The organism is Niabella aquatica (assembly GCF_054779315.1).
Genome location: NZ_BAAGYM010000003.1, coordinates 57,672 through 114,803, shown reverse-complemented (window position 1 = coordinate 114,803; position 57,132 = coordinate 57,672). Strand labels below are relative to the sequence as shown.

Here is a 57,132-nt window from a genome sequence, read left to right as displayed (position 1 = left end):
CCTGAAATCAGGAGGTCCCACTTTCCTTTATCGGGCTCTATCTCCACTACGGCATCGGTTTGAAAGGAGTAATACGTATAATTCCTGTTTTTATTTACCGGTATTTGTACGGTCTTTTCACCGCTGCCATCCATATTGGCGTACCGTATCGTATAAGCATTGCTGGCAAACCCTTCAATGATGAATTTTTTATACCCGATACCCGTGGTGGATGATGGAGGGTTAAGCCCGAGATTGATGACGTACACTTTTTTATCAGACACTCCGTTGCTTCCCCAGGCCCCGATGGCGGTGCCCCCGGTTTCATTGGCCACGTCGTCAAATTTGAATGCTCCCGGTGTGGCTGAGGGTGTTGTAACAGCGCTGAAGTCGGTTTGCCCGGTATTCCATACGCCCGATTTTTTTGCCGAATTTACTTTTACCGCAAAACCACCATTGCTTTCAAACGCAATATCCCAGGCATTTACAGGAATGGTAATGGCCTTTCCCTCGCTCAGGTCGAGGTATATCTGGTTCTTTAATTCCTCTCCTACTTCGGCTACAAGTGTTCCTTCGATGGGTTTGAGCTCGGTAAATGGTTTGTCTTTTTTGCAGGATGCGATAGCTGCCAGGATAAGAATGGCAAAGGCTCCTTTTTTTATTCTGTTTACCTTCATGATCTTGTTTTTATGTGTTTACTTTTTATTTTTTAAGAGATTGATTTTACTATTTCTACAATTGAAAGATGAGCCGCAAAAAGGCCTGCCTGCCCTGTCCCACAGGTAAGCGGGGGCTATAGTTTGAACCATCGGTATCGCCATGGCTGGTTTGCTCTACCTCCGTGACCCCGGCTATATTTTTAATTCCTGCAGTAGCCAGCCACTGCTTACCAAAATTCCTGGCCATGCTAAAATCCAGCAGGTGGTAATCGCCCTGTGAGCGATCCTGCAATACGCCATCACGGTTGAGCCCGAACCGGGAAAGCCGCCCGTTGTATTTATAAAACAGCGAAAACCGGATGTCTGACCAGTCATTCAAATAGGTAATAGTTGCATTGGCCTCAGGTGTCTGGTACACTTTATTCAGCGAGTTGCTGCCGGATCGCATGAGCAGCCCAATAGCTGGTCGAACCGTAAACCGGTTATTATAACTGTACATGAATCCCAGGCTGCCTCCGTATGTACGAAAGCGGGCGATATTCTGGTAGATCATTGCCACATTTACATACTGCCTCGCAGGCTCCATGGTGGCCCTGTCCTTATCTACCAGTTCAATCTTTTCGAGGATATGGTTATAGTACAGCAGGGGAGAAATGCCAAAGCTGTGCTGGTTGTGCCGCCAGTTAATGGTTGCAGAAGCGGTAATATTGTCTGCTGTTTCAGGCTTAAGGCCCGGATTGCCATTGATGCTGTGGTTGGCATCCTGGAAATCCCAGTACAGCTCGCGTAAACCCGGTGCCCTGAATGATTTGGTATAGGCAAGGCGAATGGTTCCTACATCAGCAATATCGTACTTGATGTTAAGCGAAGGGACTACAGGCAGTCCCAATCCCAGGAAATTGATACTATCGGCCTGGAATTTTGAATTGTGCAGCCAGCGAAGCGCACCCTGGATATATAGTGAAGGTACCAGGTAATACCCGATACCCCCGTAAAAGCCATAATCATTGATGGAAGACCCCAGCGGATTGATATTGCTTCCTTTAGACTGGTTCAGATTGATATCATATCCTCCCAGCCAGGCCATGCGGCTTTCCACCCGCCGGTAGCTGGCGTTGCCGCGGAATGCATAGCTGCTGAACCGGGTATCCGTTACTTCCAGCTCTTTGCGGGTTTCGTCTGCCAGGTTTACTAAGTATTGGTGGTTATCCCGGCTATAATACTGGTAACTGTTGAGGAGATCAATTTTGAATTGTGGGAACAGATCACCTGTAAGCGACACAACCGAATTGAAACGGTTTGTAATAAATTCCACATCGTTGGTAGTGCGGTACAGGTAGCCCGGATCGGGATCGCCTTTATTGACCTGGTTTTCAAAAAACTGGTTATGCGCCAACCCAAGCAATAGCTTCTTCCAGGGTTTGATATAACGAATATTGCCTGAATACTGTAATGCAGGGTTCCATATCTGGCTACGGGGGCGGCGTTCCGACGAAAACCCATCGAACTGACTCCTGCCCAATGTTACAGACAGGCGACTGCTATCGCGCAGGCGCAGGCCCAGTAAGCCATCTATATTGTATTTTCCAACCGTTTCATAAAAAGCGGAAATGCTCCCTTCTACCGGTTTTAACCCGCTGGCGGTTTGGGTAACAATATTAACCACGCCCGCGGTGGCATTGCTGCCGTATTGTACTGCCATCGCATTTTCCACAAACTCTACCCTGGCGGCATTGCCCAGGTTCAGCTGGTTCAGGTCGAGCTCGTTGTTTTCCCCGGCGATAATGGGAATACCATCGAGCAGGATTTTTACGTTCTGGCCGGAAAGCCCCTGTACCATGATGCTCGCACCGTTTACATTGTCATTTACCACGCGCACACTCATTTGCGAAGCCAGCAGATCGGTGAGGTTAACGGCACCCTGCGCACGGATCTGGCCGGCATCGATCACTTTTATATTGTGAACGGAACGGCGCGCTTCCTGTATAGCCCGCGTACTTACGCCGGCTACCTGCACGGCATCCAGCTGTTTTACCACCGGCACCAGCCGGATGTAATTTATTCTACCGACATCTAATGCCTGTTTTTTTGTGAGATACCCTCTACACGATACTTCTGCTGTTATATCAGCAACGGAAGTGCCTGGCAGGGTGTAGCGCCATTGCCCCTGCTCATCGCAGGTAAACACCTGTGCGGAGGTTGGGTTCATTGTTTTTAGCACCACCGTTGCGCCAGCTAAAGGCTGATTGGTACTGGTATCGATTACCTGTACATGAATTGGCTGTGCAGCTAATATAAAAGAGAAGCAAACAAGAAAAATAAACAGGCAGGTTCTTATTAAATGCAACTTAGTTGCAAAAATAATGATAAAGATTAGTATAATGCAGCAAGGTTGCATAAAAATATTTTGGTTAATCATGTACGTATTTCACTCGCTGTATATTGAACCTCATTTTGTCGGCTGCAGCAAATGCCATGAACAACAATTTCAGATATATCCTAATAAAACCTTCCGGTAGCTTATGTTTGATGCAAATAAGGAGCAACGCACATTGTGCAGGAGTAATGCATATTCCTTTTTATTTTTAATAAACAATAACAGCCCGTCTCATAAAATCACTATTGCGTCTGGGTCTTTACTGTTGTTCATTAAAACTCTTCTTCCGTCATCCCGTTATTGACCATCGCCCCTGCGGTATTTCCTGTGGATACGGCATTGGCTACCGAACGTATCATGCTTGAATTATCGCCACAGGCAAATACATTTTCGATATTTGTCTTTTGAAACATATCTACTTTAATTAAACCTTGTTCTGTGAGTTCGCAACCCAACATTTCAGGAATTTTGCAATGTTGCTCAAATACAGGCCGTGCATAGATTACATTCAAATCAAATGTTGAATGATCCCTGAATGCAATTTGGCGGATACGGCCGTTTTCGTGATTAAAACAGGCAACTTCTTTTTCAACTACCGGAATATTGTGTTTTTTAAGTTTTGCCAATTGCTCTGCCGTAAATTCAGCCGTTCCATTAGTGAAAATGGTCAGGTCCCTGGTAAGGTTTCGCACCAACTGTGCATAGTGACAGGCAAAATTACCGTTAGCTAAAATACCTGTTCTTTTAAGCTTTACCTCGTAACCGTGACAATAGGGGCAATGGATAACAGATATGCCCCAACATGCTGCAAAACCTTTGATGTCGGGCATTATATCTTTTACACCTGTTGCAAAAACAAGCTTCTCAGCTATAAACGTTTCGCCTTCCTGCGTGGTAACAGAAAAACCTCCTGCCTGTCTGGTAGACAGGTTTTCTGTTTTCGTTCCGCTAATAGCAAGCCCATCGTAAAATTTAACAGTGCTGTAATTTAAAACCTGTGCTTTGGCTTTTTCTGCTATTGCGTTTGGCCTTTCTCCGTCGTGCGTAATGAAATTGTGCGAGTATGGCGTTTGCCGGTTGCAGGGCAGCCCGCTGTCAATAATTAAAATATTTCGCAAGGCACGTCCTAATGCCATTGCAGCGGAAAGTCCTGCGTAGCTTCCACCAATGATGATTACATCGAAATTTTTACTGTTTGCCATAAGATTGAATTTGGGCTGCTTGTGAAAAGGGCGCTGCCAATGTGGCTAACGCAAAACTTCATTCTTTATAATTAGCCTTTTTTAACACCCGTATAAAAGATTTGATAGCTGGGTTTATTGTACATCAGGCACTGTCCACAGCTGCGGCCTTTAACATCAGTTGGTGCAGCTCGTAATTTTTTATAAATGGCTTCAGCAATTCACTTCCCGGCCCGTACATACACAGCTCTACATAATCGGCGGAATGATCCATAGACCCCCAGCCTACAGAAGTGTACTGCTCCTGTAACTGCGCCAGGTATTTAAATGGCAGCTTTCGGGGATTGTATAAACCTGATTCATCTAATTGCGTGTAATGCTTTAGCAATTCGGATGCCTGTTCATTTTTTAATACAATGCCCTGCGCATGCTCCACACGCTCTATTACCTGCTTTACAGAAAAATTTTTGTCGATGCCGTTCAGTATCCAGTCGTTGGTATGTTTGAATTGCTGTATGCTGTCAAAGTTCTTGTTAGCTTTGTTGCTATAAAACAGGCCGGGGTTGGCATTACCATGATCGGTAGTAATAATCACTAACGTATTACCGTCTTTTTCTGCAAAATCAATAGCTGTCTTAATAGCATCATCAAAGGCAGCCTGCTCATACAATAAAGCGCCTACATCATTGGCATGAGCCGCCCAATCTACCTTGCCGCTTTCTACCTGCAGCACAAAACCTTTTTTATTTTTGCTCAATCGTTCAATGGCTTTTTCTGTCATTTCTGCCAATGTGGGAACCGTTTCGCTCAATGTTTTGTCCTGTGCCCTGTCCAGTGCATAAGGAAGTCCATCGTTGAAAAACGTTCCCAATAAAGGTGTGTTAGATAAGGGTAATTGCATCAGCTCCTTCCGGCTGGTAATAACAACATAATTATTTTTACGATACGCCGCTAACAGGTCCTTTTTATCTTTTCTTGTATCAGCCGCAAAATTATCTTTACCCCCGCCCATCATCACATCAAACCTTAATGGCAGGTATTGTTCGGCGATCTCATTCATATCACTGCGCTTATTATTGTTTACACAAAAGCCTGCAGGTGTGGCATGAGTAATAGGTACAGTGGTAACACAGCCCACGGATTTTCCTGCTGCTTTAAATTTTTGCAGAATGGGTTTGTTAAAACTGCCATCTGCATTTACATTTAAAGACCCGTTGGGTACTCTTACGCCTCCGCCCCAGGAAGAGCTGCCGGCAGCGGAATCGGTAACCATCGAGCTGGCTGAAGCCGTATCCATCAGTGCCCTTGTTATTTTTTGCTCATCATATAATTTCAGCCAATGACTTCGCTGCCCTTCTTTACGCTGCAGGAACATATCCGCCAGGTTCAGCGTGCCGGTGCTCATGCCATCGCTTACCATGAAGATGATATTGCATGCGGCTTTGCCGGATGGTTTCCTGTGCCTTCCGGAAGCCATTACGGTATTGCCACCCAGCAAAGTGCTTCCCAAAAGGGCAAGAGCGCTGCTTTTGAAAAAAGATCTGCGTTGCATTTTAATGATTTAATTTTTTTATAAAGTGTTGAAAACTTTTTTAACTACATAGATATACAGTCTTATGACCTATGCATCTATGTGGGTTTTTTTGAAAACCGAAAGGCGTTTTTATATATTAGTTCATACAAACTTTAGTGGCTATGCCCCTCCTCTGCATGAATTTCAAGCTTCAGCTCCAGCTCATTCGTGCCTGCAAAGGCAGTGGCATAATCTGTGCGGTTCCAATCTGTTCGGGTAATAATGGCTTTAACCCCGGCATTCAGTTTGCGCATAATAAAAGCGACTTTTTTTTCACCTTCATTATCATCGCCCACCCTGAAGTACGTGGTAACACCGGTAGTATTGGTGGCGCCGGAAACAGCCGTTCCGTCTGCATACTGGGTTTCGCGGGTTTGGAATATCGCACCTTTGCCGGCGGCAGAGTTGGTATTTAAAATAAAGCTGCCACCTGCCAGGAAAGCTTTATAATTAGCCGCAGCAGTTGCATTGGCAATATACTGGTTCTGTGTCTCTACGCCGTTTGCACCATAGGTTTTTAATGATATTTTGTAAATACCATCGGGATCTAAATGCAGGTGGCCGTTGGAGAGCGCATTCCCGTTTTCATCGAAAGTTACGGTAACAGGCGAGCCTTCTATACCTGCATCCAGTCCATGAAAATGATCGCCGTGGGCTTCCGCTGCGCCGGTTACGGGAGTAAACACCAATGCCGCCTTCGGATCTTTTTTCTGAACTTTTAAATCAGACTCTATTGTTGTGGCATTTCCTTTCTGGTCTGTAATGATAATGTGCACATGGTAGTTTCCAACCGTTGCATTAGCGGGAATATCAATATGCTCGTGAAAATCTGCATTTTTTGCACCAGTGTAACCGTCGGTGTAAGTTTTGTCGAATTCCCAGCCCGATCCGCTTTGGGGATGAATGGTTACTTTGATACTGGCTATAGTACCGGGCGCTATAATTTCTCCTTCAATATGTATATCCGAACCCGCAAAGCCGGTTCTATTGTTATCCAGGCCAATCTCCAGGTTATTAATAGACGGTTTGGCCACCACATCCTTATCCTTATTACAGGCGCTGAAAGCCAGGATAAAAAGAAATAAAGCGATACTTAGTTTGCTAAAAATTTTTCTTACGTTCATGGTAGTAGATCTTTTAATTGTGTTATATAAAAAAAGTTTAGTTGTTTATCAAAATGAAAAATGCATATCATTTCTTCCGGCCTGAAGTGGAGTCGGAGGGGCATTATTTAATTTTTATACTTAGCCCCTTAATGGTTTGCCAGCCTTCCTTGTCCGTAACCCGTATCATAAAATGATAATCGCCTGCATCCACATCTGCCGGCACTTGTATCTCTTCCGATACCGTATAGTTTTTGTTACCTGCCGGGATGGGTATGCTTTTTACCAGCAGGAAGGGTTTCACCGGGGTTTTAACAGCAGCCAGGTCGCATTCGGCTACTTCCGTGCTGTGGCTGTGGTGGTCAAAATTGTGATGGATGTCAATGCTCACCGATCCTAATTCCGCATTATCGGCCACCAGTATGTTAGCGGTAAATTTTTGCCCCCGTGTCAGCTCGCTGCATTGCTTTGGAAAAGCGGCAGCAGCCGTAACGTCAATAGTAGGGTACTCGGTATCAACCGGGTCTTTGTCCTTAGAACAACCAGCTATAATAACAGCAATGCCAATGGCAGTAAACAGGGCTTTCAGGATTTTCACTTGTTTCATTTTTCTTATTTATTATTTAAAAAATTAAACGGAATTTTTACTGACACTACCAGATTACGGCCTTGCTCTGGCAAAGCGATCAGCCGGTAAAAGCTGGTATGGTTCAGGTACCGGGTATTGAATACGTTTTGTAATTGCAGGCTTAGCTGCACCTGCTGTTTTTGTATATTAAACCTGCTGCCGGTCTGTATATTCATTACGGTATAGCTTTCCGTCTTTTTTTCGGGAGGTACAATATTGTTTTGCGCTGCGGTTATACGATAATCCACAGAAAAATAAGTGCGCTGGAAAGGGCCGGTATGAATGGGTTCGTACGTTACATTTAGCAATACAGAGGGCGGTGGTGAAAACGGCAGGGTATAGCCTTTTTTATTCCCGGATAACTGCTCTGCATACAGATATTCGCCTGACACTTCAGCGCTTAGGTTTTCCAAGGCCTGGTATTTTACCTGCAGTTCACCGCCATATCGCACCACTTTGCTCTGCCTATATTCAAACACCTGGTTACCGGCTCCATACAGGTAGTCGTGCTCTGCAGTCGGATTCAAATAGATGTAGTTAGGAAAATAATTAAAGAACGGACTGAGCTGGATACGCCATTTATTTTTATTTAGAATAGCTGTTGCATCCAGCTGATAAGACTCTTCCGGTTTCAGGTAGGCATTCCCGCGCTCATAACTGAAATAGTGATAGTTTACGCCGTTAGCGCCCAGCTCTTTGGCGATGGGCACGCGGTAGCTCTTGCCTGCATTGGCTTTCAGCTCTATATGCTCCAGGTTATAATTAACACCGATGGAACCGGTAATGCTGTTAAAGCTTCTTTTAATATTGCCGGCCCTTACTATATATATTTCAGATGTTCCCCCATTTTCTTCAAGGGGTGAGGGAAACCAGTCTGTATAACGGTGAACCCGGATGTTGCTGTGATCGTATCGGATCGCACCATGCAAAAGGGTACGGTCATTGATGAACATTTTATCGTAGAGAAAAGCGCCAATGCTTTTTTGATCAAACGAAGGAACCAGGAAACTCCAGCCATTGATGGTGTTGTTCTGTATTTCACCGTTTATACCCAATTGGAGTTCATGCAGGTTGAACCTCAGGTGATCTTTGATGTTGAGGGAATACACATTTTTATTGAAGGCCCGCTCCAGGTCGATAGGTATGTTCATACTGTCGGGGTATATCGCAGGCATAAACCCGTGGTTCACGTAGTGGTTATATTCCTGCCTGAAATTGTTCTGGTAACCGGCTTCGAGTTCAACCGCATGATCGTTCAGCCTAAGGTTGCTGCGATTAATTATTTTAAAATGATTTACTTTTTGATACGGCATTAAAATATCCCGGCTGCTGCGGTCGTGCATAGCAGCATCAACCCTTCTTGGTTCCAGGCCGTGTGCATTGGCAAAAAAGCCGCTTTTACTATAAGTATTGCTGATGTAGAAGACTGACCTGAACCGGTCGCTCACATAACCGGCGCTGAAATGCAGGTTAGCTTCTTTGCCGGCAGTATTACGGAGATAGTTACGATGAAGGTCAACCGGATAATCATATACATATAGCCGGTCAGCAGGTACACGGTAATCGCCATAATCCTGTATGGTTGCCCTTGCTGTGCCAAACCATTTTTGAGCCCGGCCATACATATTCAGCGATGCACCATACAGGGCATTATTGGTTTTGCCAATAAGATTAATATCCCCGCCAAAGGTATTGGAAGCCGGTATAGCAGGCGGACGTATATTTATTGCCCCGGCAATGGCATCAGAACCGTAGGCAAAAGAGGCCGCGCCCTTTATGATCTCTACTTCTTCGGCGGCGAACTGGTCTATTTCCAATCCATGATCAGCGCCCCATTGCTGGCCTTCATGCTTGATGCCCCTGTCTATTACCACCACCCGGTTGAAGCCCAGGCCCCTTATTAATGGTTTTGACTGCCCGGAGCCAATACCAATCGTTTTTACCCCGGGTAAACGCTCCAGGCTTTGCATCAGGCTGCCACCCAGATTTTTCTGTATGAAATCGCTTTTTACTATTTCCAGGTTGAGCTGTTCTTCTTTCTTTCTTTGACTGATCGTATGGTTTTGTACCACTACTTCCTGCAAAACATGTACATCAGGATGCAGGATTACCGGTAACGATATATCATGATCCGTAATGGTTATCTTTCTCCTGAAGGATTTATACCCGGTCATAGATATACGCAGGCGATAATCGCCGGATGGCAGCTCCTTAAACACATAGATACCGCCGGAAGTAGCCACGGGAATTATTTCCTGTTTTTCAAACTGCACAGTAGCGCCTGAAACCGGTTGGTTATGATCATCAATAACAGTCACGATAAGCTGGTGTAATTGGGCATTTGCCATGCAGCAAAGTATGCTGCAGCAAAGCAGGAGTACAAACTTCATACGCACATATACCATAAACCCGGCAGTGTTTACAGCAAATGCCTGCGTTTATGATTTCATTAAAATTTGAGGAATAGGAAAAACGGATACCGCCTGCTACAGCGGTAATATCTTAAGCAACAGGGGGACCTTTATTGGTGAAACCCTGTAATGTGAATTTATAAAACCCGATATAATACCGGCCGCCATGTACAGGCACAGCGGGCAGGGGCGGGGCGATCTCTATATGGGATAAGGTAGGTGTATCGAAGTGGGTGCGGTACTGGAAATGATCACAGACAATACAAAAGGGATGGTAGCTGGTTAAAGCTTTCTGATCCTTATATTCACACGAAGCCTGTTTTGTATGATGGCTATGGAGGCTTTGCACTGCAATATTAAAAAACATCAGCAGCGCAAAAAAAGCGGCACCTGCCTTCGCTATAATAATATCTGTATGAAGCTCCTGTTTTTTCAAAACTGCAACAAAGTTGCAATATTTTGCTCACATGTCCAAAATAAATGCTTTTTGTTTTTAAGAAATCAGCCAGTAAGTTGTTATGCTTACAAGAAGGATTGAAATGTATCACTAGCGGATTATAATAAAGAGAATCGCTGGCAAGGCTCTAACTGTCCTATCCTTACTTTATTAATATGATCGAAAACAACATTAGCATCTTCTTCGGTAAACTGCAACGCCTTCTTCATGCAATAGTCTATTTTGTAAGCTGTGGAAATACATACGGTTCTGCCGTTAAGCTTTCCCATACCCATATAAATATATTCACCAAGTTTAAATGCGCTGCTATTGATCAAGGCCAGCTCATCCCGGATTTCTGTTGTAAAAGTCATACTTTAAAATTATTTGTTTGTAATACCTGTATTTACATTTTGATACAGCTAAGCTGATATGGTATTTAAATGATTCCCGCCTCCTGTAATTTTTTGCTGTAAACTGATGTAAAAGTGTGGCTAAAACTGTAATTAATGCATGATCTCAATCATATGATTTATTAAAAGGGCTTATCGTATTATTGGCTTATTACACAGGAGTTATTTAGTAACGGCCCTTCAGGATTGCCAAACCTTTTTTATTTTACCGGTCATGGTTCCTGCAATACAAAAATACTTACACCGGTTTCTGTGCTATGAAGCAGCACCGTATCATTCCACTGAAAAATGCAATATGGAAGCAGGGAAATAACAAATGGTTTCGCCACCAGCCTTTGAGGCGTGCTTACAATAACCGTAGTATGGTGGGCAAGAAAATATTCAATTACTTTTTGCAGTTCTTCAAACACGCTCGACTCGTAATTTACATCACTCAGCAATATAACATCAGGGAGCTCCGCTTTGGGTGCCTCTGTCCAGTCTAAGGTGGCTGCTGTAACATTAGGTAACTGTAAATGCGCTGCTGATGCTGCTATAAAAGCTTCGGCAAGGGGCTCTTTATCGGTGATGGTTATCTTTTTAGCCTGCCTTGCAGCGAACAGGCCCGGCAAACCCACTCCTGCAGCCAGCTCCAGCACTTTTTTATCAAGAATATATTCGGGGTATCTGTTTAAGAACCTGCAGAGCCCTATCGCCGCAGGCCATATCTGTGCCCAGTAAGCGCCGCTTTTGTTGTCAGCATAATATCGCCGTATGGCATCAGCGTCTGGAACGTATAGCTCCAATTGTGTATTATTTATATTGTATGACTGCAGTACAGCGGGAATGAACATGGGATGTAAAATTCCAAATGGTATTCAGATACAAGCTGTAATTCCCGGATCTCTGAATGATTTTTTCGGATAGCAAACAGCACAAGAGCTTTACGAGACATGAACCATAATGTGTTAGCCGCCTACGGCTCTATCCATGCTTCATTTTCTTTTAATAAATTGATCAGCTCATCTACCGCCACTTCGCTGTTTACGTTGCGTTTTACTACTTCCTTACCTTTATATAAAGTAATTTTCCCCGGGCCGCTGCCTACATATCCGAAATCGGCGTCAGCCATTTCGCCCGGACCGTTTACAATACAACCCATAATGGCAATTTTTACTCCTTTCAGGTGATGGGTCACAGAACGGATTTTTGTGGTGGTTTCCTGCAAATCAAATAATGTTCTGCCACAGGAAGGGCAGGAAATATATTCTGTTTTAGAAATGCGCATACGTGCAGCCTGCAAAATGCTGAAGGCTGTATTGTTGATAAACTGTTCGGGAGATTGATTGTTCAGATAATTTCTTCCCGATGCATTTAAAGAAGTGGCTTTGGCATAAGCGTCTTTGCTCATACCCAGGCAAATACCATCACCAAAACCATCTAAAAATAGTGCACCGGTTTCAGTAGCATAATGGATCAGGTGCTCATCCCCGGTTTGCCAGTTACTATCCGTAATAAATACAATGGGCGCTGCGATTTTTTTCTGTGCTAATTGAATACAAGTGGCACGCACCGTCTGCATCGCGTTTTTTTCTGTGCTGCTTAAGCACAAAACGGTATTGGGCTTTGCCGCAACAGTGTTTATATATTTTTCATCATTAGGACAATCAATCATCACAAAATTGATGTCGCTTTCCGGTTGCTCTGTAGCAGCATAATGCTCGGCACAATAAATTGGAAAATACTTTGTTTTATCTAAAACCTCTTTCCATTGATGATAAGGTACAATTACTTTTAAAGTGCCCGGCAATGCAAAGCCGATACCAGATTTTGAGATATATACATAGTCTGCTGCAGCATCTGCAATATTCCATTTGTCGTCCGCTTCGTTATAAGTATAACCAATACTTTGTAAAGAAGCAGGGGTGATATATGCTGCTTTACTTAAATCTGCAATTACTACCGGCACGTGCCCGCCACCAATATTGTTAACAGCAATGGTTTGATGGCGGCGATAGTTGAAAGGTTGATAAGTTGATAAGTGAACATGTTGGTGTATTTCTTCTTTTTGAGCTTTTAAATCTTTAAACCTGTCAGCTTTATACCGCTTCACAATATCCCGGCATACAGGTATTTCTAATTCAGGGTCTTCGGTCAATGATACGCGAATAGTATCGCCAATGCCGTCTTCCATCAATGTACCAATACCTACGGCAGATTTAATGCGGCCTTCCTCTCCATCTCCCGCTTCGGTAACGCCAAGATGCAGAGGATATATTTCACCAAATTCTTCATGCATTTGTTTGATCAGCAAACGATAGGCCTGTACCATCACCTGCGGATTACTGGCTTTCATGCTTAATATGATCTGGTGATAGCTTTCGTCGCGGGCAATGCGTAAAAACTCCATTGCGCTCTCTACCATGCCAATGGGCGTATCTCCATAGCGGCTCATAATGCGGTCGCTCAGGCTGCCATGATTGGTGCCAATACGCATGGCAGTGCCGTATTCTTTACAAATCTTTACCAGCGGTGTGAAGCGCTCGCGGATGCGTTCTATTTCTTCGGAATATTCTGCATCGGTATAATCAATCTGTTCAAATTTTTTCTTATCTACATAATTCCCCGGGTTCACGCGTACTTTTTCTACAATACGGGCAGCTACTTCTGCGGCGTTTGGTGTAAAATGGATATCAGCAACTAATGGGGTAAAGTATCCGCGTTTATGCAGTTCGTTTTTTATATTCAGCAGGTTTTCTGCGTCTTTTTTTGATGGTGCTGTAATGCGCACCAGCTCAGCACCAGCTTCAATGCACCGGATGGTTTGCTCCACTGTAGCGATGGTATCCATAGTATCGGTGGTGGTCATTGTTTGCAACCGGATGGGATGATTATTGCCCAACAATAAATCACCGATCTTTACTTCTTTGGTTAACAGTCTTTTATATTGAATAAGTGATTCTGCAAATAATTCCATGCTGCAAAGGTAAGTTGATAAGTTGACATGCATGCGCCAGCCGCTTTAAGGACAGCCACGGAAAGCGCGCTGAAGATTTTGTACACCGGCTCTGCTCTTTGACGACGGGGTATGGCCTGGCTGGGGCGAATGACCCAACCCAGCGTAAAGAAATGGAGTATGGTGCCTGTTAACGTTTTTTATCAATTCATACCGGTTATATACCTCTGACAGATCCATTAGATTATTCTAAAATAGCGGTATTGGCCCTATTATACCGGGAAATCCGGTTTAAATAAAAATCTGTTTTGGATAATTTGTTATTTTAGGCCTTTAATCGCTATATGGAACAGCTATTTAAAAAATTATACCAGCATCCTCTTTTTACTGAGGCCGAGCTGCAAACGCTTGCAGCAGCTCACGAACCGGTTGAAGTAACAAAGGGATCCATTATTTTGCGTGAAGGCAAGATGGCTAATGAATATTATGTGTTGCAGAAAGGCTTGGCGCGGGCTTATGTGTATGATTATAATAATGATGAAATAACAACCGAGTTTTTTACAGAGGGTGAGCTGGTGATTTCTACTTCTTCGCTGTTTCAGCGCACGCTTTCTCAGGAAAATATACAGACGGTTACCGATTGTGTTTTATGGAAAATGGAATTTGAGAGTTTTCAAAAATTATTTCATGCGATGCCTGGCTTAGTAGAGTGGGGCCGGCTTTGGTTTACAAGCCAGCTCTTTATCATTAAGCAGCGATCGCTGGATATGGTAAGGGAAACAGCTACCAACCGCTATTTAAAACTGCTGAAAGAAAAACCAGAGATCATTCAATACGTACCGCTAAAGCAAATAGCTTCATACCTGGGTGTTACAGATACTTCGCTAAGCCGCATCCGGAAAGACATTTCAGTTTAAATATTCAGGATGAAAAATATCTTCGCTATTATTGGCAGTGCGCAGCCCAATTCGTCTAACCTTAAATTGGTGCATTTCCTAGCTCATCATTTTTCTGGTGAGTTATCAATCGAAATTTTTGATGCATTAAAGTCTTTGCCGCATTTTGATGCAGCGCAAACTTTAGAAGACACACCGGAAATTATACAGCAGGTACTCCAGAAAATGGGAGATGCAGATGCAGTACTGATTTCCAGCCCCGAATATATTTTCAGCATTCCTGCCGGCTTAAAAAATTTACTGGAATGGTGTGTAGCCACTACTGTTTTTACCCATAAGCCTTTAGCTATTATTATCGCATCTGCCGATGGCAAAAAAGTTTTAAAGGAAATAAAGCTGATCATGGAAACGTTGGGGGCATTATTCAATGATGAAACCTGCCTGCTGATTAATGGGGTGAAAGGAAAGATCTCAGCAGAGAATATTATAGATGCTGCCGTACAGCAACAACTGATCAACGTTATATACCAGCTTAAGGCCATATTAGGGGCCTGATTACACCTGCTATTGGGCCATAATGCCTTTTATCTACAATAGAAAACGTAATACTTGTCAAATGACAAGTGCGGATGCCTGTTTGCAGCCTTATTTTTGAATGGGGAAGACGCATACGTCTTTTCTAAAAGCAAAAGCCATTCCATGAGTAAAGAAAATCTATACAAAGGCATTGATACTGTATTTGGTGAGGTTATTTTTTCTTTAACAGGAACCGATGATAAACGACTGAATGAGGTTCCGTTTGCCGATAGCTGGACGATAGGGCAGGTGGCGGAACATATTATGCTTTGCAGCAGAGGCATACCGGATAATAATGTAACACATGCAGACAGGCCATTTGATGCAAAAGTGGCTGCCTTAAGAGCTATTTTTCTGGATATGGACCAAAAATCGAAAGCAGATCTGCGTGTTACTCCAGGCGTACCCCCACATAGCAAGAAAGAGCTGATCCCAATGTTAGAAACTAACAAAGTACTGCTGCTTACAATTATTTCAGAACACGATCTGTCTGAATTATGCGTGGACACGCCATTTCCTTACCTGGAATATCTTACCCGCTACGAGTGGTTATATTTTATACAGGTACATACTCAAAGGCATTTGAACCAAATAAAAAGTATACAGCAAATACTGTCTGGTCATAATTAATAGTTAAAAAAATAAAACAATGGAGCATCAAAAATTCAATCCCGTAGTATGGTTCGAGATCTATGTAGATGACATGGAGAGGGCCACTAAATTCTACGAAGCGGTTCTGAACATAAAGCTGGAACAAATGTCTGATCCCACCGATCAATCTATGCAAATGAAATCATTTCCGGGGACTATGGAATGGCATGGTACCAACGGCGCATTAGTAAAAATGGAAGGCATGAAAGCCGGCGGCAGCAATGTGGTCATTTACTTTGGCTGCGAAGATTGTGCTGTGGAGGCAAGCAGGGTAGAAGCCGCCGGCGGAAAAATCTGCCAGGCTAAATTGCCGATTGGCGAATTTGGATTTTGTTCAATTGTCAGCGATACAGAAGGAAATACTATTGGATTACACTCCATGAAATAGTATCATAAATGGAACCCGAACGAATAGTGCTGAACATACTGGTGCATAAACCGGTTGATGAAGTTTGGAAAAAATGGATAGCTCCTGAAGCTATTGAGCAATGGAATATTCCTTCTGATAGCTGGCGTTGCTTGAATGTTTTTAATGATTTCGTTGAAAGTGGACTATTCTATTATGTAATGGAAACAAAAGATGGTAAGGAGCGTGTTGAGCATAAAAGCATATACGATCGGATCGTGCCTTATGAGCTTATTACGTATATCCTTGACGACGGGCGGAATTCAACAGTAGAATTTCAGCAAATAGATCGTAATACTATTGTTCGCGAAACCCTCGATCCCGAACGGCAAACGCCGTTAACTGTGCAGCAAACGTTTTGCCAGGCTGTATTAAACAGATTTAAAAAGTATGTAGAGACGGAAGATGTATCTGAGTAAATAATTAAATAAACATTTTTAAAATACGGTGATATGAAAATTGTAAAAGCTATTTGTTGTACACTATTTGGGCTTATGTTTATGAATGCCGGGTTGAATAAATTTCTGCATTATATGCCGGATCAGCCCCTGGATGCAGAAATGGCCAGGCTGGTTGGAGCTATGATGACTATTAAATGGCTGATGCCATTGGTGGGTTTTATAGAGGTGACCGGCGGGTTGCTTTTTATATTTCCCAAAACGCGCGCATTGGGCGCCCTGGTAATATTACCTGTAATGATTGGAATTATGCTTCATAATGCTACGTTTATGCCTTCAGGTCTGGCTATAGCAGTACCTCTTTTTATGATAAACCTATGGATGATTGCTGATAACTGGAACAAGTATAAGCCTTTGGTTCGCTAAAGTATTTTTTAGTTAATTAAAATTATACAATATGATTGCTGCACAGCGTGGTTACAAAGAAATCAACGGGATACAATTGTATTATGAAATATATGGGGAAGGAAAACCCCTGACATTGATTCACGGATGGCGCCACTACTGTATTGCAGATAGCACATTTATTTCCGGGCATAACGGATAAGATAATTATAGCCTCGGGTGTTACGAAAAGAGAGGGTCTGGTTGATGGCTTTTTTGAAATGATGCAAAACGCAATGATTGATCAGATGCCGGCATATTTTAAAGAGAATTTTCTAAAGCTGAATCCCGATGAATCGCTTTTGAAAAATATGTTTTATAAAGACAGCCAGCGCATGATCCACTTCCGGGATTGGGAAGATAGTGCGCTGGCATCAATAGCAGCACCGGCATTTTTTATTGCAGGGGATAAGGATGTAATCACCGCCGCACATATCGCAGCGATGGGCAAAATGGTTCCTGATTCACGATTAATGATACTTCCATGTGGACATGGAACTTATATGATGGCGGATGAAACGGGGGTCACAGACAGTGATCTGATTGATTTTACAATGAGCCAGATTAGGAAATTTGTGAATAGTTAATTCTTCTAATACAAACAAATCTATATGAAAAGGTGTCGTGTAGAAATCAAATGGGCCATCGTTGATTGAAATGATGCTGTTCTGGATGCTGCCTGACAATAATTTATCAAACTTTAAAAATACAGTTATGCCAAAGTTAAACCCCTATCTCAACTTTGATGGTAAAGCCGAAGAAGCATTTACCTTTTACAAATCTGTTTTTGGCGGAGCGTTTTTAGGTGAAGTATATAAAATGGGGAACGCTCCCGGCTGTGAAAATCTTTCCGAAGAAGAGAAAAACCGTGTAATGCATATTGCACTGCCTGTTGGCAACGACCTGCTGATGGCATCAGATATTGTTCCTTCAATGGGTCATAAACTGGTTGAGGGAAATAATAATTATGTCTCCATATTCCCGGATTCGAGAGCGGAAGCTGACCGTTTGTTTATAGCGCTTTCAGAAGGAGGCACTGTGGAAGTGCCGGTTGCAGATCAGTTCTGGGGTGATTACTTTGGTAGCTTTACAGATAAATATGGCGTAAAGTGGATGATGAATTATCATGCTCAATAATATATCTATGGAACAAAAAATTATTGCAAAAGCGTCCATCGGCATTCAAAAACCGGCAGGTGAAATTTTTGAAGCTATTGTTCGTCCTGAGCTGATGCAGCATTATTTTATTTCCAGTGGCTCTGGACGCATGGAAGCTGGTAAAGAAATTCATTGGTCTTTTCCTGAATTTGAAGGCGCTTGCCCTGTAACTGTTAACGAAGTTATTACTGGTGAAAGGGTGACATTTGTATGGGATCCTGAATCTGTTGTAAAAATAGAGCTGGAAAAAAGAAGCGACAATGATACGGTTATAAGAGTTTCCGAAGAAGGCCACCGGCAGGACGAGGCAGGCATTCAATGGGCCATTGGCCAGACAGAAGGGTGGGCTAACTTTTTAGCCTGTATGAAGGCCTGGCTGGAGTATGGTATTCATTTGCGTAAAGGTGCTTTTGATTTTATGAAGCCATTATAAGCTTCTCCGTGTTTAATTCCATTAAACACGGAGAAGTAGTTTTCCGCTTTAGTATGCTTTGTAATAAAGCGCTTCGATTTCTTTTATCGATGTAGAACGAGGATTTCCCCCGGTACATACATCGTTAAAAGCGGCAACAGCTAATTCAGGAATATCTTTTTGCAATACGCCTATCTCGCTTAAATTTTGCGGTATGCCTATACTTAGCGATAAGGACTGTACCGCATCAATTGCAGCCCGAACACCTTCCTCATCGGTCATTTTGCAGGCATTTTCCACTCCCATTGCTTTTGCGATCAGCTTATATTTCCCTATTGCTGGAGAAGCTGCATTATATTCAAGCACATAAGGCAGCAGTAAGGCATTTGCTACTCCGTGCGGTGTATCATAAAATGCGCCTAAGGGATGAGCCATGGAGTGCACAATACCTAATCCTACGTTAGAAAATCCCATGCCTGCTATGTATTGTGCTAAAGCCATGCCCTCCCTGGCCTCTTTGTCAGAAGGATTATCTACTGCATTTTTAAGGTGTTTATGAATAAGCTCCATGGATTTTATCTCGAACATATCGGTCATTTCCCATGCTCCGGGTGTAATAAAAGATTCGATGGCATGTGTCAGGGCATCCATACCGGTGGCAGCTGTTAGTCCCTTAGGCATAGAATACATCAGCTCCGGATCAATAATCGCCACTGCAGGAATATCATTGGGATCTACGCATACCATTTTCTTTTTATTTTCCTCGTCTGTAATAACATAGTTGATCGTGACTTCTGCAGCAGTGCCTGCGGTTGTTGGCAGCGCAATAAGCACTACCGATTTGTTGGGGGTGGCAACTACGCCTTCCAAAGATCTTACATCATAATAGCCGGGATTATTGGCTATAATTCCTATTGCTTTTGCGGTGTCGATGGCAGAACCTCCGCCAAGCGCAATGATAAAGTCAGCCCCGCTTTTTTTGAACACATCCACACCCGACTGCACATTCTCTATGGTAGGGTTAGCCTTTACATTGTCATATATATCATAGGCTATATCGGCAGCAACCAGTATGTCCTCAACCTTTTGTGCAACGCCGAATCTAACCAGTTCCTTATCGGTTACCAACAATGCTTTCGTTAATATTCTTTTTTTTACTTCACCTGCAATTTCTTTTCTTGCGCCTGCTCCGTGGTAAGAGGTTTCATTTAGAATGATCCTGTGTGACATAATTAAAACTTGGTTTTATTAAATAGTATATCTTTTATATAATGATAAGTCACATTAGCTTCTTAAAAGCGTATGTACAGTCAATAAATGTAGACAGCGTAGTTTATTTATTGAATGATATTGGTCATGAGCGGGCATGTTTCCAGACCATATCAATTTGAGCCGGATAGAGTGGAATGATTTATGCCAGGAGGGAAACACTACTGGCAACAATGGTTGGTTGTGGGTTGAACGGTTGCTTCCCTGCCGGGTGTCCTGCGTGGCTGTTGCAGAGAAGGGCACTTCGTATTTGTGCAGACAAAGGTTATTACAGGGTATATTAACCAATGCCTCGAATAAGATCCGAACGCGAAGGAAGTCTATTTAAATACAACAGCGGCAAAGAAATAAATATCTTCTTTAACTTGTTTCCCCTTCCGTATCAGCTATCTGGTCATCCCATTTGGAAGTGGATTTGTTAATAGCATCCTTGGGATCGCTTTGCAACTCGTGTGTTTCTTTATTATACATACCGTCCAGGTCGTCTACAACAGATCCCTTCCACAGCTGAGTGCCGGTAAAATAAGCAGTCCGGGCTATCATGTGCGCTGCGATGGGAGCGGTGATAATGAGAAAGAAAATAATGGCGATGGCTTTGGTGGTTACAGATGCATCATCAGGAAATATAATAGCAGCGCAAATGAGCAGTAAGCCCACTCCGAGGCTTGACGCTTTTACCGTAACAGAAAGGCGCAGGTAAAAATCGGGCATTCTGAGTATGCCGATGGAGGCGAACAATATGGCTAAAGCACCAATAGTACTTATAATGGCTATAATAATATTAATCATCTTTTTGTTTTTCTATATAATAGGAAAAGGCAATAGTTCCCAAAAAAGCGATCAGGGCCAGGATAATGGCTACATCTAATAATATTTTTTGGTTTTGACGGATGCTGTACACGGTAATAATACCAATACCAATGGTAATGATAAGGTCGAGCGCAATAACACGGTCTACAATTGCCGGGCCCCGGAACAGGCGGATAAATACCAATATGACAGCAATGGTCAATATCGGGAAAATCACGAAGTCAAAGTAATTTGCAAGGGTCATTATCTTAAAATTTCTAACAGCCTGCGCTCTATTCCCGTTCTTAATTCTTCTACAAAAGCCTCCGGGGTTTTAAGATACATGGCATGAATATATAAAGTTTTTTTGTCTTCGCTTACATCCATGATTAATGTTCCGGGCGTCAGCGATACAAAGGTTGATAATAAATTGATCTCAAAATCTGACCGGGCGTTAAGCGGGTAGCGAACAATGCCCGGTCTGAAAAAATATTTCGGCGTTATTACATCGTAGGCTACCAGCACATTAGCTTTCAGCATCTGGTATAAAAAATAGAATACAAAGCTGAAAATTTTCGGAACGCGATAAAAATATCTCCGGTCTTTTTCATTCCGGTTCATGATCCATAACACAAAAAAGCCAAGAATAAACCCGAAGGCAAAACCAGAGTAAGACAGCGCCCCGGTTAAAGCTACCCAAAGAAAAGATAACAGCAGGTTCATTAAGAAATTTTTTGTCATGTGCTACTGTTTTAATTTTTAAATACAGCGTTTATATAAGAGCTGGTATCCAGCAATTCGTTGGATATCCTGTTTACCACCTGTATAATGTTTTCTGCATTTAATCCTATATACACCGATACCGTGCCTAAAATACCAATGGGCAACAGCAACAGAACTTTTCTAAACAGGGGCAGGGGTTCAAATTTGTTTTCAATCACAATGCCCTGCGGTGTATCTTTCCAGAATGCTTCAGCCCATAACCTCGCTATTACATATAAGGTAACAAGGCTACCCAGTATTAATGCCCCGATAAAGAAGTAATGATGTTCTCCAAACGCATCCCTGAACAAATATACTTTTGGCCAGAAACCTGACAACGGAGGGATGCCTACCAGTGAAAGCAGTACAATAGCTATCAGCAATGAAATTTTGGGATATTCTTTATACAGGCCGCCCAGCTTTTCCATTTTTACCACTCCCCTGAGCTGCATAATAACACCCGAAATCAGGAACATATTGGTTTTTATCATGATATCGTGGATCAGGTAGAACAGGGTTCCCATCAGTGCCAGTTTGCTGAACATGGCTATACCGCCCACCATAAATCCTATATGGCAAACGATTAAATAAGAAAAAAGGCGGCGGATATTTGTTTTGTTCAATGCACCAAAAGAGCCTGTTAAGATGGTGAGAACCGCTATTGCCATCAGCAGCTTTTTGGTAAAATCATCAGGAATAAAAATGAGGCTGTGCACACGCAGCATAGCATAAATACCCACTTTGGTAAGCAGCCCTCCGAATGTTGCAGCTACTGCAGACGGCGGGGTATGATAGGAGGAGGGCAGCCAGAAGTACAAAGGAAAAACTGCCGACTTAATACCAAAACCCAGCAGAAAAAATACTGATGTGATGCTCACCAATGAGCGGTTTTGAACATCGTGCATTTTAGCAGAAAGATCTGCCATGTTAAGCGAGCCTGTCATGCCATACAATATCCCGATCCCGGTAAGAAAGAACATGGATGCCAGTATGTTCATAGACATATATTTCATGGCTCCTTCAAGCTGGTTCTTTCTTCCTCCCAGTGTCATTAAAACAAAAGAGGCAATAATGATTACTTCAAACCACACATACAGGTTGAAAATATCGCCTGTTAAAAAAGCCCCGTTTAACCCCATCAGGAGGAAATGGAATATTGGGAAATAACCATAAAGCATCCTTTGGCGGCTTAGCCCTGTTGCCGAAAAAATAGAAACGGCGAAACCTGCAATAGAAGCCAGGAGCACCATTGTGGCGCCTAAAAGATCTGCTACAAAAACAATAGCAAACGGTGCTTTCCAGTTGGATGCATTTATTGTAAAGGTACCGTGGTTATAAACTTCGGTAAATAATATTCCGGCAGTAATTAATGCAGCTAATGCGCCTGATACAGAAAGTATCCGTTGCGTAACAGTTTTTCGCCAGGCTATCATTTGAAGGATAGCCGTGAACAGGTGAATAAAGACCGGCGCCAAAATTAAATTCCCTGTCATATATCTTCTTCCTCCGGTGTGTTTAAATCATCAAGATCATCTGTTTCTAAGAGCGCATATACCCTTTTTAGCAATACAAGCGCAAAAGCGGTAAGGGCAAAGCTGATTACGATGGCTGTCAGTATCAGCGCCTGCGGAACCGGGTCGGCGCTGGCGCTGTCTAAAATATCCTGTGCCGAGCCAATAATGGGCGGCTTTCCTTTTACAATAGCGCCTAATACAAATATTAAAATATTGGTAGCGCTTCCCAGCAGCATAATTCCCAGCAGCAGCTTTACCATGCTGCGCCTCAGGATGAAATAAATACCCCCTGCATATAACAGGCCAATAACCAGTATTAACAGTAATTCCATTATCTAATCATCGGTTAATGAAATGGTGAACAAAATAGTTAATACAACCCCTATTACTACCAGGTACACGCCCAGGTCAAAGAACAGGGCCGTGCCCAGCGATCCCACGATGGGGAAAGTACCTTTGAGCCAAAGTGCTGTCATGGGCGGAAGCCCCCAAAATACAGGGAGTATAACGCTGAATGCGGCAATACCTAACCCGATGGGCAGCAGGGATAGGGGTTTCCTGCCTAATAGTTTCATTGAAGCATCGGTACCATTGGCAAAACTGTGCAATACAAAAGCTATTGATGCCACAAGTCCGCCTACAAAACCGCCACCTGGATAATAGTGCCCGCGCAATAAAAGAAATACCGAAAACAATAATAGTATCGGTAGCAGGTACCTTGTGGCTGTTTGAAGAATACTGCTTCTCATATTATTCTTTATCAGTGGGTTTTAATCGTAACCGTAATAAGTTATATACACCAATGGCGCCTATGCTTAATACCACCGTTTCAAACAAGGTATCAATTCCCCTGAAATCAACCAGTATCACATTTACTACGTTTTTCCCCTTTGCCAGTGTATAAGCCGCATCTCCATAAAAATCACTGGTCGCCGTAACAATAGGTTCATGGTGCGCCTGCAGGGCCACCATACAAAGTATAACCCCAAATACCAATGACACTGCCATATCCCTGTAACGTTCCTTTTTCGTGCCCAGGTTCAGGAATGGGGGCAGTTTATACAGCACCAGTACAAACAATACAGTGGTAAGGGTATCTATAGTAAACTGTGTCATGGCAAGGTCAGGTGCGCTGTAAAAAACAAACATCAAACAAATGCAATAACCAATAACGCTCATGGAAACTACGGCTGTAAGTCTTGTGCGGGTAGTAAGCATCATGATCAAAGCGCCGATAAGAATGGCTACGATAGCAACTTCATAAACGCTCAGCATAGCCAGTGAGTAAAAGTCAATTTCAATGGGGCCACTTAGCCAGAGCTTATAGGCCAGTAATGCTTCTGCAAAAAGAATAATTTTCAGGTGATAGGAGCGCAGGTAGCCATTGTGGAATTTTCCTGTGTACCATTCTGAAAACCTGAAAGTAGCATCTACTGCTCTGTCCATAATATATTCAGGAGAAAGATGGCCGAGCCGTTTCACAAAGTTGAGTCGTTCTTTTCCGGGTTTATTGATGAAGTATAGAATGGTTCCTGCAGTAAGAGTTAACAGGCTTAATACCAGCACAGTATTGAACCCGTGCCATATCTTGAGATGCATCTGTGTATCTGCTCCAAATATAGCATTAGCGGCCTGCATGGAAAATAATCTTCCTGCGTAACCTGGCATAATACCAAATAATATGCCTGCCAGGGCCAGTACCAGCGGAGGCAGCCACATGGAGGTGTAGGGTAAATGTATGGTTTTGAAAGAAGGTGGAAGTGGCCCCGTAAAGGGTTTGATGCCGGCCATAAATCCTGCAGCTACCAGGCATATATTGGTAAGAAGCGCTAAGCCTGTCAGCATAAAGATCCATGAAGAGGATGTATGAAGGGTGGCCTCATAGATCAGATCTTTTCCTATAAATCCAAAAGATAAAGGAACGCCTGCGCTGGACAGTGCAGCTAAAAGCCCCGCAAGGGCCACCGGTGGCAATACTTTCCTGAGACCTGAAAGCCGGGTGATATCGCGTGTATGCGTTTCATGATCTATAATGCCGGTAATCAGGAATAAAGCAGCTTTATACAGGGCGTGCACCAGTATAAATACACTTGCAGCAATAACCGCATCTTTTGTTCCAAGTCCTAACAGGAAAGTGAGTATTCCTAAAGCTGATATAGTTGAATAAGCCAGTATGCTTTTAAGGTCAGTACGCAGCAGGGAATGATAGGCTGCAAACAACATGGTAAATCCGCCCACGATGATTAACGGCAAGGTCCATTGTGGCGTATTCCCTAAAGCCGGACTGAACCGGGCGAGTAAGTAAATACCGGCTTTTACCATTGTTGCTGAATGCAGGTATGCAGATACCGGCGTTGGCGCTTTCATGGCGCCCGGTAACCAGAAATGAAAAGGGAACTGCGCCGACTTTGTGAAAGCTCCCATGAACAAAAGCCCTAAAACCAGCGGGTATAACGGATGGCCAATGATGACATGGCGTGACTGAATAAGTTCGGATATGGTATAGGTGCCTGCAATATTACCCAATAAAATAAGTCCTGCCAGCAGGAAGAAGCCGCCTAAGCCGGTTACACACAGCGCTGTAAGGGCGCTTTTTCTCGACCCGGCTTCCGTATTATTAAAGCCGATCAGGAAGAAAGAGCTGATGCTGGTAAGTTCCCAGAAAATGAAAAGCAGGAGCATATTGTCTGCCAGTACCATTCCCAGCATGGCCGACATAAAAAGACTGAGATAACCAAAAAAGCGGTCAAAATACACATGCCCCTTTAAATAAGTGCGTGCATAAAAATAAATGGCGGTGCCAATGCCGGTAATGAGCAATGCAAACAACAGGGAAAGTCCATCCAGCCTGAAATCAAGGTTGACACCTAATGAAGGTATCCATTTCGTTGATTCGAGCAAATGACTACCTGAAGATATATAGGGTATGAGACGGGTATAATATAAAAATAATAGAACAGGCAGGGCCATTAACAAAACACTCCACTTTGATTTTAAAATTTTACCAAATGGAATGATGAGTATAGAAGTAATGAAGCCAGCCAGTACTGTTAAAAGCATGTATAACAGGTTTGTTTTCCGATTGCGTTAAAAATAAGGAAAACAGGTGGTTTTTTGACAAAAGTCAAAATTATTCTGCATAACATTTTTCAATTTTGCACTATCAACAAACAAAAGTGAAAATGAAAAAAACACTATCTGCAGCAGTTCTACTGCTTGGCCTGCAGGGTATGGTAGCGGCACAACCAATGCCATCTTTAAAAGAGCTAATTAACAGTGCCCAGCAACAAGATGCAACCCTTAAACAGCAAACTCTTGAAAATCAGCTCACACGCCTGGACGATGAAAAGCTGAAAGACGTGTTTCTTCCTAAGATTGAGTTATCAGGCAAATCAGGCTATCTCTATAGTTCAGCTACCTTACGATCTCCTGAAATTACTATACCCGCGGTAGCCAGTGTTTTTCCGGGGATGGTGATACCTGAAGGGCAGCTGGATAATAATCTGCATATTTCCGGTATTTCAGCTCTGGCCGATGCTAAGGCCTCCGTACTGCTGTATTCCGGCGGAAAAGTGAAATACCTGAAGGAAGCCAACAAAGAAAAAAGCCTTTCAGAAACTATGTTAATGGAAAAAAGCCGGGACGAGATAGCAACGGTTATCAGTAAAATTTACGACCAGTTCGCATTATTAAATGAGTCGGCGAATGTATTGGAAAAAGGAAAGGAAAGGCTTGAAATCATGAAGAAGACGGCTGATAAGGCATTGGGATATGGGCTGATCACTCCTTATGACCATAAAAAAATAGAACTGGCACAGGCTACTCTCGATTCAAAGATCATTGAGTATGAAGGAAAAAAAGAGTTGTTGATCACGCAGCTTTCTTTACTTACCGGTATTGAAAAGGAGCTTCTTGTAAATCTTCAGCCACAGCTGGCGCCGGTATATCCCGGTGCTTCCGGAAATACAATCCAGGAGCGGGCCGAAATAAAAGCATTAACACATGGCATTAACGCTGCTGATTATAAAATAAAAGCAGAGCAAAGATGGTGGGTTCCTAAAGTAATGGCGCAAACATCAGCCTCTTACTTTGGATTGTATAATAACCGTATCTCTACTTCCGATCCTTTGCTGCCGGGAACAGGGAAAAAGCTGGACTGGCGCCCTGCCAATATTCATGTACGCCCTATTATTCAGGCGGGTGTAGGCTTTAAGTGGGATATCTTTGATGGTAAGGAAGGAAAGAATGCCACCGCAAGGGCAAGAGTAGAGAAGCAGATACTTGAGAATAAAATGAAAGATGCGCAGGATAAGCTGCAATTGAACCTGGCAAATAACGAAACGAATTATCGCATCGCCAATGCCCAGATAGCTTTAAAAGAAAAGGCAAGAGAGATAGCGGCGACAGCATTAACGAATATTGAAAAGGAATTCAGGTACGGCACAAAGAAATCTTCCGATTACATCGACGCGGAAAATGACCTGGAAAACGCAGAGCTGGAGTACCAGGCAGCCATTTTTAACCAGCGCAGGGCCGCTGTAGAGCTCATGAAAGCTACGCAAAGCCTGGATATAGATAAACTTTAAATCAACAAAAAAACGATAAATATATACTGATGAAAAATATTACAATACTTACTATTAGTTGTGCCCTGACATTTACAGTAGCAGGCTGCCATAGCCATACCGGGGAAAGGGCTGTGGAAGGTAAAATAAAAAAAGAGGTGGTTTCCTTTTCGCCTAAGATCAGCGGGCGTATAGCCGAGATATATGTGCAGGAAGGCCAAACCGTACATGCCGGCGACACTTTAGCCGTGCTGGACATACCGGAGGTGGAAGCAAAGATCGCACAGGCCGAAGGAGCAACGCTTGCTGCAGGTGCGCAGGAGCAGCTGGCGCGGAACGGTGCTACGCCCGATCAGTTGAAACAGCTAAAGGCAAAACAGCGGGGTTTGCAGGACCAGTTCGATTTTGCACAGAAATCTTATAAAAGGGCAGAGAACATGTTTCGCGACAGTTTGCTGGCTCCGCAAAATTATGATGAGATATATGCTAAATATTTGGGGGCCAAAGCCCAGTTGGATGCGGTAAATGCAGAGTTGAGAGACGTAGAACGTGGCACACGCTATGAAAAAGTAGCAATGGCCACAGGACAGACCAGCCAGGCAAAAGGCGCTTTGCAGGAGGCAAAGATAGCCTATAAAGAACGTTATATAATCGCTACCAATGATATGGAGATCGAAACCATATCGCTTAATAAAGGCGAACTGGCGACAGCTGGTTATGCGCTGTTCACAGGGTATATTCCTAATTCTACTTATTTCCGTTTTACTATTCCTGAAAGTAAAATGGCCGCGTATCAAAAAGGCATGGAGATAAAAATGACAGTGCCGTATAACCAGCAAAAAGTAACCGGGAAGCTTACTTCTGTAAAGCAATTGGCCAGGTATGCGGATATTACTACTGCTTTTCCTGATTATAATCCCGAAGATGCCGTATACGAAATAAAAATAGTACCCGTAAATAACGCAGAAGCAGCACGGTTGCTGGTGAATGCTAACGTTGTGTTGAATTAACATCATTTTAAAAGGAAAGCCATAACAGATACCTTTAAAAAAACACTTTCTCAAAAGGTTATATAGCAAGAAGGTTTAAAGAGCGTTCCGTTGGGCTACAATCAATAAACATGTACAAATGAAACATTTGGTGCAACTAGTAAAAAGAGAGTTTAAGCTGTTTTTTAGAAATACCACATTACTGATGGTTTTTATACTGGCGCCTCTTATTTATGCCCTTTTGATAGGTCTTACCTATAAAGATGGTAAAGTGGAAAATGTTCCTGTGATTGTTGTTGATTACGATCATACGCCGGCTTCTTCCCAGTTGGTAGAAATGCTGGGCGACAATAATACCATCAAAGTGCTTAACTATACAGTAAAGCCTGCGAATATTAAAAACGAGATTATTAAAACCCATGCAGCGGCAATGGTGGTGATACCGGAACGATTTGAAGCAATGATGCAGCAGGGAAAATATCCTGAAGTGAACGCATATATCAATACTTCCAATTTACTTACTGCCAACTTCGCTTCCAAGTCTATACAAGTGGTTATGGGAACTTATGCTGCCGGTGCAGAAATAAAAGCGCTGCAAAAAAGAGGAATGCCTGCTGAGCTGGCCAAAACAAAATATGAGCCTTTCAAGGCTAATTATATTACCCTGTTCAACACTACAAGCAATTACCTCCTGTTTATGTGGCCGGCTATAATGGCTGTGGTGCTGCAGCAGGTAATTATGCTGGCTATGGCAGTAAGCTTTGCCAGTGATTTTAGAAGAAAAGATTTTGTGGAAATATTCAGGAGAGAAAGTAAGCTGAAGCTGATGATTGTAAAAGCTATACCGTCGCTGATCTTTGCTAATCTCAATGTCCTTTTCTTTTACCTGTTTAGCATCTTATTTAAGATTCCCGCTCCCACAGGATTAGGTACTTTTTTACTAAATACAGAATTGTTCATTCTGGCCTCTGTATTCCTGGCAGTTTTTGTAAGTGTTCTTATTCCTAATGCACTTAAAGCTACACAGATACTGATGGTAATAGCATCTCCTGCTTTTATTATGAGCGGGTTTACATGGCCGGCTATTGCTATGCCTCCTGTTGTTAATGCCCTTACTTCTATTGTGCCGCTTACCCCGTTTCTTGAGGCGTTGAAAATATCGGTGATACAGCAGGGCGACGGGTTCCTGACCCGGCCATACACCCTGCACCTGTTTATATTGCTGGCAGTGTTTTTTGTGCTGAGCTGGATTACATTGATCGTAAAAAGGAAAGTAGTGATCAGGAAAAAATATAGAAGGTTGCTGGAACAGAGAAACGCCCAGCAGCGCTCATAATTCTTTTTTCGTTTTCTATTGTTGATAAAGGCCGCTGCTTTTTAGCAGTGGCCTTTTGGTTGATTGGCTCTTTATTTAATATTTTTGAGCAAAAAGACTATGTACCTGCTGGACGTTTTATCCCGGACCATTAAAGTAGATAATGCGATTGAAGCATTCATTCTGGAGCAAGTGGATAGACTTCAGCTGGAAAAGGGTGCACCTGTAGGTTTATCCAATGCACTGGACCGAAACATATATTTTGTTGAGAGCGGACTGTTGCGTAGTTTTTATAACGAAGACGGAAAGGATATTACGCTGGGTTTTGTAAAAGAAGCTGGTTTTGCGGCGAGTAAAGAGGCGTTATTCCTTCAAAAGCCTTCCCGCAGCCGTATTGAAGCGCTTGAGCCTTCAATAGTAAATTACGTGGCCTTCGATAAATTACAGAAGTTCGCAGAATCGTCTATATCTATATCCCGGTTAATGATATCGGTGATGGGCACGCTTGCTATAAGCATGGAGTACAGGATCTATGCGCTGCAATACATGAGCGCCAAAGAGCGTTATCAGCAAATGATGGCAGAAGCTCCGGATATTTTGCTGCGTGCACCTTTGGGGATGGTGGCCAGCTACCTGGGTATGTCGCAGGAAACGTTAAGCCGCATCCGGAAATAAGGGCTATGACCTGAGCTTTATTTTCCCATCCTCCTGCATCAGTATGCTACCTTCATCCACCAGAAAACTGATTACGGTCCATATATGATCTTTGGGATTGCCACGAAGGCTGTTGATCACGTCCTCCGTAGATAGTGGCTGTTGAAGTAGCGCTTTCAGCCTGCCCGAAATGTGATCGAAAGCTTCCCTGGAGAGCACCGCTTGTTTTTGCTTCAGGCAATTATCACAAATGCCGCAGTCGTTCATGTTCGCATCACCAAAGTAATTGCCCATGATCCTGCTGCGGCAGCGTGCCTCCTCTTTGAGATAGCTTATCATTTTATCGATTCTTTGCGTGCATATATTTTTTCGCTCGTCGTAACGTTCAGAATTAATGGTGAGCTGGGCTGTTTTGATGCGGGTACGGGTGAGCATGATCTGCGGCTCATCCTTTTGAGGCTGATAATAGATTACCCTGTCAAAGTTTAATTGGTGCAGTTGTTCTTTTACTACTTCTGTATCATACTTTAAAAGGTAGGCAATATACCTTTCTGATATGGCAACCGGGTAATCATATATGCCTTCATAAGTACGCAGCAATATTTTTATAAGCGGTTCATAATCCTGGTGTCGTTTTTCATATTCGTATAAATCGTCTTTATAAATTGTAAAGCGTACGGTTGCAGGCGCAAATACCTGCTCATTAAAGCTCAGCCATCCATCCTGTTCCAAAGCCTTCAACCCGTAAATAGTAGTTTGTACATCTACCCTGAATTTTTTGATAAAGTCTTTCAGGTTGAAATCATAGCTTTCTCCCGGAGCTTCGCCTTCGGGCAATTGCAGGTAATGCACCACGTTCCTGTAAACATCCCTTAAAGTGGCTTTGTCAGGATAACGGACGTCCGGCAGGTGCTTCAGCGCTTCTGTTTCTGGGTCATCATACAACAGAACAGCAAAAGCTTTTTTACCGTCACGTCCTGCCCGTCCGGCTTCCTGGTAATAATTCTCCAGGCAATCCGGCACATCCGCATGAATCACTATCCGCACATCGGGCTTATCAATGCCCATCCCGAACGCATTGGTGCAAACCATTACACGTATTTGGCTCTTTATCCACCGCTCCTGTTTCTGCGTTCGTTCTTCCGTGCTCAGGCCGGCATTATAAAAATCAGCGACAACTCCCTGCGCATTCAATAGCTCACTTATCTCTTTGGTACGTTTCCGGGTTTTGCAATACACGATCGCGCTGCCCTCCACACTTTTTAAAATCGCTGTTATTTTATTAATGCGGGACGTTACTTTAAACACGCTGTACGAGAGGTTGGGCCGTTCAAAAGATTGCCGGAATATCCTAAATGATCCGTTATTTTCAGATTGGTTTTTGCTTTCCCGCTCCTTTTGAAGCGGGATATCTGTGGTGGGGCTAAGCTTGTCACAGATATCCTGTTGCACAAGAGGTGTGGCAGATGCGGTAAGCGCAATTACCGGCACGCCGGGCAGTTCTTCGCGTAGGTGGATAATACGCAGGTAGGGTGGTCTGAAATCGTACCCCCATTGCGAGATGCAGTGCGCTTCGTCCACTGCAATAAGATGAACGTTCAGGCCGGGCAGGTATTCTTTAAACAGCTTGGTTTCCAGCCTTTCGGGCGATATGTATAAAAATTTGCAATTGCTGTGGGCTGCAGTTTCCAGAATGCTGATCACCTCTTTGCGCTGCATGCCTGTATGAATACAGAATGCCGTAATGTTTTTTTTACGCAGATTTTGCACCTGGTCGTTCATTAAGGCAATCAGCGGAGAGATCACAAGACACATACCCGCTGCTGTAAGGGCAGGAACCTGGTAGCAGAGCGACTTTCCGCCGCCTGTAGGCATCAGCGCCAGCACATCGTTTCCCTGAAGCACAGCTTCAATAATTTCCTGCTGCATCGGGCGGAAATGGTCAAAGCCAAAATGTTCTTTAAGCGTCTGGAGTGCGGTATTACTCATATATGGCTTTAATGCCACTTCTAAAATAATGCTTTTCAGGAAATCAGGATACTTTTCTACCTCAACAATTTTGAACTGGTAGCATTAGTAGAAATAGGGATGTAAAAGAAAAAATTTCTTACGCCACTTTCTTCACCAGCAACCTGCTGCTGTTGGCCGCCAGCACCACATCGCTGAGGGCCATAATCAGCGCGCCGAATTGTGGCGTAAGGAAGCCCAATGCAGCTACGGGAATAGCAATAATGTTATAAGAAAAAGCCCAGAATAAGTTTTCTTTAATAGTTTTGTACGTGTGCTTTCCCAGCCCTAAAGCCATTGGCAGGTTTTTAAGCCCGTGGTTCATCAATACTACCTGTGCTGTTTGCATGGCAATTTGGGAGGCATCGCTCATGCTGATCCCGATAGTAGCCTTGGCAAGGGCAGGCGCATCATTAATGCCGTCTCCTACCATCGCTGTTGGTGTTTCCGCATTTTTTTGAGCAATGATCTGAAGCTTTTCTTCGGGCGTTTTCTCTGCAATAACCTCGTCAATACCCAGCGCACCTGCAATCTGCTGCGCTTTTTCTTTTTTATCGCCGCTGAGCAGAACAGTTGAAATACCTTTACTGTGAAAGTAGTTCACTACGGGCTTCGCTTCGGGCCTTAATTCATCTGCCACATCAATATAACCGATCAATGCATGGTTTTCTGTTACATAAATATTATGTGTATCATCCTGTGTTAAATGTGCCGCCACTTTATAAGACCCTGCACGGTATTCATTGCCGCTTTTATCTGTGGCACGCATTCCTTCTCCTTTTATTTCTTCAATTTTTTGCCAGCGAATTTCATTTTCAGCTTTCCATTCCCTGGTAAATGCCTTTGCTATGGGGTGATTGGAATATTTTTCCAGCGACCATACCAGCGTTTTAAAAGAAGTATCATCCGTTTTATGGTCGAGCACTGTATAACCGGTTATGGAAAAGCTGCCGGTGGTTAAAGTGCCGGTTTTATCAAATACTACCTGTTTAATGTTCTTAAAGTTTTCAAGGCTGGTAGCATTCCGGAAAAGGATGCCATTTCGTGCGCCCCGCCCCAAACCTACAGCAATAGCCGCCGGTGTGGCCAGCCCCATTGCACAGGGACAGGCAATTACCAGAACCGCGATAGCTCGCATCAGCGATGGTGTAAAATCTTTTAAAATCACCCAGTTAACGATTAACGTAAGCGCTGCAATGCCTAATACAACAGGTATAAATACAGCGCTTATTTTATCAGCCATTTGCTGTACAGGTGGTTTCTCGCCCTGGGCTTCCTGTACCATATTAATAATGCCGGAAAGCACCGTGTCTTTGCCTACTGCAGTAACCTGTGCTTTAACCGTGCCATCTGTTATAATACTACCACCAATCAGCTTCTCTTTATACCCTTTGGTAACGGGCACGCTTTCCCCTGTAATGATGGCTTCGTTAACATTGGCCGTTCCCCACAATATTTTACAATCAGAAGGTACCTGTTCACCGCTTTTAATTAAAACCAGGTCTCCGGTGCGCAGCGCACTGCTTTCTACAGGGAACACATTTTCATTATGCTCATTATCGTAGGCGATCATATTCGCCATCACTACCTGGCTTTCTGCCAGCTTTTTTAACTGGGTTTGGGTAGTGTCCACCGCTTTTTCTTCGATAAAGTTGCCTAAAAAAACCAGTGTAATAACAGTGGCCGCTGTTTCGAAGAATACATAGTCCATTTGCCCGGTGAAAGTGCCATACAGGCTGTACACAAATGCGGCGGTAGCGCCAATGGCAATCAGCACATTCATATTAGGCATGCCGTTCTTAATACTTTTCCAGGCGCTTACACCGAAGAACGACATACCCACAATGTACACCGGCAGGCATAACACCAGTTGCACATAAGGCTGCATGATCCAGCTATGATGCAGGGCCGGTATCATATGCAGCATCAGGACCAACGTAAACGGCAGGCAAAACCAGAAACGCTGCGCATTGTTTTTCAGGAACCCACTTTTTTCGTTATGCTCCGAGTGATCATGCGGGTGGGCGTGGTTTTTGTTGCTGAGTACTGTATAACCTAAATCGGCCAGGCCTTTAGAAATTTTGTCGGGAGTAGCAATGCCGTTGGTCTCAAAGCTTACATCCCCGGTAGCGAAGTTCACTTTTACATCTTTGGCCCCTTCTTTATTTAAGTATTTGTTAATGGTAAGGGCGCAGGTGGCGCAGTCCATCCCATCCACTTTCCATTGAATTTTTTCTTTTGCTTCCATAACGCACTATTATAACACGCAAAGTTATTGCAAGGTTGAAGCATGGAAAAGCAGTACCGGGTTTATTATTAAAACATAGTTGCAGAAAGCATAATTATTAATGCAATGAGGTTGCGATTGAATCGCCCCTGCTTGTCACTAGGGGACGATAATAGAGCAAATCCGGGGCGTCCTCGCCCCGGGTAGAAGATTTTTATGGTAAAGATATCAGTTGACGGTACGCATTAGGCCCGTACCTCCTGTGCGCATACTCCCTGCCCATAAAATAGCCCCACATTTCTATAAGGTCCGTACCTTCTACACCGAAATTAAAATAACCTGCCATAACATTATAAAACGGGCGGCAGTACTACTTTCGAAACACAGTCGCCCGTTTTTTTATTTAGACACTATGTCGGCATCGGTGATGGTTATTGTGCATTGCATTTTTACTCCTTTGCTTCTGTTTCCTGATTCAGAATATATCCATCGGCTTTTATCATTTATATCAAAAGCTAATTTAGAGGGTGGTTCTTTCAATATCTTTGCTCCCAATGAGTCAATATTTAATGGATATGCGCAATCTTTGTTAGTCCAGTATCCTCCGGTAGCCCCTCCGCTACCCGTAAAAAATACCGCCTTTGTATTTGATTTAACGAAAACGCTATCATTAGGACTATGGGTGTTGTTTATTTTTTCATATGCTACTATCCATATATCTGCACTGGAATTATTTTGAATAGTTTGCCTGTACTCTGAACCTGGATCACAGCCTATGAAGGCAATCACAAACAATAGTATAAGTATATTTTTTTTCACGACTTTATTTTTTAGTATCCATAATCATTTCTCAATAAATTAAAATTTACTTCTGTATTGCCTGAAGGTAAATAATTCTGAAGTTTATTCATCAATACAGTTGGCGAAGTGGTGCTTCCATCCATTTGATTATAAATGGTAGGGATAGAATAATTACTTATTGTATCTCGTATTCCACCGCTTTCTGCTAAACTTCTTGGATTCCCGTTATTATAAGCATTATCATCAAGTAAATCAGGTAAATAACCGGATGGTATATGAGTCCAATCGAAACTACGTCTTTCACTTCCTGCATACCAGCTATTGGCAAATGATGTAGTGCCGGGGAAACTAAAAGCAATTAAACTACTATGCGCATTAGGCCCGTACCTCCTGTGCGCATACTCCCTGCCCATAAAGTAGCCCCACACTTATATAAGATCGGTGCGTTCTACACCGGGTTTAAAATAGTCAGTCATAATATTATAAAACGAGCGGAGGCACTACTTTTGCAACACTGCCGCCCGTTTTTTTATTTGGGTACTATGTCGGCATCGGTGATGCGCACCCTACACTGGACATGATATCCTTTCGATTTGTTTCCAGAACGAAAATATTGATATACGTCTTTGTTATTTAAATCAATTTGTAGTTTTAAATCAGGCCTTCCAATAATAATAATACCAATAGAATCGTATGGCGGATAACATCCAGTAACATAGTCTTCGGGAAAAATTTTAGCAATAATGCTTTCAAATCCACTTTTTATTGTAAAACTGTCAACAGGGGTATATGTTGAAGAACCTTGATACCCTGTTATTTGAACGTTATATTGAGATTTATTTTCAACAACTACCTCATGCGTTCCTGATTTCGTACATCCATATAAGAAGAAAAGAACACCAAACATTAAAATAATCTTCATGACTAATCGGTTTTTAATACCCATAATAAGAGCGAAGTAAATTAAAATTGGCAATATTGTTCCCGTCATTTGAAGGTATTTGATCCGCAAGTTTATTCATTAGTATAGTCGGGCTTGTTGTGCTTCCATCAAGAAATCCATATATGGATGCAATCTTAAAATTACTAATGCTATCAATTGCAACTGAAGGGTTTTCTACCAGCGATCTTTGAGTGTTATACATGTTGTTATCAAGTATATCGTTCAAAAAGTAAGATGGAATATGCACCCAATCAAATAATCGCCGATTCGTACCACCATTTTCACCGGCTGCATACCAGCTATTCTCAAATGTTGGTGCGCCAGGGTTAGTAAAAAAAGAAGTTATTGGGCTATGTGCATTAGGCCCATACCTCCTGTGCGCATACTCCCTGCCCATAAAGTAGCCCCACATTTCTATAAGATCGGTACGTTCTACGCCGGGGTCGCCTGCGTTGCCATAAATATTGCCGCTGCCCACCCCGTAATTTGCAATAAACCTGATGTTTTCAATCCACATTTCAGTGGTTGTTTTTCGGTAATGGCTGGCATGGGCAAACTCGTGGTACGCTGTTTCTTTTATTTTATCGGTAGCAAAATCGGCCGAAGAGGTTCCGTCATATTTGTAGCCAATGATAATATCAGGCGCGCTGGGTGCCAGTATGCCGCCCAGGCCGCCTACGCGGGTGTTTAAATAATTGCCTATCGCCGCGGCGTCCCACACATTCCTGCTTTTTAAATCGTGCAGCATAGGTGCAGAGGCAGCCTCGGCAAAACAGGTTACTAATATTTTAATATTATCAGGCGGCGGCAGTATGCCATCCTGCGCTGCATACTCATCAAAATCATACAAAGCATTGTTTACGGTAGCCGCTACATATTGCTTGGTGCCTTCATCGTCTATTCCTGTTTGCCTGTCGTAATGCACATCTGCATTGTTCATACGATCAGCAATATTACCCCATATATGTAATAATGGTTTTGTGTACTGATAGGGAACTGTCCTGTTAAGACCTCTTATTTCTTTCCTGTCGCTCTTGAAAATCACATTCAAAATTACAGGCAGCAGGCTTGGCGGAGCAAAAGGCCTTGGAATTTTATATCCTCTTATAGCGCCCGTGGCTTTAAAGCAGCCATAACGGTTGGTGTAGGCTATCACCCGCTGGCCATTGGGGCCTAATACTTCAATTCTTACATCAGCTACCCCTTCACGCGCTCCGCTGCCCCACTGGGTTTCCTCAACGGTTATTCTGCCGCTTGGGTAATTATCGTCTGTATTCATGACGCAACCGTTAAAAGAAACGGTGTTGGGCATGGGCCGGTCCTCGGCCGGCCTCAATGGTGACTGGGGAGAAGTGGGTGGTTCGGCAGGTGGCGGGGCATCATCGCAAATACTTGAGGGATTTTCATAATCATTGGGATCGGCCCAGGGATCGCAGGGCATGGGTGTAAGGTCGTGCAAGGGGGAGCGGGGAAGAGTTGCACCATCGCTCATGAGGGGTATTTTGCCGGTTTTGCCGGCAACTGCATAGGCAGCCGCTACTCCGGCAGTTTCGGGCATCAGCATCATTACCGTATCCAGTATCTCGTAAGGACAGTCTGGCAACGCCTTGCTTATCGGTAAAAATGTATATAATGTACTGTAATCAGGGTTGCTCACATCTAAAGAATCTGTTGCCAGGGGTAGGGATAGGTAGGGATCTTCTTTTCTTCTATAGCATTAATATGCTCCTGCGTAACAGGTTTAAATCTTACATATAAATGAGACGGTATAATTTGTTCTTCGCCGCCATTTACCGAGCGGGCATGTGTAAGCTTCCGCAGGTTGGAGAGGCTAAATACAAAATCCCCTTTCCGGCAATCACCGCTTTTTGCAGCAGCCGGCTGAGGTTCGGGTTGGGAGGTCTCTGCTTTTTTGCAGGAAACCGCGACCGAGAGCAAGACGATTGCTGTGAGGATAGCTGTTAGTTTTTTCATGAATGGTTATCAATTTAAAAAATATACTGTGTTTGTAATCAGTAGTTGAAAAGCTGCTGCAAAGGTAAGTGGGTAAAGATTGCCCAAAGGGGGTATTTTCCCCGTATTTTTTATGAGCATATTAAATAAAACAGAGACATTTAGAGGATGCCCCGCACTTATAATGCCCATAGGATAATTTTGTGCATGGAAGCTTCTCAGATGCCATGGAGTTATACAGGTATATCTGTGCAGTTCTGTGAGAGGCATTACTGTAAACGTAAGCCTACTTTTTGTCTTACATAGCGGATCTGTAACGCTGCATGGCAGCAAAATTATTTCAACGCTATCTTTTCCCCTACAGGGTGGCTGGCTTTATAGGTGGTGCCTAATAAAGAGGCTATGGTTTGCGCCATCTGCCGGGTGTAATACTGTGCATCGGTCTTTACTTCACCTTTTGCCGGTAATCCGGGAGCCATTACCATGAACCATGTTTCGTTAGCGCCTTTGATACTGCTGCCGTGGCTGGTCCACTGGCTTTTAACCGCATCGCCCCGGCCATGATCGGTAGTAATGAATAAAGCGGTTTTGTTTTTATAAACAGGATCAGATTGTATATAATTCCATATTTCGGCCAGCCATTTATCCACTTGCCGGGCAGCATCCAGGTAGCTGCGGTACATGGCATGATGCGCCCACTCATCTGTTTCGCCATAGCCAATAAACAGTACTTTAGGTTTTTTGCTTTTCAGGTATTCCATAGCTGCATAATGCGTAAATACATCAAGGCATTCCCCGTCTTTCCAGGGGCGATAAGAATTGAGCAGCATTTGGTTGATGAGTTGTTGTCGGGAGGTAAGGTTACCATTTACGGTATCAAAAGCGCTGAATACCGGCAGGCCGCTGCGCTGCTGGTTGAGAATCCTGTCAAAAGCTTCCCAGGCGCCAAAAGCTGCTATTTTATTTCTGAATTTAGGTTGCGTATTTAAAAACTCCAGCAATGTAGTATTGGGGTTGGGCTTATAATTATTAGAATTAACTGCAGGGTCGGCATAGCCGGTAAATATTTCGCTGTAGCCGGGATAGCTGAACCAGTAAGGATTCGTGACATCTACTTTATTGCCCGCATGGCGGTTACCGTAAATACTTCCTTTGGTTACAATAGTATTCCATACAAAAGGCATCAGTTTTTTTCGGCTTTCTGAAGGATCGGCATTCCAATAGGTTGTATAAATATAAGCGCTGTCTCCTTCATTAAAGCGTCGGTTGTTGGCAATAGCAGTATCTGCTCCTGCAAACAGCTCCTGCCAGCGATAGCCATCAGTGGTCACAATAATCATATTTTCTACCTGTGCATGAGCTATATTTTTCATTACCAAAATGCACGTAATAAGTAAGAGTTTATTTTTCATTGGGAACAAATTTAGAAAATCGTTTGAATGAAAGTATGAAATAGTATTTAGCCCGGCTCATTCAATCGTTTGCACAAAAAAATACGGCTTCAATCAGGCAATACAATACCTTTGCGGGCTACTCATTTAATAAAATTTACAATTATGGATTTCAGGATTGAAAAAGACACGATGGGAGAAGTGAAAGTACCTGCTGCTGCATTTTACGGCGCCCAGACTCAGCGTTCTGTTGAGAACTTTAAGATTGCGCAGGACATTAATAAAATGCCAAAAGAAATTATCAGGGCCTTTGCCTATTTAAAGAAGGCCGCTGCCATAGCCAATCAAAAAGCTAAAGTGCTGCCGAAGCAAAAAAGCGCGCTGATCGGTAAAGTATGCGATGAAATCCTGGAAGGAAAACTAGACAATGAGTTTCCTTTGGTGGTATGGCAAACCGGCAGCGGTACACAAAGCAATATGAATGTGAACGAGGTGATCGCCTACCGCGGCCATGTATTGAATGGCGGTAAGCTTACGGATAAGGAGAAAACTTTACATCCGAATGATGATGTGAATAAAAGCCAGAGCAGTAACGATACTTTCCCTACTGCTATGCACATAGCAGCGTATAAGATACTGGCAGAAGTGACGATACCCGGTATTGAAAAACTGCGCGATACCCTGAAGAAGAAAAGTAAGCAGTTCATGAAAGTGGTAAAGATCGGCCGTACCCACTTTATGGATGCCACACCTTTAACCCTGGGACAGGAAATAAGCGGTTATGTATCCCAGCTCGATCATGGATTGAAAGCCATTAAAAACACATTGCCACACCTTAGTGAACTTGCTTTGGGCGGAACAGCCGTAGGTACTGGTATTAACACACCCGAGGGTTATGACGTAAGCGTGGCTGCTGAAATTGCGAAGCTTACTAAACTTCCGTTTAGAACCGCAGATAATAAGTTTGAGGCTCTGGCTGCGCATGACGCGATAGTAGAAGCACATGGGGCATTAAAAACAGTAGCGGTTAGCCTGATGAAGATTGCCAACGACATCCGTATGCTGAGCAGCGGGCCCCGAAGTGGCATAGGCGAAATCTTTATTCCTGATAATGAACCGGGATCGTCCATTATGCCGGGTAAAGTAAATCCTACCCAGTGCGAGGCATTGACCATGATCGTTGCCCAGGTATTGGGTAATGATGTAGCTATTAACATAGGGGGCGCTAACGGGCATTTTGAGCTGAATGTATTTAAACCGGTAATAATCGCTAACTTTTTACAGAGTGCCCGGCTGATCGGTGACGGATGTGTTTCGTTCAATGATAAATGTGCCGTAGGGATTGAGCCGATACAGGCAAATATTAAAAAGCATGTAGACAACTCGCTGATGCTGGTTACGGCACTGAATACAAAAATAGGTTATTATAAAGCGGCCGAAATTGCACAGAAAGCGCATAAAGAGGGAACCACGCTGAAAGAGATGGCGTTAAAGCTGGGCTATCTTACGGATAAAGAATTTGACGAATGGGTAGTGCCTGCTAAGATGGTAGGTAAGATATAACAGCGCTGCACATAGGATTTCATTCATTATCAGCCACGAATGCACAGAAAAGATGTGTGTTCGTGGCTTTTCAATTCAACCCTGTCAGCATTAAACGCCTTGGTTCAATACACCTGTAATGATCTTACAGGCCGTTCTTATTTCCTCTTCAGTAATAGTAAGCGGCGGGCAGATGCGTAAACAATTCGATGCAAATAAGAACCAGTCTGTAACAGCGCCATTGGCAATAATAGCATCAATCACTTTTTTGTTGGTATCGAAATCTTCAAATTCCACGGCCATTAGTAAACCATAACTCCGTACCGCTTTAATCTGTTCGTGTTGTAATAGAGCCATAAAGAGCTGCTCTTTTTGAGGAACGGCCTCCAAAAGCCGCTCTCCTGTTAATACTTGCAGCGCTGCAAGGCCCGCGGCACAGCAAACAGGGTGGCCTCCAAAAGTAGTAATATGCCCCAACACCGGGTTGTCTGCCAGCTCCATCATCAGGGCTTTATCTGCCACAAAAGCCCCTAAGGGCATGCCTCCGCCTAATGCTTTCCCTAATAATATTATTTCAGGAATTATATCAAAATGCTCAAACCCCCACAGCTTACCGGTTCTTCCAAACCCCGTTTGTATTTCATCCAGTATTAAAAGGGTACCTGTTTCAGTACATTTTTTTCTTACAGCCTGTAACCAGCTTTTACCAGGTGCTATAACGCCTGCTTCGGCCTGTACGGTTTCTAAAATAACACAGGCGGTATCGGTATCAATGGCATTTACGAGTTCCTGGCTGTTATAGGGCAGATGCAAAATGGCCGGCAATAGTGGTCTGAAAGCATTGCGCCAGTATTCGCTGCCCATAATACTGAGGGCGCCCTGTGTTGAGCCATGATAAGAGTTTTCGCAGGCGATGATTTTGGTGCGGTTGGTAGCACGCTTGGCCAGCTTCATAGCGCCTTCCACTGCTTCGGCACCGGAATTGGTAAAGTAAACCGCGTTAAGCGACGCCGGTAAATATGCGGCCAGCTTAGTGGCATACTGTACCTGCGGCGTTTCCACAAATTCTCCGTACACCATAATGTGCATATAGGCATCTAATTGCTGGTGTATAGCCTCCAGCACTTTAGGATGGCGGTGCCCTGTATTGGCCACGCTAATGCCGCCGATCAGGTCAATATAAGGTTTGCCCTTGCTGTCGGTAAGAGTGCAACCCTCTGCTTTAACAATTTCAATAGCTAAAGGCGCGGCAGATGTTTGTGCCACGTGTCTTAAAAAAAGTTCCCGCTGGTTCATTCTGTGGCGAAGGTAAGCGGTTTGGGAATATAGTCGGATGTGCGAAGGGCGGAAGGTTCGGAAGTCTGAAAGCAACCCTGCACTTTACAACTAATTGGCATACGGGCATTAACATTAGCACATTATCAAATGAGCGAATTGGTTCATTACAATTATTTTTGCCGCATGAAGATTATTCCCTTATCCGAAGGCAGCTTTACTGTTGATGCCTCTAAAAAATTTGTTCCCTTTAAATTAAGCGAGGATGAGATAACAGACCGTGGCCGGGGCAGCCTGCTGGTAGAGATCCAGCCTTTTGTGGTTATAACGAGCGAAGATGTTATTTTGCTGGATACAGGCCTCGGGCTTACAGATGAAGAGGGGCGCTTTCAGCTGTATAAAAACCTGCAGGATAATGGCATTAATGCCGGTGATGTTACCAGGGTTATTATGAGCCATCTGCATAAAGACCATGCGGGAGGATTGATAAATCCCTATACAAAGCATCTGGCTTTTGAAAATGCCATTTATGATATACAAAAGCAGGAGCTCGACTATGCTTTTGAAGCAGGAACCTCGTACGATACGGATATCCTTGAATTTTTACGCTCCGCAGAGCATATAGTGCTGCAGGAAGCAGAAAAGGGAACCATAGCAGAGGGAATCAGCTACGAGGTCACAGGCGCACATTCAAAGTTTCACCGGGTTATATGGATTAAAGAAGGAGATGAAACTGTTTTTTTTGGGGCTGACGATGCGCCCCAGCTTTCGCAGATGAAAACCCGTTTTGCTGCCAAGTATGATTACAATGGGAAAAAAGCCATGCAGTTAAGAGAGCAATGGATGCGCGAGGGTAGCGGTTGGCAGTTCCTGTTTTATCATGATTTAAAAACACCTGTAAAACAGTTGGTTGGCTAAAAAGAAGTTTAAAAAAAGAAAAAAGGCCTGCCCTAAAAAGAGCTGGCCGTTGCTAACCTATGAAAAACACCAAGTGCAAATTTAGGAAATACATTAATAGAAAAAAAATTATTAGAAATAAAAGGTGAAACATTAATGAATTTTTTTTTCGCCGTCTCTCTGCCTGAGCTCCTCCCTTACCTTTCGCCTGAAGCTTTGCTCGCTCGCAAAAAAAGAGTTCGCCCGTTGCAGCCCAATGATGCCGGCCATCTGTTTGCGGGAAGATATTTTCAGGTCCAGGATCTTCTGTTCACGTTCCAGCGGGTCGCTGTAGGCGATGGCAATTTTTTTTCTTTCTTCAAGATAATCTTTTATCAAAGGCCGCATCTGGTCTGCCTCTGCGGGTTTTAGGTCCAGCGTCTGGCTAACATATTGAAAGAATATCTTGTCAATTTTTGACGGCTTTTTTTGCTGTGCATGAGCCGGGCAATACACGCTCAAAAAAGAGATAGCAACGAATAATATGTTTTTTATTTTTCTCATTTTTTATTAAAAGAGCTCACTGCCGGAACCGGTATTTTCGTTTAGAAAGCTGTGAAGTTCCTGGTTGCTTATTTCCATAAAAAGTTGATCATTGTCAACAATATTTTTTTTGTTCTCATTATAGAAAGAAGATTTTGATGCCTCTTCGGCAAAATCTTTAAGCTCAAGGCTGCTTAAGCTCTCTACAGTAGCTATTGAAATACTGGCATCAGCAGCAGCATCTTTCCTGCCGGAATATTCTATGGTTCCCCACGTTACCAGAACTGCAACAACAGCTGCTGCAGCTATTTTATACCATTTTTTTAAAGAAAAAACACGGGCTGCAGGTACACCGGTGATTTTACCCGTAATGATTTTCTCCAGCTCCTGGAAATAACCTTCCGGTACCTGAAAAACAGGTTCTTTTGATATCCCCTTCAATAATACACCTTCATTTATGTTTTCAATGCCATCCCGGGTTCTTTTAAGAAGGCGTTCACTGAACCTTTCAAAATAATTTTCCGGTATTTTATAGGGCGTGTTTGCTGCAGCCTTGCCCTCTTTACGTAATATTTTTAATATATGCGTTTTGTCATCCATCTTTCTATCTGAGACAAAAAGGGTTTAAGAAAGTTTAATGATTCAAAATATAGTGTTCTATTTTTTTGGCGGCATGGTGGTAACTTGCCTTTAAGGCACCTACCGAAACCGCTAATATTTCACTCATTTCGCTGTATGGCATATTATCGAAATAGCGCAGGCTGAAAACAAGCTTTTGTTGTTCGGGAAGCGTTTGTATGGCCAGTTGCAGCTTCCATTCCAGCCGTGAGGCATCGAAATATTCATCCGCTTTTATGGTATCTTCCAGGCTCACAACAAATGCTGAGGATCTGGCTTTCTTTAGTTTGTTCAGGTGCGTGATGCTTTCGTTGCTGGCAATACGGTACAACCAGGTAAACAATTTGCTTTCTTCCCTGAAATTATCCAGCCCGTTCCACATTTTTATAAAAACATTTTGTAATACATCATCAGCATCATTATGCCCGACTACCAGGCGGCGTATATGCCAGTATAGTTTTTCTTTATATTTGTCAACTATTTTTGAAAAAGCGCTGTGTTTCGTACCTGGGTTACGAAAAAGTGATAGAAGTTCATCGTCGGGAATATGCTGCGCCTTCATTAAAAATTGTATATGACTTTAAAAACAGGATAAGGTTTAACCAATGATCTTTACAAATAGTAAAAAATAAGCCCGCACTTCAGCGCGGGCTTATTATATTATATCAGATGTAAACTTTTTATGCTTTTTTGCGGGCCATAACTTTTTCGGCGGCGGCAATAATATCTGAAACATCCATGCCGTACTTTTTCAGGAGTTCTTTAGGTGTTCCGCTTTCTCCGAAAGTATCTTTAGTGCCAACATACTCAATAGGAACAGGGAAGTTTTTAGCAGCACATTGGGCGATAGCATCTCCCAGGCCGCCAATAATATTATGTTCTTCAGCGGTTACCGCACATTTTGTCTTTTGGATAGAACTGATCACAGCGGCTTCATCCAGGGGTTTGATGGTATGTATATTGATCACTTCCACGCTGATGCCCTTCGCTTCCAGCTCGGCACCGGCCTGTATAGCGTTCCAAACCAGGTGGCCGCAGGCAAAAATAGAAATATCGGTGCCCTCTGAAAAATATTGGGCCTTGCCTATCTGGAAATCTTCCTCATTGGTAAAAATAGGCCAGCTGGGACGGCCAAAACGCAGGTAAACAGGCCCTTGAAATTCGGCAATAGCCTTGGTGGCCGCCTTGGTTTGTGTGTAGTCGCAAGGAACGATTACGGTCATGCCGGGCAACATTTTCATCATGCCAATATCTTCCAGGATCTGGTGGGTAGCGCCATCTTCACCCAGGGTTACACCGGCATGCGATGCGCAGATCTTAACGTTTTTTCCACTATAGGCGATGGATTGGCGTATCTGATCATACACCCGTCCTGTGCTAAAGTTAGCGAACGTAGTAGTAAAAGGTATTTTACCGCCGATGGCCAACCCGGAGGCTACGCCCATCATGTTGGCTTCGCCAATGCCACACTGGATGAACCTTTCGGGAAACTCTTTAATAAACTGGTTTAACTTCATCGAGCCCAGCAAATCGGCTGTAAGCGCTACTATATTTTCATTCTTCCTGGCAGCTTCTGCAATGCCGTCTCCAAACCCGCTGCGGGTGTCTTTACTTCCTGTTGATTGGATATCTTTTAAAGCCATCTTTTATTGGTTTAAAAATTTTGTTATTCCGGCAAACGTACTGAAAAAAACCCAATCCATTAAAAGTGATATCTGGTGAAAAATGAATAAATACATGGCTGGAAATGCTATTTGAAGCATCCGCGTTTCGGGCTTATTAATCAATCGCCCTGGCGGTTAAGTTAAAAAATAAAAATAGCAGGAACTTTCTGGCAAATAAAGCACAGTGAATTTCAATTTATACATAATTGCAGAAAAAATTATAGATGATACCCCAGGAGTTTTTTAAATACAATATTTATGAACCGGGAGGTAGAAGTCTGCACAAAATAATGCCGGGTGATCATTCATTAAAAATTCTGTTAATAATAAGTTTATCCCCAAAAATAGCCTGAATTGTGCTTTTGCTTTGTTACTTTCGGGTAATTTCTCCACCTTTGCCAACACAATTTTGAATATATAGCAGAATGGGACTTTTTAACTGGTTTACACAGGAAATAGCAATGGATCTGGGTACAGCAAATACCCTTATTATACATAATGAAGAAGTGGCTGTAAATGAGCCAAGTATAGTAGCATTAAACCGTAATAACCCTAAAGAGGTTTTAGCAGTAGGGAAACGTGCATTGATGATGCACGAAAAAACACATGAAAGCATCCGGACCGTAAGACCTTTAAAGGATGGCGTCATTGCAGACTTTAACGCTGCCGAGTTAATGATAAGAGAGCTGATTAAGCTGGTGTATCCTAAAAAACCCCTGTTCCCGCCTAGCTGGAGGATGATGATCTGTATTCCTTCCTCCATTACCGAGGTGGAAAAGCGTGCTGTTAGGGATAGTGCAGAGCAGGCAGGCGCCAAAGAAGTGTACCTCATTCATGAGCCTATGGCTGCAGCATTAGGTATTGGTATTGATGTGGAAGAGCCTATTGGCAATATGATTATTGATATAGGCGGTGGTACTACCGGTATTACGGTAATAGCGCTCGCTGGTATTGTATGTGATCAGAGCATACGCATTGCCGGCGATGAGTTTACAGCAGATATTATGGAAGCACTGAGGAGGTATCACAGCCTCCTGATAGGTGAGCGTACGGCTGAACAGATCAAAATACAGATCGGCGCCGCTATGAAAGACCTGGATAACCCACCGGATGATATTCCTGTAAACGGCCGTGACCTGGTTACGGGTATTCCCAAGCAAATTATGGTAAGCTACCAGGAAGTAGCCGAGGCGCTGGATAAGAGCATCTTTAAAATTGAAGAAGCTATTTTAAAGGCGCTTGAACAAACACCTCCTGAACTGGCGAGCGATATTTATCGCCGGGGCTTATATCTTACCGGTGGTGGGGCTTTATTGAGAGGCCTGGATAAAAGATTGAGCCAGAAGATAAAGCTTCCTGTTCATATTGCTGACGACCCGCTTAAAAGTGTGGTAAGAGGTACGGGCATCGCGTTACAGAATTACGACAGGTACCCGTTTGTGATGAGATAACAGGGATGACAGTTGATAAATGACTGATGAAAGGACAAGCGAGAAACACTGCCAACTGTCAACCGTTCGCTGTCAACTAATATTTCAATAGCCAATATTCAATCATTCGGTGCGTAATATTTTTTTATTCATCCGGCGTTTTTCAGTATTCATTCTGTTCCTGGTATTACAGATCATCTCCCTGTATTTTCTTTTTACGTACAACCGTTCTCACCGGGCAAAAGGATTAGGTTTTGCAGGAGGGATCACTTCCTACTTCAATAATAAATACAATGCGCTGGAGGATTTTTTTACCATGCAGGAAGAGAACCGGCGTGTGCACCGGCTGAATGATTCGCTGATGAACCTGCTGAGTGCCAATTTTGTACCTGTTGATTCGGGTACAACAATAGTGCGCGATTCGCTTACGAAGGATACTTCGGGGAGAATGCGGCAGTATATCTGGAGAAGTGCACAGGTTTTATATTCCACTGCCGGAAGCGATAAAAACTACCTGCAGATCAACCGCGGAAGCAGCTCCGGTATTGCAGATGATATGGGTGTTTTTAGTTCGAATGGAGGATTAGTGGGTAAGGTAATTAATACCGGTAAAAATTTCAGCGAAGTAATGAGCCTGTTAAACGTAATGAACAAACTGAATGTGCAAATGAAAAGAACAGGCAGCGCGGGTACCTTAACCTGGGATGGTAAGTCGCCCCGGGAGCTCACTTTATTCAATATACCCAAAACTGATTCTGTTAGAAAAGGCGATACAATAGTTACCGGTAATTTTTCATTGAGCTTCCCACCCGGAAAAATGGTAGGCACCGTTTCTACGGTGCTGAGAGATAAAAGCAGCAATTTCTTTATCTTAAAAATAAAACCTGCTGCCAATTTAACCGATATGCAGCAGGTGTTTGTAGTAGAAAATGTAAACTATAATGAGCTGCAATCACTGAACAGGGAAACACAGGATATGGTAGATAAAAAAGGAGGAAGCAAATGAGCGACCTGGTAAGAAATATCATACGCTTTATACTGTTTGTTTTCTTACAGGTATATGTACTTAACGTAATACCGAATTTGCATCAGTTGATAACGCCCTATATTTATTTCCTGTTTATTTTATGGCTGCCCTTTTATATAAAAAAAGGATGGGTGCTGGTGTTGGGCTTTTTGCTGGGTATGAGTGTGGATTATTATACCATGACGCCCGGCCTGCATGCAGCAGCCTGTGTGCTGGTTGCTTTCCTGAGGCCCTTTATCATTAACCTTTTTGCACCTAAGGATTCGACAGAATTTAGTTATAAAGAGCCTTCTCCTAAAGCTATGGGCTGGAATGCTTACCTGCTCTATGCTTTGATACTTTCGTTCTGCCATAATTTTTATCTGTTGTTGCTGGAATGGCTTTCTTTTGGGTCGTTTATCCACTTTCTGATGAAGATTATTATTACAACTGCTATAAGCATGTTAATGATCCTCATTGCAGAGCTTATCTTCCCGAGAAAGCTAAAGTTCAGGTCTAATACGGCTTAAAAGAAGTGCCGGCTAAATAATTTTCTGCTTAATCGCCTTTGCTACCGCCTCGTTCATAGAGTTTACCTGTAGCTTTTCGTACACTTTCCTGATATATTGCCTTACTGTATTGATAGATATGGACAGGTCGGCTCCTATCATTTTATAGCTGTTGCCGCTTACCAATGATCGCAAAATGTCTTTCTCCCGGTTGGTTAGATGATAGTCCGGGTTCGGCATGTTTTTAATAGCGCTGAAATTTTCCAGTACTTTACGGGCAATGAACGGGCTCATGGGCGAACCGCCATCCATTACATCTTTTATAGCGTCCACAATTTTTTCTGGGGCGGACTTTTTTAGCATGTAGCCCTTGGCGCCCAGGCAAATGCTTTCAAACACATTTTGGTCATCTTCAAAAACAGTCAGCATGATTACCGGAACATGTGGCTGGTTTTTTATTATTGCCCTCAAACCATAAAAGCCATTTGCTTCGGGCATGTCAATATCCATCAGTACCACATCGGGTTGGTGAAATTGCATTATTTTCTCAACTTGCAGGCAGTTCTCCCAACCTCCCACGCATTGTACTCCTTCCGCGGTATTAAGAAACATTTCAAGCTGTTCTCTTAGCAATATATTATCTTCAAAAAGGGCGACTTTGATCATGGCCGGTTATTTATACAAAATAAACATTTTGAAGCGACGATCGTAATAACATGATTATGCGTAGGGCAATTGCACATGAATTGCTGTTCCCTGCCCATTGCTTTCCAGCAAAAAGCTGCCTCCATGTTTTTCGGCCCGTGCTTTCATATTTCTCAGCCCGTTTCCGTTTAGGGCAGTTGGCTGCGTAAAGCCAGTGCCGTTGTCTTGTATGTTCAGGATGATATTTTTATCCTGTTTTTCTAACTCAATTCCTGCTTTCTCTGCTTTTGAGTATTTGGCAAGATTATTTACAGCTTCTTTAAAAATGAGGTAAAGATCCCTGCGTTTTTCTGTGGATAGTTTTATGCTTTCAAGTGTGCCGTTAATATTGAAATGATAAGAAATATTTTGCGGTTCCAGCACATTGGCTGCAAACTCCTTCATTTTAACAGCGATTTGACTGAAACCATCATTATCAGGGTTCATGCTCCATACAATATCGCTGATATTTTCCATTACCTGTTGCGTATTGACTTTGATCTTTTCTATTTGCTTTTTAGGCTCGGTTTCTGATTTCAACTGGTTGATGGCAGCATAGGATAACAGGTTAATAGCCGTAAGTGTACTGCCTACCTCATCATGTAGCTCGGCAGATATGCGGCTTCTTTCTTTAAGCAACAGGTTTTTTTGCTCAATTTTCTTTTTTAATAATATGCGGTTCAGCATAAAAGCGAATATGAGAAGCGTTCCGACCAATGAGGCGATGATAAGGTTACGTTTCAACCGTTCGTTTTGAAGCCGTTCTTCTTTAATAAGGCCTTCCTGGTCCGCGATCTTTTTTTGCTGCTGAAGATTTTTTATTTCTGCTTCGCCGAGGCTGAGGGATCTTGCCTGCTGCTCAATTTGCAGCTTGCTGATGAGCTTGTCCTGTGTGAGCGCGTGTATCTCATTTTCCTTTTGCGCCGCTTCTATAAGATTACCTTTTATCAGCGCGTTCTTTTTTTCTAATTCCAGTTGCTGAATTTTTTGTTCCGTAGCCAGCCGGTCTATCTCGGCCTGTTTCTTTTCGGTTTGGTACTGCACTTCCAGCTCATTAAAATCTTTTTTTGACTTTTCATTCACAAGGCTGTCTTTGTAAGCATGGAATTTTTCAAGGAAAGGATAGGCTTTTGCTTTGTCGTTTTTCACCTGGGAATAATAAAAATTCTGCGAGGCATACCAGTCGCGCAGGGCGTCTTTATCGCCATCTTTCGCCGCCATGGTGTAGCTTTCATCGTAATAGCGGTTCATTAGCTCCTCATTTCCCGTGTAGCCGGCAAACATGGCGCCTACCCTGATATAGCGGTGCAGCTTAGGCTGATTGATTTTTTTGCCCTCGGCGATGGCCTGCTCCATATATTTCAGTGCATTCGGGCGGTCTTTTTTTGCGTGGTATACCATTGCCATATCCACCAGGCTGATGAATTTTGTTTCCTTTTTTGCAGACCGCGGAGCGTATTCGGCAGATTGAGAAAAATAACGGATGGCACTGTCGGTGTCGCCGCGCTGCTGGTACATCCGTGCCAGGTTGCTCAATTGCACGGTAAGCTCTTCGTAGTCTTTTTGTTTTTTCATAGCGGCTATGCCCTTTTGGGCATAATCAATGGCGCGTTCTTTTTCAGCCATCAGGAAGGAAGTGTTCGCCAGTTCGCCGTACAGTTGCCCGGCTGTTGCTTCATCGCCCAGCTGGTCGTAAATACGCAGGGCTTTCAGCAAACAGGAGTTGGCTTGTACATACTGCGAATTTTTGGCTTTCAACTGGCCGTAGAGATACCAGATTTCTGCCAGTACGGGCAGGTAGTCGGGTGTGTTTCCGGCAAGATAAATGCCTTCATCCAGCAAGCGGAACGCTTCGGGATAGTTTTTTCCCCGGGACTGATGCCAGGTTGCCTTTAGTTTCAGCAGGTGCAGTTTCAGTATATTTTGACGAACCGCATCCCGTGTTTTCAACTTTTCTATTTCTGCCCAGTTGGGTTCGTGTGCGGCAAAATCTCCTTTCTCTATGGCATAATGGGTTTTCTTTATCAGCGACAGCGCGGCGGCAAAAACATTTTGCTCCTTCACCGATTGTGCATATAACGCATCCAGCGCCTGCACCGATTTTTCGTGCTCAAACTGCCGGTGGTATTGCCTTGCCTCATCTAATTTTTTCTCCAGGTAGCGGTCGTTCACCGTTTGTGAAACGGCAAAAGAGTGGATGAAAAAGAATAGGAAAAGTAAGTAACGGGCCATTGTTCCTGATATAAATTATATTCTATAAAGTTAAGCGAAAGCCTTCGCCAAAAGGTGAAAGATTTGGTATGGAATGATACATTAAATGAAAGTACTTCAAAACGTTTCTCTTGATAACCCATATCATATTTCAATATTAGAGAGATTTAAAGTCGGACTTCAAATTTGTTCGAAAATGATATCAGCACTATAATTTTTGATTTATTCCTTGAGCAGTATAAACCCAAAATCAGGTAGTGCTTTATCCCTACGCATTATTATGCTATATGAGGTCAATGCTGCAATTAGAAACTTTGTAGTGATTATAAAACTACAAGATGCTCAACAAAATTATTTTACTGCTAATGTTTTGTGCTATTACACCACAGCTTTACGCGCAAAGCCGTACAAGGGCGCAGGAAGAAAAAGACCGCAAACGGCTGGATTCTTTATGCAGAAAAAATCCGGCGCTTTGTGCGGCTTACGGAGCGCTCGTGGGCGGCAATTCTGTTTTCAGGAATTTAGAAGAAAAAAGCCTGAAGCCCAAAGAATACCATTGCTTCAACAAGAAAATTACCTATTCCGGTTTAATTAATAACAAACCTGTCGTGGGATGCTATTATATCAGTACGCAACACGGGTTAGTGGCCAAACGGGAAGATAAAAACAATAGCTGCAAGCCTTTGATGGATTTCGACATCGGGTACAACCTGAGCATTTTCTCCATGCGTGGCGAAGCCTACACTTTTCAGATTGACAGCAAAAAGAACCGTCTTTTTATGGCTACGCCGGCATTGCAGGATTTGTCGGGCATCAGCACCACTTTTGAAATCCGCAACAGGTATCTTCTGGAAAATGATATTGCCGAAAAACAGTCGGACAACAATTACCCTACACATATTTATACGATTAAGGAAACAGCGCAGCCTGCCATTTATTATCTTTTAGCGCCTTATAAAGCATCGCAGATCCCGGTGCACAATTACTTGGGCATGTACGGAACCGGCTACTACAAAGACGAGTACGGTAACACAATCCTGTGCCTGACAATGGACGCCGACCCGCAGAATTATATCCGTATAGATAAGGTTAAGGATGTGAACGAATGTTTTGACGGCAGCTCTTTTGAAAATGTGGCGGATGAAAGAGGTAATGCCGAAAGGGAAATTTCGGAAAGGAACAGGCTGAATTTAGACAACCGGGCGAACCGCTTAGGCACCGATGAAAGCTGTAATGCCAAAAGAGAATTGATAGCGCTGGAAAGAAAAATGCAGGAAAAATCGGACAAGGCCACACAGCTTGCCCAAAGCGGCAACATATCTTCCCCGGCTGCTATGAAAACGCTGATGGAAGGCAACGATGTGTTGGATGAAGTGCAAAAGCACAAGCTGAAGCTGCAAATAAAAATCTGCGAAAACAACGATATGATAGCCTCACCCAACACATCGCCCGAAACCAGGGCAAAATACCAGGCAGAAATAGGATGCCTAAACAGCTCCATCAACCAGTTGAACAGACTCAAAAACGACATCAATGCGGTGGGAAACACCAACGCCAAAAACCTTGGCAAAGCCGTTGCCGAAAAAAACCGTGTGTACATTAGCGGCATCAACAATATAGACCTCGGCTGCAATGCCAACCGCAACGGCAACATAAAATCCAGGCCTGAGGTTAAAAACCCATCAACGCTGAATATTAAAGAACTTATCAGGAAAAAGCGTGGTTGATTACTACGCATTATTATCAGATACCGCTACATAAGATAAACGAATGAATTTATACCAGGCGTTTTAAACTAATAGAATCATGAAAACAGCAAAAACCTTATCCCTATTATTATGTTTTGCATTGTCTTTTATTGCTTGTAAAAAGGATAAACCCGACAACCACAAAAACTATCTTACCAAAATCACTACAAGCGCATCTGTTATCAGCTTTACTTATAACAGCGAGGGCAGGCTGGTAAAGGAAGAAACGGCATATACTTCCGTGCCATGGCCCACACGCTTTGTCGAATATTCCCTCTTCAATGCACAGGGGCTCCCGCAGCGGGCAACGCATTACAACGCTTCCGATCCCGGAAATAAAATGTACCAGGAATCCGAATACGATAGCCAGAACCGCATCACAAAGCGCACATCCTTATTCAACGAAGGAGGTACGCTTGTGGTATTCAGATATGCTACTTTTACTTATTCGGGCAACCTGGTTATAAGGCGGTACTACGACAATGTAGGGGTACTGATAGACTGGTCGGAGTACAGTTACGACAACAGCGGTAACCTTATTTTCCAGCGTAATTACAACGAAAGCGGTGTGCAGATGTCCCGTGTGGATTACACATCCTACGACGACAAGCGTTCCTATAAAGAATTTATAAGTCCTTTCTCGGACTGGAAGCTGGAGATCGCGAAAAATAACCCACTGAGCAGCACCGCTACTTTCCCGGCATCCGGTGGCGGCAGCAGCAGTTTTAACTATACGTATGCCCACGAGTACAATCAGGACGGCTATGTAACCAAAAGCACGGAAACTCTTGAGGGCGTCAGCACTACGGTAACTTATGAATACGAAAAACGGTAAAAAACCTCCCCTAACCCCTCCGAAGGAAGAAGCTTTTAGACCACTTTAAACAAAAGAACAAATGAAAACAATAAAAACCTTATCACTGTTCATCTGCCTTACATTTGCTTTCACGGCTTGTAAGAAAGACAAAGCGGAGCAGCGCAAAACCTATTTGGCTAAGCTAACCAACAGCAACGGTATCACTACTTTTGCCTACAACGCCGCGAACAGGCTGGTTTCCACCACCTTTACGGCTACAGACGGAACGGTAACTACGCAAACCTATTCGGATTTCAATGCGGCAGGCCTGCCCACAAAATCAACCATCGTTCAGGCAGGAGAAACCACCACAAAAGAAATGGAATACGACGGGCAGAACCGCCTTACTAAAATCACGGTCCGGGAAGCGGGCGCCATCTACAAAACCGTCGAATATATCTATACTGCCCACACGATGGAGTTCAGCAATTACCATTCTTCGGGCGGTCTTTGGGGAAGATTTGTATACAATTTCAATGCACAGGGCAATATTTCGGGTTATGACGTGTATGGGGCGGACAATACACTAACGGACAGGATAACCTGCAATGCCTACGACAACAAAAAATCTTTGAAGGAGTTTTATTACCACGAGGATACCAGACCTTTTACGAGTTTCAGCACCAACAACATAACGGACTATCAATCTGTCTCAAGCAATACGGGAGAAACCATCACATTTACCCACACACACGAATACAACACGGACGGCTATCCTACCAGGAGAACATTAAAAATAATGCCCTCCGGCTTTGAAACAACGGTGACTTATGAATACGAAAAACGATAAAATCTGAAAATTATGAACACGACAAAAATCCTATCCCTATTAATCTGCCTCTCCTCGCTTTTCGGCTGTCGCAAGAACGATGACAACGACAACCGGAAAACCTACCTTACTGTATACCGGCACGGCTCGGGACATATAGCATATACTTATGACGATGACGGCAGGCTGACGGGCGAAACCGACATAAACGCAAGAGGTGAAACCGATGTACACCGCACTTACCGGCAGTTCAACGCTGCCGGAATGCCCGAAAGAATAGATTTTAGTTTTCCCGGGAGCCCCTCGCATAAGCCTTATCTCCTTATCGAGTACGACGGCAACGCAAGGCCGGTAAAAATAACCAACTACGCTACCGATGGCACAGCAGGCCCTTACGATACCTTTACTTATCTTACAGGCAGGATTGAATACCGTACTTACAACTTCAGCGGTGCAGAACAGCGTTCGGGCATATATACATTGGACAACGCGGGAAATCTACTCTCCGTAGTTTATTCAGCTCCCGATGCTATAAGTAACTGGAGGCTTGTCTTTACCGGGTATGACAATAAAAAAGCGCCGGTTCATCCGTACAAATACCTGGCTATCGCCCTGAATGAAGCCCCTAACTTTTTCTCTGTAAACAACTACACCGGCTACGAAGCCTACTATGGCACTACGCTGGACGCCCGGTATTCCTGTACCCACACCTATAACCAACAAGGATATGCAACAGGCAGGGTTACGACCGATCTCATCTCGAATGTGGCTTTGGAAGAGTTTTTTGAATATGTAGAACGATAAAAAAAGAATAGTCACGAAGGAACGAAGTCACAAAGAACCTAGTGCCTTCGTGTCCCTGCCTACCGAGGGCAGGTTTGTGGCAGAAATCAAAAAAATCACAGCTCAGACAACATTGAACCTTAAACTTTAAACAGAAATAATGCAAACAATAACAAGATACCTCTGCCTCCTTGCCCTGCTGTTCTACTTCGGCAGTGCTAACGCGCAGTTTATAAAGGGGCTGGGCGATAAAGCCAAAGGAGCCGCCGAACGCACCGTAGAAAGGCGTGTGGAAAGAGAAACTTCTCAAAAAACCGATGAAGCCATAGATGGAGTATTGAAAGGTAAGAAGAATAAAAAAGGAAAAAAGCAGGAAACGCGGGAGGCGGAAGATACCGGCGAAAGCGATGGCGGCCATGCGGTTTCGCAAAACGGCAAGGGAAAAACAAGCGCGAACCACAATAGCGATTTCGAGCCGGGCAACAAGGTGCTGGTATCCGAAAATTTTGAACGCGATGCCATCGGCGATTTCCCGGCACAATGGAACACCGATGCTTCGGGAAAAATTGTAACCCTTTCTGGTTCCGCTGTAAAATGGATGGAACTTTCCACTCCCGGGGTTTTCCTGCTGGAAACTGCAAAGCAACTGCCCGAAAATTTCACGCTGGAGTTTGACCTCTATGTGCCGTCGTCTTTCTCTTATTACGACTACCCTTTGTGGATAGCCTTTGCTGATATGAAAAACAAAAACGATTTTTTCATTTGGGAAAAGTATAAAGAAAAACGCGGCAAAGACAAGCGCA

The 57,132-nt window shown here is 43.3% G+C and carries 58 protein-coding genes (2 of these 58 running past the window's edge); 23 read left to right on the top strand and 35 right to left on the bottom strand.

Annotated features, from left to right (window positions below; translation table 11 throughout):
* From ACYVBM_RS02030 to ispG, 11 genes are all read right to left on the bottom strand, one after another.
* Window positions 1-656: the 5' portion of an HmuY family protein gene (locus ACYVBM_RS02030; protein ID WP_460683943.1), read on the bottom strand. Its footprint begins 418 nt before the window's first position; the window shows 656 of its 1,074 coding nt (coding positions 1-656); its start codon is at window positions 654-656; its stop codon lies beyond the left edge, outside the window.
* 55 nt (window positions 657-711) lie between these two features.
* A complete protein-coding gene (locus ACYVBM_RS02025; RefSeq protein ID WP_460683942.1) occupies window positions 712-2,847 on the bottom strand; it encodes a TonB-dependent receptor plug domain-containing protein in 2,136 nt (711 codons plus the stop codon).
* A 440-nt stretch (window positions 2,848-3,287) separates the two neighbouring features.
* Complete coding sequence (locus ACYVBM_RS02020) at window positions 3,288-4,217, bottom strand: NAD(P)/FAD-dependent oxidoreductase (RefSeq protein WP_460683941.1); 930 nt, start codon at window positions 4,215-4,217, stop codon at window positions 3,288-3,290.
* Between the two features lie 124 nt (window positions 4,218-4,341).
* The gene (locus ACYVBM_RS02015; RefSeq protein ID WP_460683940.1) at window positions 4,342-5,748 is read right to left on the bottom strand and encodes an alkaline phosphatase; all 1,407 of its coding nucleotides are present in this window, start codon (window positions 5,746-5,748) and stop codon (window positions 4,342-4,344) included.
* 134 nt (window positions 5,749-5,882) lie between these two features.
* On the bottom strand, window positions 5,883-6,893 hold the full coding sequence (locus tag ACYVBM_RS02010) for a DUF4625 domain-containing protein (RefSeq protein ID WP_460683939.1): 1,011 nt from the start codon (window positions 6,891-6,893) through the stop codon (window positions 5,883-5,885).
* Between the two features lie 103 nt (window positions 6,894-6,996).
* The gene (locus ACYVBM_RS02005) at window positions 6,997-7,479 is read right to left on the bottom strand and encodes a DUF4625 domain-containing protein (protein WP_460683938.1); all 483 of its coding nucleotides are present in this window, start codon (window positions 7,477-7,479) and stop codon (window positions 6,997-6,999) included.
* 5 nt (window positions 7,480-7,484) lie between these two features.
* A complete protein-coding gene (locus ACYVBM_RS02000) occupies window positions 7,485-9,848 on the bottom strand; it encodes a TonB-dependent receptor (protein ID WP_460683937.1) in 2,364 nt (787 codons plus the stop codon).
* A gap of 154 nt (window positions 9,849-10,002) precedes the next feature.
* Window positions 10,003-10,347: a hypothetical protein gene (locus ACYVBM_RS01995; protein WP_460683936.1), complete on the bottom strand. Its 345-nt coding sequence runs from the start codon at window positions 10,345-10,347 to the stop codon at window positions 10,003-10,005.
* 119 nt (window positions 10,348-10,466) lie between these two features.
* Window positions 10,467-10,721, bottom strand: coding sequence for a hypothetical protein (locus ACYVBM_RS01990; protein ID WP_460683935.1), 255 nt, complete (start codon window positions 10,719-10,721; stop codon window positions 10,467-10,469).
* 251 nt (window positions 10,722-10,972) lie between these two features.
* Window positions 10,973-11,545, bottom strand: a complete 573-nt coding sequence (locus ACYVBM_RS01985; protein WP_460683934.1) for a class I SAM-dependent methyltransferase — start codon at window positions 11,543-11,545, stop codon at window positions 10,973-10,975.
* Between the two features lie 170 nt (window positions 11,546-11,715).
* Window positions 11,716-13,716: a (E)-4-hydroxy-3-methylbut-2-enyl-diphosphate synthase gene (gene ispG, locus ACYVBM_RS01980; protein ID WP_460683933.1), complete on the bottom strand. Its 2,001-nt coding sequence runs from the start codon at window positions 13,714-13,716 to the stop codon at window positions 11,716-11,718.
* A gap of 323 nt (window positions 13,717-14,039) precedes the next feature.
* Between ispG and ACYVBM_RS01975 the strand changes: the two genes are divergently transcribed.
* From ACYVBM_RS01975 to ACYVBM_RS01935, 9 genes are all read left to right on the top strand, one after another.
* Window positions 14,040-14,612 (top strand): Crp/Fnr family transcriptional regulator, encoded by a 573-nt coding sequence (locus tag ACYVBM_RS01975; protein ID WP_460683932.1) that lies wholly within the window; start codon window positions 14,040-14,042, stop codon window positions 14,610-14,612.
* A gap of 9 nt (window positions 14,613-14,621) precedes the next feature.
* The gene (locus ACYVBM_RS01970) at window positions 14,622-15,146 is read left to right on the top strand and encodes an NADPH-dependent FMN reductase (protein WP_460683931.1); all 525 of its coding nucleotides are present in this window, start codon (window positions 14,622-14,624) and stop codon (window positions 15,144-15,146) included.
* Window positions 15,147-15,290: 144 nt separating this feature from the next.
* On the top strand, window positions 15,291-15,797 hold the full coding sequence (locus tag ACYVBM_RS01965; protein WP_460683930.1) for a DinB family protein: 507 nt from the start codon (window positions 15,291-15,293) through the stop codon (window positions 15,795-15,797).
* A gap of 19 nt (window positions 15,798-15,816) precedes the next feature.
* Window positions 15,817-16,206, top strand: a complete 390-nt coding sequence (locus tag ACYVBM_RS01960; RefSeq protein ID WP_460683929.1) for a VOC family protein — start codon at window positions 15,817-15,819, stop codon at window positions 16,204-16,206.
* A gap of 8 nt (window positions 16,207-16,214) precedes the next feature.
* Window positions 16,215-16,643, top strand: a complete 429-nt coding sequence (locus ACYVBM_RS01955) for an SRPBCC domain-containing protein (protein WP_460683928.1) — start codon at window positions 16,215-16,217, stop codon at window positions 16,641-16,643.
* Between the two features lie 33 nt (window positions 16,644-16,676).
* A complete protein-coding gene (locus ACYVBM_RS01950) occupies window positions 16,677-17,048 on the top strand; it encodes a MauE/DoxX family redox-associated membrane protein (protein WP_460683927.1) in 372 nt (123 codons plus the stop codon).
* 254 nt (window positions 17,049-17,302) lie between these two features.
* Window positions 17,303-17,653 (top strand): alpha/beta fold hydrolase, encoded by a 351-nt coding sequence (locus ACYVBM_RS01945; protein ID WP_460683926.1) that lies wholly within the window; start codon window positions 17,303-17,305, stop codon window positions 17,651-17,653.
* 127 nt (window positions 17,654-17,780) lie between these two features.
* On the top strand, window positions 17,781-18,203 hold the full coding sequence (locus ACYVBM_RS01940) for a VOC family protein (protein ID WP_460683925.1): 423 nt from the start codon (window positions 17,781-17,783) through the stop codon (window positions 18,201-18,203).
* 7 nt (window positions 18,204-18,210) lie between these two features.
* Window positions 18,211-18,657 carry an SRPBCC domain-containing protein gene (locus ACYVBM_RS01935; protein WP_460683924.1) on the top strand — a complete coding sequence of 149 codons (447 nt, stop codon included), beginning with the start codon at window positions 18,211-18,213 and terminating at the stop codon, window positions 18,655-18,657.
* Window positions 18,658-18,705: 48 nt separating this feature from the next.
* Here the strand turns inward: ACYVBM_RS01935 and fucO are convergent, their stop codons facing one another.
* The 8 genes from fucO to ACYVBM_RS01895 all read right to left on the bottom strand — a co-directional run bounded on the left by fucO (window position 18,706) and on the right by ACYVBM_RS01895 (window position 26,030).
* Entirely contained in the window at window positions 18,706-19,866 is a 1,161-nt protein-coding gene (gene fucO / locus ACYVBM_RS01930; protein ID WP_460683923.1) for a lactaldehyde reductase, read from the bottom strand.
* Between the two features lie 399 nt (window positions 19,867-20,265).
* Window positions 20,266-20,694 (bottom strand): monovalent cation/H(+) antiporter subunit G, encoded by a 429-nt coding sequence (gene mnhG, locus ACYVBM_RS01925; protein WP_460683922.1) that lies wholly within the window; start codon window positions 20,692-20,694, stop codon window positions 20,266-20,268.
* A complete protein-coding gene (locus tag ACYVBM_RS01920; protein WP_460683921.1) occupies window positions 20,687-20,959 on the bottom strand; it encodes a monovalent cation/H+ antiporter complex subunit F in 273 nt (90 codons plus the stop codon). Before ACYVBM_RS01920 ends, mnhG begins: the two co-directional genes overlap by 8 nt.
* Window positions 20,959-21,435, bottom strand: a complete 477-nt coding sequence (locus ACYVBM_RS01915) for a Na+/H+ antiporter subunit E (RefSeq protein ID WP_460683920.1) — start codon at window positions 21,433-21,435, stop codon at window positions 20,959-20,961. The genes ACYVBM_RS01920 and ACYVBM_RS01915 overlap by 1 nt, the downstream gene beginning before the upstream one ends.
* 11 nt (window positions 21,436-21,446) lie before the next feature.
* The gene (locus tag ACYVBM_RS01910) at window positions 21,447-22,949 is read right to left on the bottom strand and encodes a proton-conducting transporter transmembrane domain-containing protein (RefSeq protein WP_460683919.1); all 1,503 of its coding nucleotides are present in this window, start codon (window positions 22,947-22,949) and stop codon (window positions 21,447-21,449) included.
* Window positions 22,946-23,302: a Na+/H+ antiporter subunit C gene (locus tag ACYVBM_RS01905; protein WP_460683918.1), complete on the bottom strand. Its 357-nt coding sequence runs from the start codon at window positions 23,300-23,302 to the stop codon at window positions 22,946-22,948. Before ACYVBM_RS01905 ends, ACYVBM_RS01910 begins: the two co-directional genes overlap by 4 nt.
* A gap of 3 nt (window positions 23,303-23,305) precedes the next feature.
* A complete protein-coding gene (locus ACYVBM_RS01900) occupies window positions 23,306-23,719 on the bottom strand; it encodes a Na+/H+ antiporter subunit B (RefSeq protein WP_460683917.1) in 414 nt (137 codons plus the stop codon).
* A gap of 1 nt (window position 23,720) precedes the next feature.
* A complete protein-coding gene (locus ACYVBM_RS01895) occupies window positions 23,721-26,030 on the bottom strand; it encodes a putative monovalent cation/H+ antiporter subunit A (RefSeq protein WP_460683916.1) in 2,310 nt (769 codons plus the stop codon).
* 122 nt (window positions 26,031-26,152) lie between these two features.
* On the opposite strand from ACYVBM_RS01895, the gene ACYVBM_RS01890 reads away from it, so the two are divergent.
* The 4 genes from ACYVBM_RS01890 to ACYVBM_RS01875 all read left to right on the top strand — a co-directional run bounded on the left by ACYVBM_RS01890 (window position 26,153) and on the right by ACYVBM_RS01875 (window position 30,514).
* Window positions 26,153-27,556, top strand: a complete 1,404-nt coding sequence (locus tag ACYVBM_RS01890) for a TolC family protein (protein ID WP_460683915.1) — start codon at window positions 26,153-26,155, stop codon at window positions 27,554-27,556.
* A gap of 29 nt (window positions 27,557-27,585) precedes the next feature.
* Entirely contained in the window at window positions 27,586-28,545 is a 960-nt protein-coding gene (locus ACYVBM_RS01885) for an HlyD family secretion protein (RefSeq protein ID WP_460683914.1), read from the top strand.
* A gap of 118 nt (window positions 28,546-28,663) precedes the next feature.
* On the top strand, window positions 28,664-29,860 hold the full coding sequence (locus tag ACYVBM_RS01880) for an ABC transporter permease (protein WP_460683913.1): 1,197 nt from the start codon (window positions 28,664-28,666) through the stop codon (window positions 29,858-29,860).
* Window positions 29,861-29,944: 84 nt separating this feature from the next.
* Window positions 29,945-30,514: a Crp/Fnr family transcriptional regulator gene (locus ACYVBM_RS01875; RefSeq protein WP_460683912.1), complete on the top strand. Its 570-nt coding sequence runs from the start codon at window positions 29,945-29,947 to the stop codon at window positions 30,512-30,514.
* A 3-nt stretch (window positions 30,515-30,517) separates the two neighbouring features.
* On the opposite strand, the gene ACYVBM_RS01870 is transcribed toward ACYVBM_RS01875, so the two are convergent.
* From ACYVBM_RS01870 to ACYVBM_RS01830, 9 genes are all read right to left on the bottom strand, one after another.
* The gene (locus ACYVBM_RS01870; RefSeq protein ID WP_460683911.1) at window positions 30,518-32,482 is read right to left on the bottom strand and encodes a RecQ family ATP-dependent DNA helicase; all 1,965 of its coding nucleotides are present in this window, start codon (window positions 32,480-32,482) and stop codon (window positions 30,518-30,520) included.
* A 118-nt stretch (window positions 32,483-32,600) separates the two neighbouring features.
* On the bottom strand, window positions 32,601-34,748 hold the full coding sequence (locus ACYVBM_RS01865; protein WP_460683910.1) for a heavy metal translocating P-type ATPase: 2,148 nt from the start codon (window positions 34,746-34,748) through the stop codon (window positions 32,601-32,603).
* A gap of 193 nt (window positions 34,749-34,941) precedes the next feature.
* The gene (locus ACYVBM_RS01860; protein WP_460683909.1) at window positions 34,942-35,073 is read right to left on the bottom strand and encodes a hypothetical protein; all 132 of its coding nucleotides are present in this window, start codon (window positions 35,071-35,073) and stop codon (window positions 34,942-34,944) included.
* Between the two features lie 53 nt (window positions 35,074-35,126).
* A complete protein-coding gene (locus ACYVBM_RS01855; protein ID WP_460683908.1) occupies window positions 35,127-35,546 on the bottom strand; it encodes a hypothetical protein in 420 nt (139 codons plus the stop codon).
* An 11-nt stretch (window positions 35,547-35,557) separates the two neighbouring features.
* Window positions 35,558-35,941: a hypothetical protein gene (locus ACYVBM_RS01850; protein WP_460683907.1), complete on the bottom strand. Its 384-nt coding sequence runs from the start codon at window positions 35,939-35,941 to the stop codon at window positions 35,558-35,560.
* Window positions 35,942-36,057: 116 nt separating this feature from the next.
* Window positions 36,058-36,450, bottom strand: a complete 393-nt coding sequence (locus ACYVBM_RS01845) for a hypothetical protein (protein WP_460683906.1) — start codon at window positions 36,448-36,450, stop codon at window positions 36,058-36,060.
* 13 nt (window positions 36,451-36,463) lie between these two features.
* Window positions 36,464-38,128 (bottom strand): hypothetical protein, encoded by a 1,665-nt coding sequence (locus ACYVBM_RS01840; RefSeq protein WP_460683905.1) that lies wholly within the window; start codon window positions 38,126-38,128, stop codon window positions 36,464-36,466.
* 2 nt (window positions 38,129-38,130) lie between these two features.
* Window positions 38,131-38,445, bottom strand: coding sequence for a hypothetical protein (locus ACYVBM_RS01835; protein WP_460683904.1), 315 nt, complete (start codon window positions 38,443-38,445; stop codon window positions 38,131-38,133).
* A gap of 314 nt (window positions 38,446-38,759) precedes the next feature.
* Window positions 38,760-39,836: a sulfatase-like hydrolase/transferase gene (locus tag ACYVBM_RS01830; RefSeq protein WP_460683903.1), complete on the bottom strand. Its 1,077-nt coding sequence runs from the start codon at window positions 39,834-39,836 to the stop codon at window positions 38,760-38,762.
* A 144-nt stretch (window positions 39,837-39,980) separates the two neighbouring features.
* Between ACYVBM_RS01830 and fumC the strand changes: the two genes are divergently transcribed.
* Window positions 39,981-41,378 (top strand): class II fumarate hydratase, encoded by a 1,398-nt coding sequence (gene fumC, locus ACYVBM_RS01825; protein ID WP_460683902.1) that lies wholly within the window; start codon window positions 39,981-39,983, stop codon window positions 41,376-41,378.
* 90 nt (window positions 41,379-41,468) lie between these two features.
* Here the strand turns inward: fumC and ACYVBM_RS01820 are convergent, their stop codons facing one another.
* Window positions 41,469-42,653 (bottom strand): aspartate aminotransferase family protein, encoded by a 1,185-nt coding sequence (locus ACYVBM_RS01820; protein WP_460683901.1) that lies wholly within the window; start codon window positions 42,651-42,653, stop codon window positions 41,469-41,471.
* Window positions 42,654-42,782: 129 nt separating this feature from the next.
* On the opposite strand from ACYVBM_RS01820, the gene ACYVBM_RS01815 reads away from it, so the two are divergent.
* Window positions 42,783-43,550 (top strand): MBL fold metallo-hydrolase, encoded by a 768-nt coding sequence (locus tag ACYVBM_RS01815; protein ID WP_460683900.1) that lies wholly within the window; start codon window positions 42,783-42,785, stop codon window positions 43,548-43,550.
* 132 nt (window positions 43,551-43,682) lie between these two features.
* On the opposite strand, the gene ACYVBM_RS01810 is transcribed toward ACYVBM_RS01815, so the two are convergent.
* From ACYVBM_RS01810 to ACYVBM_RS01795, 4 genes are all read right to left on the bottom strand, one after another.
* Window positions 43,683-44,072, bottom strand: a complete 390-nt coding sequence (locus ACYVBM_RS01810) for a hypothetical protein (RefSeq protein ID WP_460683899.1) — start codon at window positions 44,070-44,072, stop codon at window positions 43,683-43,685.
* 6 nt (window positions 44,073-44,078) lie between these two features.
* On the bottom strand, window positions 44,079-44,651 hold the full coding sequence (locus ACYVBM_RS01805; RefSeq protein WP_460683898.1) for a hypothetical protein: 573 nt from the start codon (window positions 44,649-44,651) through the stop codon (window positions 44,079-44,081).
* A gap of 34 nt (window positions 44,652-44,685) precedes the next feature.
* Window positions 44,686-45,231, bottom strand: coding sequence for an RNA polymerase sigma factor (locus ACYVBM_RS01800; protein ID WP_460683897.1), 546 nt, complete (start codon window positions 45,229-45,231; stop codon window positions 44,686-44,688).
* Window positions 45,232-45,349: 118 nt separating this feature from the next.
* Window positions 45,350-46,312 carry a transketolase family protein gene (locus ACYVBM_RS01795; RefSeq protein WP_460683896.1) on the bottom strand — a complete coding sequence of 321 codons (963 nt, stop codon included), beginning with the start codon at window positions 46,310-46,312 and terminating at the stop codon, window positions 45,350-45,352.
* A 446-nt stretch (window positions 46,313-46,758) separates the two neighbouring features.
* Here ACYVBM_RS01795 and ACYVBM_RS01790 point away from each other — a divergent pair, with 446 nt between their 5' ends.
* From ACYVBM_RS01790 to ACYVBM_RS01780, 3 genes are all read left to right on the top strand, one after another.
* Window positions 46,759-47,784, top strand: a complete 1,026-nt coding sequence (locus tag ACYVBM_RS01790; RefSeq protein ID WP_460683895.1) for a rod shape-determining protein — start codon at window positions 46,759-46,761, stop codon at window positions 47,782-47,784.
* Window positions 47,785-47,893: 109 nt separating this feature from the next.
* Window positions 47,894-48,769, top strand: a complete 876-nt coding sequence (gene mreC, locus ACYVBM_RS01785; protein ID WP_460683894.1) for a rod shape-determining protein MreC — start codon at window positions 47,894-47,896, stop codon at window positions 48,767-48,769.
* Window positions 48,766-49,299 carry a rod shape-determining protein MreD gene (locus ACYVBM_RS01780; protein ID WP_460683893.1) on the top strand — a complete coding sequence of 178 codons (534 nt, stop codon included), beginning with the start codon at window positions 48,766-48,768 and terminating at the stop codon, window positions 49,297-49,299. Before mreC ends, ACYVBM_RS01780 begins: the two co-directional genes overlap by 4 nt.
* A gap of 12 nt (window positions 49,300-49,311) precedes the next feature.
* Here ACYVBM_RS01780 and ACYVBM_RS01775 read toward each other — a convergent pair whose 3' ends face one another.
* On the bottom strand, window positions 49,312-49,944 hold the full coding sequence (locus ACYVBM_RS01775) for a response regulator (protein ID WP_460683892.1): 633 nt from the start codon (window positions 49,942-49,944) through the stop codon (window positions 49,312-49,314).
* Between the two features lie 54 nt (window positions 49,945-49,998).
* Window positions 49,999-52,194 (bottom strand): tetratricopeptide repeat protein, encoded by a 2,196-nt coding sequence (locus tag ACYVBM_RS01770; RefSeq protein WP_460683891.1) that lies wholly within the window; start codon window positions 52,192-52,194, stop codon window positions 49,999-50,001.
* Between the two features lie 317 nt (window positions 52,195-52,511).
* On the opposite strand from ACYVBM_RS01770, the gene ACYVBM_RS01765 reads away from it, so the two are divergent.
* The 5 genes from ACYVBM_RS01765 to ACYVBM_RS01745 form a co-directional block, all read left to right on the top strand.
* Complete coding sequence (locus ACYVBM_RS01765; RefSeq protein WP_460683890.1) at window positions 52,512-53,900, top strand: hypothetical protein; 1,389 nt, start codon at window positions 52,512-52,514, stop codon at window positions 53,898-53,900.
* Between the two features lie 79 nt (window positions 53,901-53,979).
* Entirely contained in the window at window positions 53,980-54,756 is a 777-nt protein-coding gene (locus ACYVBM_RS01760) for a hypothetical protein (protein WP_460683889.1), read from the top strand.
* A 61-nt stretch (window positions 54,757-54,817) separates the two neighbouring features.
* Window positions 54,818-55,567, top strand: a complete 750-nt coding sequence (locus ACYVBM_RS01755) for a hypothetical protein (RefSeq protein ID WP_460683888.1) — start codon at window positions 54,818-54,820, stop codon at window positions 55,565-55,567.
* 12 nt (window positions 55,568-55,579) lie between these two features.
* On the top strand, window positions 55,580-56,350 hold the full coding sequence (locus ACYVBM_RS01750; protein WP_460683887.1) for a hypothetical protein: 771 nt from the start codon (window positions 55,580-55,582) through the stop codon (window positions 56,348-56,350).
* Between the two features lie 139 nt (window positions 56,351-56,489).
* Window positions 56,490-57,132, top strand: the 5' end (the start) of a protein-coding gene (locus tag ACYVBM_RS01745; RefSeq protein WP_460683886.1) for an OmpA family protein. Its footprint extends 695 nt past the window's final position; only the first 643 of its 1,338 coding nucleotides appear in the window; its start codon is at window positions 56,490-56,492; its stop codon lies beyond the right edge, outside the window.

What these genes read in the sequence shown, in the direction of transcription:
- ACYVBM_RS02025 (WP_460683942.1), bottom strand. Translation starts at nt 2,847, where the DNA reads ATGAACCCAACCTCCGCACAGGTGTTTACCTGCGATGAGCAGGGGCAA.
- ACYVBM_RS01920 (WP_460683921.1), bottom strand. Translation starts at nt 20,959, where the DNA reads ATGACCCTTGCAAATTACTTTGACTTCGTGATTTTCCCGATATTGACC.
- ACYVBM_RS01965 (WP_460683930.1), top strand. Translation starts at nt 15,291, where the DNA reads ATGAGTAAAGAAAATCTATACAAAGGCATTGATACTGTATTTGGTGAG.
- ACYVBM_RS01935 (WP_460683924.1), top strand. Translation starts at nt 18,211, where the DNA reads ATGGAACAAAAAATTATTGCAAAAGCGTCCATCGGCATTCAAAAACCG.
- ACYVBM_RS01895 (WP_460683916.1), bottom strand. Translation starts at nt 26,030, where the DNA reads ATGCTTTTAACAGTACTGGCTGGCTTCATTACTTCTATACTCATCATT.
- ACYVBM_RS01805 (WP_460683898.1), bottom strand. Translation starts at nt 44,651, where the DNA reads ATGGATGACAAAACGCATATATTAAAAATATTACGTAAAGAGGGCAAG.
- ACYVBM_RS01890 (WP_460683915.1), top strand. Translation starts at nt 26,153, where the DNA reads ATGAAAAAAACACTATCTGCAGCAGTTCTACTGCTTGGCCTGCAGGGT.
- ACYVBM_RS01960 (WP_460683929.1), top strand. Translation starts at nt 15,817, where the DNA reads ATGGAGCATCAAAAATTCAATCCCGTAGTATGGTTCGAGATCTATGTA.
- ACYVBM_RS01760 (WP_460683889.1), top strand. Translation starts at nt 53,980, where the DNA reads ATGAAAACAGCAAAAACCTTATCCCTATTATTATGTTTTGCATTGTCT.
- ACYVBM_RS01910 (WP_460683919.1), bottom strand. Translation starts at nt 22,949, where the DNA reads ATGACAGGGAATTTAATTTTGGCGCCGGTCTTTATTCACCTGTTCACG.
- ACYVBM_RS01750 (WP_460683887.1), top strand. Translation starts at nt 55,580, where the DNA reads ATGAACACGACAAAAATCCTATCCCTATTAATCTGCCTCTCCTCGCTT.
- ACYVBM_RS01990 (WP_460683935.1), bottom strand. Translation starts at nt 10,721, where the DNA reads ATGACTTTTACAACAGAAATCCGGGATGAGCTGGCCTTGATCAATAGC.
- ACYVBM_RS01810 (WP_460683899.1), bottom strand. Translation starts at nt 44,072, where the DNA reads ATGAGAAAAATAAAAAACATATTATTCGTTGCTATCTCTTTTTTGAGC.
- ACYVBM_RS01865 (WP_460683910.1), bottom strand. Translation starts at nt 34,748, where the DNA reads ATGGAAGCAAAAGAAAAAATTCAATGGAAAGTGGATGGGATGGACTGC.
- ACYVBM_RS01975 (WP_460683932.1), top strand. Translation starts at nt 14,040, where the DNA reads ATGGAACAGCTATTTAAAAAATTATACCAGCATCCTCTTTTTACTGAG.
- ACYVBM_RS01970 (WP_460683931.1), top strand. Translation starts at nt 14,622, where the DNA reads ATGAAAAATATCTTCGCTATTATTGGCAGTGCGCAGCCCAATTCGTCT.
- mnhG (WP_460683922.1), bottom strand. Translation starts at nt 20,694, where the DNA reads ATGATTAATATTATTATAGCCATTATAAGTACTATTGGTGCTTTAGCC.
- ACYVBM_RS01835 (WP_460683904.1), bottom strand. Translation starts at nt 38,445, where the DNA reads ATGAAAAAACTAACAGCTATCCTCACAGCAATCGTCTTGCTCTCGGTC.
- ACYVBM_RS01905 (WP_460683918.1), bottom strand. Translation starts at nt 23,302, where the DNA reads ATGGAATTACTGTTAATACTGGTTATTGGCCTGTTATATGCAGGGGGT.
- ACYVBM_RS02010 (WP_460683939.1), bottom strand. Translation starts at nt 6,893, where the DNA reads ATGAACGTAAGAAAAATTTTTAGCAAACTAAGTATCGCTTTATTTCTT.
- ACYVBM_RS01755 (WP_460683888.1), top strand. Translation starts at nt 54,818, where the DNA reads ATGAAAACAATAAAAACCTTATCACTGTTCATCTGCCTTACATTTGCT.
- ACYVBM_RS01870 (WP_460683911.1), bottom strand. Translation starts at nt 32,482, where the DNA reads ATGAGTAATACCGCACTCCAGACGCTTAAAGAACATTTTGGCTTTGAC.
- ACYVBM_RS02005 (WP_460683938.1), bottom strand. Translation starts at nt 7,479, where the DNA reads ATGAAACAAGTGAAAATCCTGAAAGCCCTGTTTACTGCCATTGGCATT.
- ACYVBM_RS01795 (WP_460683896.1), bottom strand. Translation starts at nt 46,312, where the DNA reads ATGGCTTTAAAAGATATCCAATCAACAGGAAGTAAAGACACCCGCAGC.
- ispG (WP_460683933.1), bottom strand. Translation starts at nt 13,716, where the DNA reads ATGGAATTATTTGCAGAATCACTTATTCAATATAAAAGACTGTTAACC.
- ACYVBM_RS01880 (WP_460683913.1), top strand. Translation starts at nt 28,664, where the DNA reads ATGAAACATTTGGTGCAACTAGTAAAAAGAGAGTTTAAGCTGTTTTTT.
- ACYVBM_RS01820 (WP_460683901.1), bottom strand. Translation starts at nt 42,653, where the DNA reads ATGAACCAGCGGGAACTTTTTTTAAGACACGTGGCACAAACATCTGCC.
- ACYVBM_RS01830 (WP_460683903.1), bottom strand. Translation starts at nt 39,836, where the DNA reads ATGAAAAATAAACTCTTACTTATTACGTGCATTTTGGTAATGAAAAAT.
- ACYVBM_RS01780 (WP_460683893.1), top strand. Translation starts at nt 48,766, where the DNA reads ATGAGCGACCTGGTAAGAAATATCATACGCTTTATACTGTTTGTTTTC.
- ACYVBM_RS01765 (WP_460683890.1), top strand. Translation starts at nt 52,512, where the DNA reads ATGCTCAACAAAATTATTTTACTGCTAATGTTTTGTGCTATTACACCA.
- ACYVBM_RS01915 (WP_460683920.1), bottom strand. Translation starts at nt 21,435, where the DNA reads ATGACAAAAAATTTCTTAATGAACCTGCTGTTATCTTTTCTTTGGGTA.
- ACYVBM_RS01945 (WP_460683926.1), top strand. Translation starts at nt 17,303, where the DNA reads ATGATTGATCAGATGCCGGCATATTTTAAAGAGAATTTTCTAAAGCTG.
- ACYVBM_RS01940 (WP_460683925.1), top strand. Translation starts at nt 17,781, where the DNA reads ATGCCAAAGTTAAACCCCTATCTCAACTTTGATGGTAAAGCCGAAGAA.
- ACYVBM_RS02015 (WP_460683940.1), bottom strand. Translation starts at nt 5,748, where the DNA reads ATGCAACGCAGATCTTTTTTCAAAAGCAGCGCTCTTGCCCTTTTGGGA.
- fumC (WP_460683902.1), top strand. Translation starts at nt 39,981, where the DNA reads ATGGATTTCAGGATTGAAAAAGACACGATGGGAGAAGTGAAAGTACCT.
- ACYVBM_RS01790 (WP_460683895.1), top strand. Translation starts at nt 46,759, where the DNA reads ATGGGACTTTTTAACTGGTTTACACAGGAAATAGCAATGGATCTGGGT.
- ACYVBM_RS01950 (WP_460683927.1), top strand. Translation starts at nt 16,677, where the DNA reads ATGAAAATTGTAAAAGCTATTTGTTGTACACTATTTGGGCTTATGTTT.
- ACYVBM_RS01800 (WP_460683897.1), bottom strand. Translation starts at nt 45,231, where the DNA reads ATGAAGGCGCAGCATATTCCCGACGATGAACTTCTATCACTTTTTCGT.
- ACYVBM_RS01850 (WP_460683907.1), bottom strand. Translation starts at nt 35,941, where the DNA reads ATGGGCAGGGAGTATGCGCACAGGAGGTACGGGCCTAATGCGCATAGT.
- ACYVBM_RS01885 (WP_460683914.1), top strand. Translation starts at nt 27,586, where the DNA reads ATGAAAAATATTACAATACTTACTATTAGTTGTGCCCTGACATTTACA.
- ACYVBM_RS01770 (WP_460683891.1), bottom strand. Translation starts at nt 52,194, where the DNA reads ATGGCCCGTTACTTACTTTTCCTATTCTTTTTCATCCACTCTTTTGCC.
- ACYVBM_RS01955 (WP_460683928.1), top strand. Translation starts at nt 16,215, where the DNA reads ATGGAACCCGAACGAATAGTGCTGAACATACTGGTGCATAAACCGGTT.
- ACYVBM_RS01845 (WP_460683906.1), bottom strand. Translation starts at nt 36,450, where the DNA reads ATGAAGATTATTTTAATGTTTGGTGTTCTTTTCTTCTTATATGGATGT.
- fucO (WP_460683923.1), bottom strand. Translation starts at nt 19,866, where the DNA reads ATGTCACACAGGATCATTCTAAATGAAACCTCTTACCACGGAGCAGGC.
- ACYVBM_RS01900 (WP_460683917.1), bottom strand. Translation starts at nt 23,719, where the DNA reads ATGAGAAGCAGTATTCTTCAAACAGCCACAAGGTACCTGCTACCGATA.
- ACYVBM_RS02000 (WP_460683937.1), bottom strand. Translation starts at nt 9,848, where the DNA reads ATGGCAAATGCCCAATTACACCAGCTTATCGTGACTGTTATTGATGAT.
- ACYVBM_RS01775 (WP_460683892.1), bottom strand. Translation starts at nt 49,944, where the DNA reads ATGATCAAAGTCGCCCTTTTTGAAGATAATATATTGCTAAGAGAACAG.
- ACYVBM_RS02020 (WP_460683941.1), bottom strand. Translation starts at nt 4,217, where the DNA reads ATGGCAAACAGTAAAAATTTCGATGTAATCATCATTGGTGGAAGCTAC.
- ACYVBM_RS01860 (WP_460683909.1), bottom strand. Translation starts at nt 35,073, where the DNA reads ATGGCAGGTTATTTTAATTTCGGTGTAGAAGGTACGGACCTTATAGAA.
- ACYVBM_RS01815 (WP_460683900.1), top strand. Translation starts at nt 42,783, where the DNA reads ATGAGCGAATTGGTTCATTACAATTATTTTTGCCGCATGAAGATTATT.